Origin of the sequence: Chryseobacterium sp. JUb7 (assembly GCF_024806495.1) — a bacterium.
In the GTDB taxonomy this organism is placed as follows: Bacteria; Bacteroidota; Bacteroidia; order Flavobacteriales; family Weeksellaceae; genus Chryseobacterium.
Map to the genome: position 1 here is coordinate 173015 of NZ_JANUFF010000005.1, position 57671 is coordinate 230685.

Consider the following 57671-nt stretch of genomic DNA (forward strand, 5'->3'; position numbering starts at 1 on the left):
CACCACCTGCCTTTTTGATTGCTCTCTCTACGTTATCTTTTGGCATATTCGCCCCTTTGGCATTTTGGATACATCTTCTCAATGCCGGATTAGCTTCCGGATCTGTACCGCCAGCTTTTACAGCTAATGCAATATCTTTACCTATCTTAGAGAAAGTTTTGGCCATTTTATCCCATCTGGCCATTTTAGAAGCTTTTCTATATTCAAATGCTCTTCCCATTTTTATTTTTTAATTTCGACAAAATTACTCAAAAGTCTACAAAAAAAAAATACCCCCAGAGAACTGGAGGTATTTATTATTTAGAAAAATTAATTATTTTTTCTTTTTAGCTGGAGCTTTCTTAGCAGGAGCTTTTTTAGCACCTTTCTTAACCGCTTTTTTAGCAGGTTTAGCTACAGTCATGTCATTTTTCTTGTAAGTTTCCCAGTCAGAACCTGAGATAGATCTTACAATTACTTTTCTATCTTGTTGTCTTTCTGCATCAGAAGCTTTTGCAGGAACAGTCGCTTCTTGAGAACCGATACCGATAGATTTAAGTGTGTTAGGGTTGATACCTCTAGCTTCTAAAGCAGAAACTACAGCAGCAGCTCTTTGTCTTGATAAGTTCAAGTTGTAAGCAGCAGAACCTTTAGCATCAGTCATACCTACTACTAGGAAGTTAGTTTCTTCTGCATCTTTAATGATTTGAGCAGCAGTATCTAATTTACCGTTTGATTCAGCTTTGATAGTTGCTTTGTTGAAATCAAATAAGATATCTTTTAATGTTTTGTTAACAACTTCGATATCTGGTTTCTTAGGAGCTGGACATCCGTTGTATTCAGGTACACCTGGTACAGTAGGACAAGCATCATCTTTATCTAAGATACCGTCACCGTCTGTATCTGGCCAAGGACAACCGTTGTTTTCAGCAGGACCTGCAACAGTAGGACAAGCATCATCTTTGTCGATAATACCATCACCGTCTGTATCTGGCCAAGGGCAACCGTTGTTTTCAACTGGACCAGCTACATCTGGACATTGATCGTCTTTATCCGGAACTCCGTCACCGTCAGTATCAGGACATCCTTGGAATTCTGGTAAACCTGGTGTATCAGGACATAAATCGTCTTTATCTAAGATACCATCCTTATCCCTGTCTCTGTTTCCGAATCTAAAGTTCAATGAAGCAGAAGCTTGCCAGAAGTTAGCAACTGTAGATTTGTCACCTGGAGTTGACACGTAATCTCCTTGTACTCCTAAACCGAAGTTTTTAGTCAACCAGAAGTTTACACCAGCACCAGTAGAAACTGTAAAGAAGTTAGCTTTACCGTTTTCGTTACCGTTTTCTCCGTTTGGAACATTTTCAATAACGTTTCCATTATCGTAGCTGTCTCTAGGGAAAGTAAGTGCAGTATAGTCATGTCTCAAGTAGTTAGCACCAACTCTTAAATATGGATCGAACCAAGATTCCTCATTCCATAAAAGACCAGCTGCTTTAACTTGTAAACCAAGACCTGTCATTAAGAAGAACTCTTTACCCATGTTGAATCTTTTGTTTTCAACATTCCCTACTGAAGTCTGCCAGTCAACAACGAAACCTTTAGCAACGTTTCTTGCAACTGTTAACTTAGATAGTGGAGGTGTAATAGAGAAATTGTTCATATTGAACATGCTCTTCGATAAATTTTTAGCAGAGAACGTATTACCGAAGCCCGTACGTGCTGCTACATGGTTTTCAGCATGAGCACCAACTCCGATCATCCACGGATTGTTGGTAGTCTGTGCGAAAACAGTAGAGGCAACAGTAAGCGCCAATGCTGAAATTCCTAATTTTAGATTTTTCATAGAATTAAATGATTAAATAATTGATAATGCAAAATAAATATAATTTTTCTTTATATACAAAGTTTTTCAAATGATTTTTAACTTTTCTTTAATATTCTGTCTAGGTTACGTTTACTTTCTCTATCTTTTATGCTCTCTCTTTTATCAAAAAGCTTTTTCCCCCTTCCTAAAGCAATTAATACTTTTGCTTTGCCTCTATCATTAATATATAGTTTTAAAGGTATAATCGTATTTCCTGCATCTTTTAGCTTCTTTTCAAGTTTTTGCAATTCTTTTTTGTGCAACAGCAATTTCCGTTCCCTTTTTGTTTTGTGATTATAAAATGTTCCCAATTTATACTCATCAATCATCATATTAATAATGTATAGTTCCCCATCAATAAACTGACAGAAAGCTTCTGTAATAGATGCTTTGGAAGAGCGCAAAGATTTTATTTCCGTACCGGTAAGAACCATCCCCGCCTCTACCTCTTCGATAATTTCATATTCGAATCTGGCTCTTCTGTTAAATATATTGACTGTCTTTTCAATCTTCATTTTAAAATTTCTTTAATGAAATATATAAAAAATACCCCATATTTAAAAACTTGAATATTACATTATTACGAAATACCCAAATTCTTTTCGTATTTTTGCGCCAAATTTACAAAACTATATGTTAACAGTATCTAACTTATCTTTACAATTCGGGAAAAGAGTTCTTTTTGACGAGGTAAATATTATGTTTACCAAAGGAAACTGCTACGGTATCATCGGAGCAAATGGTGCAGGAAAGTCTACATTCCTTAAAATATTAACAGGAAAGCAGGATCCAACAACAGGACACGTATCTTTGGAACCTGGAAAAAGAATGTCAGTTCTTGAGCAGGATCACTTTGCTTACGATCAATTTACTGTTCTTGAGGCTGTTTTGAGAGGTAACAAGAAATTATTCGAGATAAAAGAGGAAATGGATGCGTTATACGCAAAAGAAGATTTCTCTGATGAAGACGGGATTAAAGCTGGTGAACTAGGCGTAATCTATGATGAAATGGGAGGTTGGACTGCTGAATCTGATGCACAGACGATGCTTTCAAACGTTGGTATTAAAGACGATATGCACTGGCAGATGATGAGTGAACTTGAGAACAAAGACAAAGTAAAGGTTCTTTTGGCTCAGGCACTTTTCGGAAACCCTGATGTACTTATTTTGGATGAACCTACGAATGACCTTGATATTGATACAATTTCTTGGTTAGAAGATTTCCTGGCTGATTATGAAAATACGGTAATTGTGGTTTCTCACGACCGTCACTTCTTGGACACAGTTTGTACGCACATCGGTGACTTAGATTATGCTAAACTTAACCTTTATACAGGTAACTATACTTTCTGGTACCAGGCTTCACAGCTAGCAACGAGACAAAGAGCTCAGGCTAACAAAAAAGCAGAAGAAAAGAAGAAAGAACTTCAGGATTTCATCGCAAGATTCAGTTCAAACGTTGCAAAAGCTAAACAGGCAACTGCAAGAAAGAAAATGATCGATAAATTAAACATCGATGATATCAAACCATCTTCAAGAAGATACCCTGCCATCATTTTCGAAATGGAAAGAGAAGCGGGAGATCAGATTTTAGATGTAAAAGGTCTTGAAAAAACAAAAGATGGAGAATTATTATTCTCAAACATCGACTTAAACCTTAAAAAAGGAGATAAAGTTGCTGTATTGTCTAAAAACTCATTAGCCATTACAGAATTTTTCGAAATTTTAGCAGGAAACGTTCAGGCAGATAAAGGAACTGTGGCTTGGGGAGTTACAACCAACCAGTCTCACATGCCTTTGGACAACACGAACTTCTTCCAGGAAGACCTAAGCTTGGTTGATTGGTTGAGACAATTCACGAAAAATGATGAAGAGCGTCACGAAGAATTCGTAAGAGGATTCTTAGGAAGAATGCTTTTCTCAGGAGATGAAGCGTTAAAATCTTGTAAAGTACTTTCCGGAGGTGAAAAAATGAGATGTATGTTCAGTAGAATGATGCTTCAGAAAGCAAATATTCTTTTATTAGATGAACCTACCAACCACTTAGACCTTGAAAGTATTACGACTTTGAACAACTCATTGTCAAACTTCAAAGGAAATCTTTTATTGGCATCTCATGACCACGAAATGCTTTCAACAGTCTGTAACAGAATCATCGAATTGACTCCAGCAGGAATCATTGACAGAGAAATGACTTACGATGAATACCTTGCTGATAAAAAAGTAAAAGAATTAAGAGAAAAAATGTATTCTTAATCTCAGAATACATTCAAACTTATAAACAAAAAATTCCTCAAATCAAATTTGAGGAATTTTTATTTCTACTTATCGGATCTAAAACCTATTTTGTCAGTTTAGTTGTCGGCAGGGCAATTGCTCCCGGATCTTTCCATAAACCATCCTTTTCAGCTCTTTTCTTAATAGCCTGAGCTCTTTTTTCACTGTCAGGATGAGAGTTAAACATCTTCTCAAAACCAGTCTGTGCACTTCCTTCAGAAAGGAGTGCTAATTTTTTAAAAGCCGAGTATGCCCCCACTACATCATATTTATTTGCTTTCATGAAGTCATAAGAATACGTATCCGCTTCTGATTCCTGTTTTTTGCTGTGAGAAGCATCCAGAAAAGCATTGGCCATCTTTCCCACCTGGCTGTCATTCAAAGTAGAAACCGTGCTTGATGCAGAAGAAGCCGCATCCAATGCAGCAGCTTTCAGATAAGCTGATTTCATTGCATCTTTGGTATCCTGATTTTTAACGTGACCAATTTCATGACCAATAACTGCGAGTAATTCATCATCCGTCATGATATCCATTAATGAAGAAAATACTCTCACACTTCCGTCGGCACAGGCAAACGCATTGATGTCTTTTACCAGATAAACCTTATAATTAAGATTAAGCCCGTCCTGGGTCTTGTGCTTTCCAAAAAGTTTATTGAGTCTGATCGTGTAAGGATCTTTGGGACCGGCCACCTTATTATTTTTATCCATCCATTCTACAGATTCTTTGGATAATTTAATGGCATCTTCGTTGGTAAAAGTTAAAGCTTTTGCCCCATTAGAAACAATTCCTGCAGCTTTTCCTAAATTAATTTTTTGTGCATTAAACGAATGCATTGCCCCGATGAACATCAGGCAGAATGTAATTTTTTTCATAATCGTTATTTTGAAATTTGGACCGCGAAGATAATTATTTTTTTAACAATTTTAAAATTAAAACTTAAGCGCTATGATTTCAAAATGCTATTTTTTTTCCCTATTTTTGTGAAATGAGTCAAAAATGGATTTACAAGCCTGAACCCGATGAGGAAATTGTAGACAGATTAAGTTCGTCACTTGGTTTTGGCACTTTCGAATCTAAACTCCTCGTTCTTAGAGGAATTGACAATTATCAAAAGGCCAGAGAGTTTTTTAAACCAAACCTTACAGACATACACAATCCGTTTTTAATGGCCGATATGCAAAAAGCTGTAGAACGTATTGCAACTGCCATAGAAAATGGAGAAAAAATATTGGTATACGGAGATTACGATGTAGATGGAACTACAGCCGTTGCTTTGATGTATCTATACCTCAGCAAAATTGTTGAGAAAAAATATCTGGATTATTATATTCCGGACAGAAATTCTGAAGGATACGGAATTTCTACCGAAGGAATTGATTTTGCCAAAGAAAATGGTTTTTCACTGATCATTGCTCTGGATTGTGGAATCAAAGCGCTTGATATGATCAGCTACGCTCAAAGTTTAGCTATTGATTTTATCATCTGTGACCACCACTTACCTGGGGATGAGATCCCCAATGCTGTTGCTGTTTTAGATCCCAAAAGAAGTGATTGCCGATATCCGTTTAAAGAACTTTCCGGATGCGGGGTCGGATTTAAGCTTTGTCAGGGTTTAAATACAATATACAAACTTCCAGAAGCCGAATTATTTGAATTAACAGACCTTCTTGCCATTTCTATTGCAGCCGATATTGTCTCAATGACGGGCGAAAACAGAGTATTGGCTAAAATGGGGTTAAAAGTTCTCAGAAAAACAAGGAATCTGGGATTAAGGCTATTGATTCCTGAAGATAAACTTTCTCATTTTGAAATTTCAAATATCGTTTTTGAAATTGCACCAAAAATCAATGCTGCAGGAAGAATTTCACATGGAAAAGCAGCTGTGGAGCTTATGGTTTCTGATAATTTGAAACATGCTCATCAGATTGTAAGTGATATCATGAATCTTAATGACGAAAGACGTGAATTAGACATGAATTCAACACTTTCAGCATTAAATCAGATCATTGAATCTCAACAGCAAACAAAATATTCAACTATCGTTTATCATCCGGAATGGAATAAAGGAGTAATTGGAATCGTCGCTTCAAGATTAATTGAAACGTACTATAAACCGACTTTGGTTTTTACGGACGGAAATAATGGAGAAATGGTAGCTTCTGCAAGATCCGTTTCCGATTTTGACGTTCATGAAGCACTTGATTTGTGTTCAGAATATTTCCTGAAATTCGGGGGACATCATGCTGCAGCCGGACTTTCAATGGAGAAGGATAAATTCGAAGCGTTTAAAGAAAAGTTTGAAAAAATAGTTTCTGAAAAACTTAAAGAACACCAAAAAGAACCATCCATTACCATCGATTCGGAAATTCAGGCGGATGATATCAATAGAGAGTTTATTAATTTTCACAGAAAACTGGCGCCTTTCGGGCCTCACAATATGAAACCTATTCTGGCTTTAACCAATCAGAAATTGTCAGGTTATATCAAAACGATGGGGAAAGATAACAATCATCTTAAATTTTATATCCGACAGGAAGCTACCGGTAGAAATATTGAATGTGTAGGTTTCAAACTCGGGCAGTTTGCTGAAGATTTTAAGAATAAGAACTTTGATCTTGTTTTCACTCTTGAAGAAAATCACTGGAAAGGAAATGTAACCCATTACCTGAATATTAAAGATGTGAAATTCAGGGATTAGAATATAGGGCTTAGGAATTAGGGAAATTATGGGAAATTATAAAGAATTAATTGTTTGGCAGAAATCTGTTGATTTAGTGACAGACATTTATTCTTGCACCAAAAGTTTTCCAAAAGAAGAAGTTTATTCCCTTACAAGCCAAATTCGACGCTCTTCTATTTCAATTCCTTCAAATATTGCTGAAGAGCATTCCAGAAGATCACAAACTGATTATATTCAGTTTTTAAAAATTGCCAGAGGAAGTTGTGCCGAACTGGAAACACAATTACTAATTTCAAGAAATTTAAATTATTTTAATCCCGAAACATTTATTAATTTAAATAATAAATCTGGAGAAATATCTAGAATGCTGAATGCTATTATTACAAAACTCCTATCCCACCCTAAGCCCTAAATCCTATTTCCTAGACTCTTTATTACAATGAAAAAAATAGGTTTATTTTTCGGTTCTTTCAATCCAATTCATATTGGCCATTTGATCCTTGCGAATTACATTCTTGAAAATTCCGATATGGAGGAGTTGTGGTTTGTGGTAAGTCCTCAAAACCCCTTTAAGGAAAAGAAATCTTTATTGAAAGATCATAACAGATTGGATATGGTGCAGCTTGCTGTAAAAAACTACCCCAATATGCGTGCTTCCAATGTCGAGTTTTCGCTTCCACAGCCGAGTTATACGGTTGATACTCTTACTTATCTCCACGAGAAATATCCGGAACATTCTTTCAGTCTCATCATGGGTGAAGATAACCTTGACGGGTTGCATAAGTGGAAAAATTCGGAAACACTCATTAAAAATCATCACATAATCGTATATCCGAGAGTTTTTGAAGGGGAGAAAAAAGATTCCGAATATTTACAGCACGACAATATTTCTTTGATTAAGGCTCCCGTTATTGAACTTTCGGCCACAGAAATCCGAAATATGATAAAAGAAGGCAAAAATGTAAGACCTATGCTGCCTCCCGAAGTCTTCGAATATTTGGATGGAAGCAGTTTTTATAAGTAATTTTGCAAAATAAGAAGTTAAAGATCAAAAGTTAGTAATACCTCTACAATCCAGAACTTTCAACTCAACAGTTATGAATTTCATCGAAAAATTTTTCTCAAAATATTCTCAGGAAAAGCTCATTAAATGGTTTAAGCAAATCTGCCTGGCAGAAGCACTTTCCTGTATGTTATTGTATGGAGTTGCGATGATATGGATTCGTTATGATGAAAATTTATATTCTATTATTTTCATCAGTGTGATCGGAAGTTTGCACGGTCTGTTTTTCACCCTTTACCTCTTACTCTGTCTTCCGGCCAGAAAAATTTATAATTGGGATGACGAAGATTTTGTTTTCGCCTTATTGTCTGCCTTTTTTCCTTTTGCTACTATTTGGGTCGATAAAAAACTGGCCCGTTTCGATAGAGAATAAAAATTATTTTTCACAAATTTTACATTTTGCTGTAACACAATTGATGTTATAGTTGTCTTATTATGTAAGAAAACCAAAGTACTTTCATTTTTTACTAAAATTTTATAAACTGAAAATCAATTAGTTAAAATTAATTTAAAAACATTTTAAGTACTTTGTATTGCAAGATACTGTTTTTATTATATATCTTTGCAATGTTAAATAATAACAAATACAAGCTATTGTAATTAAAAACTCTCTAAACAATAAAGACATGAAAACGCCAATTCTCATTGCAGCCATATTTTTCAACGGACTTACATTCGCACAGGAAAAAAAATCCGACTCTGTAAAAACTCAGAATATTGAGGGAGTAACGATCACAAAACAGGTTTTTAAAAAACAAAGTGACCGTTTTGTATATGATGTTGCTGCCTCCCCTGTAACCAAAGGAAATACAACTTTCGATATTTTAAAACAAACGCCTCTGCTTTCGTCTACCGATGACAAAACGTTAAAAATAGCAGGGAAAAACAATGCTCTGATCTATATTAACGGCAGAAAAACCAATATGGATGCAGATTCTTTAGTTCAATTTTTAAAAAATACACCTGCAGAAAACATTCAGAAAATCGAGGTGATTACAGTTCCTGGAAGTGAATTTCAAGTGGAATCATCAGACGGAATCATCAATATTGTGCTGAAGAAAAAAATGAGCGACGGCACAAGTGGAAACATGAGAATGTCTAATAGCCAGAATAAATTCAACTCAAGCAATGCCAGTTTCTCTGTGAACTACAGAAAAGATAAATTGGGAATCAGCGCCAATCTTAGTGGTAGCGAAAATATTCAGCCCCAATCTTATGTATTGAAAAACGGAACAGATCTGGTAAAAAATGAATCTGTAGGAGATATCAACGATCCTAATAAAAACATCGGAGGTTATCTGAATATTGACTATCAATTAAATGATAAAAGTAATTTAGCCTTATCATGGAATTCATGGGCAAATAAAAGTTACAATTCTACAATTGATTTGTTCAATACATTAACAGAGTATAATACAAATGGAAGCTTAAAAAAGACAACATACACAAAAACACAAAATAAAGAAGATGCCCGAAACTATAATAACTCCGTTAATTTAAACTATGAAATAAAACTCGACTCTTTAGGAAGTAAATTCAATGCCAATGCAGCATATTTAAATTACAGAAGATTTCAGTATTCTGATAACAGAACTTTAGTTCCCGGAAAGTTTAATGATTATTCAACAATTGGAAAACAAATCATTCAGAACATCCCTCAGGTCATCAATAACTTCTCGGGGACAGTAGACTACATTCAGAAATTCAAAAACGATTTCACGGTTTCTATAGGCGGAAATTACAATAAAACAAAGACAGATAACGACACTAAAAACTATACAACTGTTTTTACAGATGAAAATCAGGAGCTACTGCCTGCCCCTGAATATTCAGAAGCACCCAATCATTTTATTTATGATGAAAATATTTATGGGGCTTATTTAACCCTTGAAAAGAAATTTTCAGATAAATTTTCGGGAAAAGTGGGAGCCAGATATGAAATTACCAACAGTTTGGGGACTTCTGACAACGCCTCTCCTGAGTACAGCAGAATTGAAAGGAATTATAACAATTTGCTGCCTTATTTAAGCTTAAATTATGCAATTAATGACAAAAACAATATCTCTTATGCATTCTCAAGCAGAATGAGAAGACCTAGTTTTTGGGAGCTTAATCCTGTAAGAAACTACATTTCAGAATATAATTATACGCAGAATAACCCGTTTGTAAAAGCTTCATCTACCTACAATCAGGAATTAACGTATATGTATAAAAACTCATACTTCCTTATTTTGAATCACTCATATGTAAAAGATCAGATCACACAGGTTCCTTTACAAGGTTATGTGAAATCTTTAGATGGAAAAATAAGCGAGCAGAACATGCTTCGTTATATCAGAACAAATTTTGGGGATAAACAGGAAATGTCTGCGATGGTAGGAATTCAGAAGACACTTTTCAAACAATATTTAACGATGAGTTTCAATGCCGGAGTTCAGCATAATATCAATAACGGAACATTGGCAGTAGACCCTACGACAGGAGATACTTTTGTAGATATCGACGGAAAAGAACTTGTATATACCAACAAAGTAAAATCTACAAGTTTGGTCATTACAAGTAACAATACCTTACGTCTTGATAAAAAGAAAACATGGTTTCTGGGGGTAAATTTCTTCTATGTGGATAAGCAGCAGATCGAACTAGGAATGTTGAAAAACCTGATGAGTCTGGATTTAAGCATTAAGAAAAACTGGAACGACTGGACTTTCGCTGTTAATCTGAATGATGTTTTAAGAACCAATGTAGTGGAAATTGAAGATTATCAGAATAACGGAAACTACAATTACATAAAAAATGACATGTACAGACGAAGCGTTACTGTAAGTCTTACGTACAGTTTCGGAAATCAGAAAGTGAAAAAAGTAAGAGATATCGAAGCGGCTTCAGATGCCATCAAAAACAGAACAAAGTAGGGACACAATCATCTTCATTCATATAAATTATTTTGTACACCAGCTCACCGATTTATCGGTGAGTTTTTTATCTTTAATCCTATGAAAAAAAGTTTAATTATATTTTTCGGATTTTTAGTTTTCACCCTCCTTATCCACTGTAAAGACAAAACAATACATCTGGGAAAAGAGGTTTTTTATACTTGTGAGGAAAATATTTCCTACGGTAAGGATCCCGAACAGGTTTTAGACTTGTATATTCCAAAGAAGAAATCTAAGAAAAAACAGGATATTTTCCTTATTATTCATGGTGGTGGCTGGCGAGGCGGTAAAAAATCTCAGCTTACTTATTTCACGCTATCGTTAATGCAGAAATTCCCCAACACTATTTTTGCCAACATGAATTACAGATTAGCATCCACATCCCGTTTTGCGCTTCCCAACCAGACAGATGACATCAATAATGCCATGCTTTTTTTAGAAAAAAAACTGAATCTCAAGCCAAAATTTATATTGCTGGGCAATAGCGCAGGAGGACATTTATCTATGTTTTATGCTTATCAATCGGATCGGCAGAAGAAAGTAAAAGCTGTAATTAATATTGTAGGACCTGCAGATTTATCAGATCCGGGATTTAAAAATTATGATGACTACAGTTTCCTTGAACAACATCTTATTGATCCTAAAATCGTTCAGACTCATTTATCGTTAATGACTTTCGGAAGCCCTACCCACTGGATTAATGCAACCTCAGCTCCTACCCTTTCATATTACGGGACTTTGGATCATGTAGTTCCTGATTCACAAAGAGCAATACTGGATTCAGTCTTAAAAAAGAACAATGTATATCATGAATCCTATGAGTTCAGTGGTGACCACGTAGGCTGGGAAAAAGAACCTTATGCAGGTATTCTGATTGAGAAAATTGATGGATTTTTGAAAAATATAGACCAAAAATAAACGCTTTGAAAATTTCAAAGCGTTTTATTATACAGGAGTATGGATATCATTTAGTATCCTAACCTTTTTTTAATTTCCAGACCGGTAACATTCAGAGTGGTAACGCATTTTTCAAATTTTGCGGTGCTAGTCAGATCCCAGAATGGAAGCAGAACAATAATCGAAACATCCGTTTTAGGATCATAAGTCATTAAAGATAAATACCCTTCTGTAGCTCCATTATGTCCATATCCGATTCCTGCGAAATTAGAACATCCTAAAGCATATTGAGAGGTCGTAGCCGGGCCTTTGCTCGTACGCATCAGCTCTGCACTTGAAGCATATAAGACATTTTCCCCTTTCATCAGCGTTCTGATATAATCTGTAAGCGTAATCATATTCCCAATTCCATTTCCTTCTGCTATATGTGCACTTGCATTTTTCTTATCCGTGATTTCATTATGATCATTATACCTGATTAATCCTTTTACATAAGGAGCAGGCAACTGCGTATCAGTAGCGAGTTCAGGAAATTTAATATTCAACGGCTTTTTTGATGATGGTCCTACGACATGATCATACATATAATCACCATATGTTTTCGTAGAATTTGTTCTCTGTGAATAAATCCTTGCAATGATCTCTCCCAAAATAGAAAACCCGGTGTTCGAATAATGATATACAGTATTAGGAGCTCCGTAGGTAAGATGGTGATCAGTCAGAAGTTTTACATATTCTCCCGTAGTAAACTGATGATCCGGAGAAGTTTCCAGCATGTGATCTGTATAAGTTTCACCTCCTACATTATATTGTGTGATATCATTGCTTAAATCATAAATTCCTGCGTTATGCTGCAAAATCTGGCGAATGGTAATTTGATTTTTATTAGGAAAGTTCCAGTCTGCCACATCAGGAGTATACGGAACCGTTGTTCCGGGAATATTAGCTGTAATTTTATCATCAAGACTCAGCCAGCCATCCTGCATCATTTTTAAAATAGCTGCAGAAGTGAAATTTTTGGTATTGCTTGCAAAACGGAAATAAGTATTAGGGGTTACTGCAGAACCGTTTGTTCCTGTAACAGTACTGAAATAAGTTCCTTTCGGAGATACGGCATAAACACTTAGCGAAGGAACATCTGTACTCAGATCTCTTTGTAAGTTTTCGTGAATATTTTTCACAGCCGCATCCAGCTCTACCTGATAGTTTTTTTCATCATCGTTATCACTACATCCCCATAAAACAGCAAGGAACAATGACAACGAAAAGAATTTAAGTTTTTTCATAGTTTATATTATTAATTTTATTTCTTAAAGCAAATTTCGACTTTTTTTACAAATATTTCAACTGGCAGAGAATATCTGTTGGAATATTTATTCTGATAAAAATAATAAATGAATATTTAAAACAAAACCCTTAGAATTTCTAAGGGTTTTTAAAGGGTACTGTTTAAGTTTATTCAGCTTTAAAGATTTCTGTTTTTTCCGAAACTCCATTCGCATTGAAGGCTTCGATCTGGAAATAATAAGGATCCGTTCTGTCGGCTCCTGTGAAGAAATATTCATTTTTACCATACACCATAATGCTTCCGTATAATTTATCCGGAGATTTCCCCCAACAGATTACATAACCGTCTGCATCGGAGTTCTGCTGCCACTTCATCCAGATACTTCTTCTTTCACCATATTTTTTAGCATCAGCTCTTAACGGAACAAAATTCTGAACTTTTGGAGGAACTGCTCCGGCTCCTTTTCCAAATACTCTGAATCCGCTTAATGCAAATTTCCCTGTTGGCATTTTTAAGTTTTCCATTTTCAGGAATCTCGCTTTGGCCGGTTTTTCAAGCTCTACATAATCATGAGGAACATCTTTTGTATTTTTACTTTTATCAACAATAACATTCCATTTTTTGCCATCGTTTGAGCCGTAAATTTTATACTGATGCATTTTACCCAAAGTCTTGCCCATAAATTCGACATCCTGATCCGAATAGTTGATCTGAATAGCGTTAATAGTGGAAACTTCGCCTAAATCTGTCTGAAACCATTCTCCTGAGTTTCCTGTTTTTGCACTCCAGTATGTTTTAATATCCTCATCCACCGCCAGATTGGGTTGATATCCTCCCAATGTTGATGAAACCTGAACCGGTTTATTATAATTCAACAACATCCAGCCTGCGAATAAACCCTTAGAAAAATCCTTTCCCTGAGCATATTGAGGAAGAAATGTAGGATAATCACCATAAGCCGTATTTGTATACATTACATCATCTTTATCGAATCCTGCAGGCCAGATTCCCAATCTTCTTTCAAAATTGTTTTTCGTTGAAATAAAAATCGTTGAAACATGCCACCAGTTTTTATAATTGTCTTCAAAAGTTGCTCCATGTCCGGCACCTCTTGCAAAACCTCCCGGCTTATACGAAAACGGATTGTGCTGTTGATATTCAAAACCTTCCAAAGGATTATTACTTACATATACGCCATCAGAATATCCACTGAATTCTGTTGCCGGAGCCCCGTACTGCATATAATATTTTCCGTTGTGCTTCGTCATCCAGGCTCCTTCTACGAAAGGCTGCAGGAAAACATTGTCATTATATTCTCCAAACCTTTCCCATCCGTGATCTTCAGGTTTTAATCTTAAAATAGGCTTTACAAAACCTTCAGACTGTAATGTTTTCACTTTCACTTCCGTTCCCAATAGAGGCCATTCGTTGCTCGATCCCCAATAGAGATATAATTTGTTTTTATCTTCATCATAATGAAAAGCAGGATCCCAGGCTCCCACTTTCAGGGTATCAACGGCGATATGCCAGTCGTCTTTTGTAGGATTGGTGCTTTTCCAGATCGGAAAATCCTGCTCCCAGGTTGAACCGAAAACATACAAAGTATCTTTCATCGCCCATACAGCGGGTGCATTCAGGTCATGCTGATATTTATTGTCTCTCAGAAATTTCCTTTTCACAAACTTCCAGTCCAGCATATCGTCACTGTACCAGTATCCTTCCTGATTGGTTGAAAAAAGGAATAATTTGTTCTGAAAATTAACGATTACGGGATCTGCTGTCGCACGATGTTTTCCCTGACTGGAAAAATTCTTAAACGGAGTATATCCGTAATCGATATTAATAGGGTTACAAAATGTCTTTTGCTGAGCATTTAAAGACATCGCCATCAAAATGACGAATAAAAAAAAGTACTTCTGCATCTTCATATTTTTTACTTTAAAGGCAAATTTACTTAAGTTTTTTCGGTTTTTTCCAAATAAAACCATCTAATAAATAATGTGTTAATTGAGGCACAACCAACAATGGGATCAAAAATTGAAACCATTTTTCCAAAACATCAATATTCAACGAAAAATGTTCGTTCCAAACTAATATTTCCCATAAAAATTCCTCAAAAAAAGCAAAACAAAGAATGACTGCAATAAATAAAAAAATACCAAAAGTTGATTTAAAAACTGAAAGATGACTGAGCTCCGCAGATTTTTTCTGCTTAATTTCTCTGATATAAATCAAAGCTACATAAGGAATTCCGTGTGAAATAACGTTGAGGAAAGTAAAAACAAGATCATTATTAAAATATACAATTCCGAAATACCAGGAAAGATAAGTTCCGCTGATTAAAGCAATTTTAGGAAGGTTAAACTGTTTCGTCGTAACAACTTCAAAAACCGTTTTAGCCACCCAGACGAATAAAATAATGAAGTACAAAACAGAAATAAAGTTTCTGTAATCGGGTATATTCTGCAACCAGTTAAACTCATTTTCAACAAACCAGGTAAATGCACGTGGCGTTTTAAACCAATACAGCATCGGATACAGAGTCGCCGAATAAACCGCAATTTCATCGATCCTTTTTTTCCATGTATCAGGTTCAAATCTGGCATAAATTCTCATAAAACCATACTGCTGTCTGATAAAATGAAAAACGGCTATCAGAGCCAGAACCGACCAGAAAGTTAAGCTTCCGAACTGATAGAGAAGCAGTCCCAAAATCCAGCTTAAAGCAGGAATTCCATAGTATAATAATTTTCTTTTCTGAACTTCCTCTCTGATAAAATATGTTTTAAATAGGGTTGAATAAACATGCGCAACATCTACAAAAACAATCAGAAATAACCAGGTGTAAAATGAGTAATGCCTTTCCAGTTCATGAATCTGATCCTGGAAAAGAAAAACTACCACTAAAATCAAAAAAGGTGGTGACAAAATAAACCAACCATCTGTTTTTGCATTATGTATCCAAGGTTGTTTCATTTTTTTATTTTAAGACTCATTGTTTGTTTAAAATCTATGAGGTTTAATCATTTGTATTTAGTTGACCATTTCTTTTGCTGCCCTGATCCCCTGATAAAAAGCTTCTTCAAAAATTGAAATCCCTGAGAGATCCGAATGGGCAAAGAAAATCTTCCCATCTATCGGTTGTTTGGCTTCTGAATTTCCAAAAACCTGATTTGGAACAGGAGCAATCATAGCATGCCCTATCTTATGAAACTGCATATCCAGAATAAAATCTTCAATCAGAGGATGTGCTTTTTTCAGATCATCCAACACTATTTTTTTCAGTTGATTTTCCTGTAAAGCATATAAATCTTTTCTGGCTTTTTTACAGTTGGCTGTTGAAAAACTTTTGTAATAAGTAATTACTTTTTCACCCATAATCTGCTCTACATTCTGATGCTGATCATAAATATACCCCAATCCGTCAGAACCATAGATCACATTATCCCAAGCCAGCTCTTCATCTCCTCCGAATTCATTTTTCAAGGTGATAGTCGTTAAAAGCCACGGAACATAATTAAAATTTCCCGTTCTTTTTTTATTTAAAATTCTTTCATTGACAAATTGTGGGGTGGCAAACAAAACCTTGTCCGCCACAATTTTCTTTGTTTTTTTCTGAATATTATCAAAACTTAAAACCTCAACCTTCTCTGTAATTTTAGTTTCAAAAACTAAATGTCCCGTTAAAGATTTTCCTTCAATATATCTTGAAAAATGACTTGCCAATCGTGCATTTCCTTCCGGCCATGTGAAAACCTGATCTTTATATTTTTTGCTCCAATTGTTTTTTCTGCCTGCAAAATAGTGGATTCCAGCCCAGGCCGAAACATACTTAATTCCCAAACCGTAATCATCCCGGCAGGAATAGTCCAGTAACCAAAGAAGCTCTTCCGATGTAAAATTATGCTGGCTCAACCAATCTTTAAAAACTATTTTATCTAACTGCTGTGCTTCATCTTCTTTACTTGAATCTCCAACAGGAATCGCAAAGTAATACCTTCCCGAAGAATCTTTCCGGTCTCTAAAACCATCCATCATGCTGAAAAAACGCTCGAATTCTTTCTGAGACTGTTTGGATATTCCTTTTTGAGGAACGACATCATTTTGCCAGGCATTCTTAAAAAACAAACGCTCCTGCTGTGGGAAAGTCATTTGATATTCATCTAAAATAGGCTCTCCGTTATCATCATCACCCTGATAAATTTTGGACTCTTTAAGAAAGTCGATGATTTCTTCATTTTCCTTACTAGGTAATGGTAAATAATGTGCCCCCAAAGGAAATTTCGAAAATTTATTTTGTCCGTTTGATGAATTTCCTCCCGTATGATTTTCCATTTCCAACAGCTGATAATCAGATTCGTTATGCTGACTCAAAAACCGACATGCAGAAAGCCCGGAAATTCCTCCGCCTACAATCAGAAATTTTGTATGAATCTCTTCTGTGGGTTTAGGGAAATCTTTAGCCCAAAGCCTATGCCCGAGAACATGATTGGTTCCGGTAATTTTCAGCAACCATGACTTTCCCTTTTTTTCACAATACTGCAAAAAAGGAAGCATCACACTGCCCCAAAAGATTGTTTTAAGAAAATCTTTTCTACTGTACTTTCCCCCACTCTTCATCGAAATAACGTACTAGAATTTGATTATCCAGCCTGTTGACCTCTATATCTTTCGTTTTCATGTCTTTTGTAAAATAGGACAGTTGTGAAAAATTGTAGTCATAAAACTTTAAGTCCGGAATTTTTCTATAAATTTTATTGTTGATAGGTTCAAAAGAAGCCATTGAAAACCCCCATTCACCAAAAGAAGGAACATACGTGTGATAGGCTGCAGTAAATGGAAAAATCTGATTAATCGTTTTCTCGATACACCAGAAAGATTTCGGGGCAAAATATGGAGAAGTCGTCTGAACCACAATTTTTGTATCAGTCGTGGTCAGCCGTTCCAATTCTTTGTAAAACTGTAAAGAATATAATTTCCCCAAACTGTAATTGGAAGGGTCAGGAAAATCGATGATGATAATACCAAATTTCTTTTTATTCTCTTTAACCCAAATGTAAGCATCTTTATTGATCACTTTAACTTTCGGATTGGATAATGAACTTTGATTGAGTTCACGCATAGTTTGATTGGTTTTGAAGAAATTGGTCATTTCTCCATCTAAATCTACCAGAGTAATGTTTTTTACATCTTTATACTTTAAAACTTCACGCACTGCGAAACCATCTCCACCACCCAGAATTAAAACCTGATCAATATTTTTTGCCATCGACATTGCCGGATGTACCAAGGCTTCATGATAACGATACTCATCCGTAGAAGAAAACTGTAAGTTATTATTCAGATATAACCTGAACTCGCGGTTATTTCTTGTTAAAACAATTCTCTGATAGGGTGAGCTTTTGGTATATACTACATTCTCACCGTATAATTTTTCTTCTGAAAATGATAAAATTTTATCTGAAAAAATAAAAAGAGCTAACAGAAAAACAAATGCCCCAATTGCTTTTATCTTTAATACAATAGGCTTTGACAATTCTTTTCTAAGATAAAAACACAGAAATATGGCAATTGAAATATTAATTAATCCAAAAAACAACGGTGTTTTGACAATTCCAAGATTAGGAATCAGCACCAGCGGAAAAAGTATAGATGCCAGCAATGCCCCGATATAGTCGAAAGCAAAAACATTGGATACTAAATCTTTAAACTGAACTTTATCTTTAAGAATATTCATCAGAAGCGGGATTTCTACTCCTACCAAGCAGCCTGTAAAAAAGACAAAAAGATATAAAACAGCCTCAAAATGCGCTAGTGTATTGAATAGAATAAATAAAACAACCGAACTTATCCCTCCGACAATCCCGACAAGAATCTCTATTTCTACGAATTTGTCTATTAAATTTCCTTTGATAAATTTCGCAAAGTAAGATCCCACCCCCATTGAAAAGAGATAGACTCCGATGATGAATGAAAACTGTTTTACAGAATCTCCCAAAAGATAGCTTGCCAGGGCTCCGGCCACCAATTCGTAAATCAGTCCGCAGGTAGCGATGACGAATACTGAAAAAAGCAGTAAAAGTTCAAGAGGAATCCTCTTTTTATCCATGAATTGCGGCGCTTATAATGATTGAAATCCCGATAATAAAAGCTCCAAAAATAATGGCAAGTGCCACATTCTTATTTTGGGCAATCTCATGCCATGTTTTTTCCGGTGTCAATTTTTCTATGATTACATAGCAAACCAACAATATGGCAATTCCTAAAAATGAATAAAGAATTGAATTGAATACCGGTAATAAATTTATCTGGTCCATAGTTTATATTTTTATTTGTGATAGTATCGATAATAGCCAACTCCTCCAGAAGAATGGCGTCTGGTGGTTCCGTCTCTGTAGGTTTCTGTTTTTGCACAGTCGCATACCTGATTTCCCGCATAGGTAAGATATACGAACCAGCTGAGAAACATCCCTCCCATGAGGCACAGAAACCAGTTTTGCTTTATATAATCCGCTAATTTTGCCATAACTTATGATTGAGGATAAGGTGAATTTGAGCTGTTTTTCCATTTTGAGACATTGAAGAAATATCTTCCCCAATAGCAAATAATAAAGAAAACGATCATCAGAACTAAAATAAATCCGAAATTCCAGAAAGATACCGGAAGCCAGGTTGCTTTAATTTCTACAGAATTGCTTTCTGTTGCAGGTTCTTCTGTTTTTATCTGAGCAGCCAACACGTTTATATTCAACAACGAATCTAAATTTTTTCCGGCAGTAGATTTCCTGACTAATTTTCCTATTTCAGATTCGTCCTCTTCCAGTGTTTTAAGATTTCCAAAAGTGACGGACTCCATTGTTCCGTTGATCACAACATTGATCATTCCTGATGATTCTTTGGTGATATTGACCAATCCATCAGGCGTAATATATGTTGAAGCCGGAACTGTTTCCATAATCTCCTGTCTTTCAGCAGAAATTGCAAAATGGTAGGTTCCTGAAGAAACTCCGCAAAGATTGAACTCCTCTGTTTTGTTACCTTCCGACCAGCTTTCGCCACCTTCCACTCCATGATATTCTTCGATGTCTTTTGAGGTATACACCGCTTCGTTTGTTTTTTCATTCACAAGACTTAGCTGAACATTGGCCCAAGAGTTATCAACCCCTGAAAAGACCTTCACTTTCAAAGGTGCAGAGCCCCCTGACAAGGTAAAGCTTTTGCTCACCATTTCTTTGTTCTTGACGTCTTCGAATTTTATTTTCTGTTCAAAAACAGAATAATTTGTTCTTGTAGTATATACATAAAACTGCAGCAGACAAATCATAAGCGCTGCAATGCAGAGAATATTAATTGCCTGTTTGATGTTCACATAATAGGGCTGTACGATACCAATCCCGGAATAATTGGGAAGGTTGGGAATTTTAAACGCGTTTTTAACTTTATATTTTGAAATATGTCTTCCGAAAAAACATTCATTGTGTTTTCCTGATTGCTCCTGAGAAATCATTTGAGTCCCATTCACATATTCTTTATAAGTAGCAATTCCGAAATTTAAATGATCATCAAAAAAACCTGCAGCAGCATAAATATTACATTGTGTCGTTTCATACCATCGATAATTTAAGGTATGCAGCTCTGCAACTTTACCATTGGATTTTTTCTTAATATCTTCTTCGTGGATCGAGTGAAGGAAAACCCAGTGCCCGTCACTTTCACTTAGAAAAGCATCATTTCCCTTATAATCTTTCAGATAATATTCTCTCCAAAAGATATGGGTGCCGTATTTCCGAATGATTATTCCTGTTACCGTATATTCAACTTCAGCGATGATCCCTTTTTGTCCGATTTCCAGCACTACATTTTCTATCGGTTTTTTTACAACTTTTGTAGAGGTATTTTTATCAACGTCGATAAGATTTGAGCACGATTTACAGACATATTCTTCAATATGAAAAGTCGCATCAATCTTATTTTCAGTTTTACAGAGGGGACAGGTGTAATGCATTTTTATCTAAAGATTTTGTGTTTCTGAATGGTTTTAGCCTTAAAATATCCAATCACCTCATCTGCAATCTGTTCTACTTTTCCGGTATTGTCCTGAGTATAATTACACAGAAAAACATCAAAAGTAAGTTGCTTGAATTCCGGCCACGTATGAATACACAGGTGAGATTCTTTGAGACAGACTGCCGATGTAAAACTTTCGTTCTCAAAAGTATGGCTGGTAACCCCTACAATTTCCACCTCTTTTGTTTCCAGCATTTTTTCTGTAAAGCTTAAAAAACTTTTGCTGTCTAATAACAAATCTTCTGACTCCGTTTCCAAAGTCAGAAGAATATGTAAACCTTTGCTCGATAATGGTTTCAATTAAATATTTTTCGCAAATATATTATTTTTTCGGCAAGAAAACCTCAGCCAGCATACAACGGGCACTTCCACCACCATTCACTTCAATTGTATTTAAATCTGAATAGATGATCTCACAGTATTTTTCAATTGAGGAAACCTGATTTTCATTTAAAGACTTATAAGCCGTTTCGCTCATCACAAGAAATTTTTCACCTTCTTTGTTTTGTACCTGAAGCATATTTCCTGCGAATTGCTGCATCTGATCCTCAGAAATTTCTACGATCTCTTTTCCTGAATTCTTTATGGTTTCAATTACCTTGCTTCTTTCCAGCTCGTCATCAATACAGTCTAAACAGATCACCACAAACTTATCCGCAACACACATCATTACATTCGTATGATAAATCGGAAGTCTCTCTGAGCCCACCGTCTGAAATGAATGGAAAACGACAGGAGTAAATCCATATTTTTCACAAAACTCTCTGAATAATTTTTCATCCAGTCGTAAAGAAACCGAACCGTACGCTATTTTATTATCATGATCAAAAATCATACTTCCCGTTCCCTCCAGAAAATGCCCCTGAATCTCTGGCAAAGACCAATCATCAATTTCAGCAACTTCAAATCCCTGATTTTTGACTGTTTCAATAATATCCTCTCTTCTTTCCACTCTCCTGTTGGATGCGAACATCGGATACAACACTACTTTTCCATCGTTGTGAAAACTTACCCAGTTATTAGGAAAAATAGAATCCGGTGTGTGCGGATCCAGCGTATCTTTAATCGTAATAACATTAATTCCTTTACTTCTCAGTTTTTCAACAAATGCTTTAAATTCAGACAGTGCTTTGAATTGAATATCAAAACCTTTCTGCTCGACCTGAAAATAATTGTTTTTTGCTGTTTCTTCGTTGAAGCCAAATGCAATTGGCTCTATCATTAATACGGTATCTGTTGTTTGCATTTTTTTTATTTATTCTGGTGTACTAAAAATATTTAAAATTATTGAGAAATCATCTGCTATTTCTCTGAATTTACGGGAATAGGTTTTGTCATCATTTGTTGTAATTTCTACTTGATAATCTTCCCTGCAACTGTATTCTTTCAAAAATTTATAAAAACTTTGAGGCAGCGAAAGGTTGGTTCCAAAATAGCCATTACTGTTGGCAGGAACTTCGGAAGTCATTTCATTGTAGGTGATTTCAAATTCATTCTTAAGAAAACCTGTGGATTCTAGATGATCTTCAATCCGAAAATTGATTGCCTTCGAAAAGACAACAGATGGAGAATATATATCATGCATGGCTACAAAAGAATATCTTTTGTTATAAACCGGACTTCCTCCGCATCCACCTATTTTAATGACTTCTTTCTTAAATTTCTTTTTATTCCTAATAAGTTTCTGACCTACAAAATCGTAATATTTTTTTGCAGGATATTCGGTTTTTATTTTTCCGTTTTTTAAAGTAGATCTTATTTCCCATAATACATAATGGTCGTCATTAGCATTATAATAAATATATTTTTTCTTTTTAAAATTACCGGATCCATAGAAGTATTCATCATATAAAGTTCCCGAAAACTCTATTTTTTTATGCATTATTTTGCCTGACTCATATGTTTCGGTATATACGGAATCCCGCTTATTAACAATAATATCCCTGTCTTTATCTCTTATAAAATTATAGGAGTATTGCTTATCACCATAGGTATACACCGAATCTGTCTCAAAGCCATGATCATTGATACTTTTTCTGACCTTAGCGCCATTAAAATATCTTCTGTAATAGCCTTTTTCATACACATCTTCATTGAAGTTCAGCAATGAATCTTTCTGATTAAATACAAAGCGCTTCTTAACTTGAGTATAATTTCCGTCTTTAGTATTTATAAAATGGTCTTCATAATCGATACTTGCAGGGTTTTTATTATCGGGTCTCAAATTTCTTATCACATGAATGCCTTCTCCATGCGGAATATTGTTTCTCTGTTCTTTTTCAACCGACTCGATCATTCCATTCTTAAAATAAGAAATCCTATATTCTATTTTTCGGGAAACAATACGTACAAGTCTGTCTTCTGAGTCATAGCTTAGAAGTACATTTCCATTATTGTTTTGTACAAAAATTTCATTCTCATGCAGTATTTCTATCTGATTGATAATAATGCCATCGTTTCTTTTAAGAACAGCTTTCTTAACATTATTTTTTTTGTAGGATGCCATATTCCCTGAAAGAATCTCTTTCCAGTTTAAGGCCTGAGCATCGATCTTTAAGATCATGAACAGAAATAATAATATGGCGTAAAATTTTCTCAAATCAGAAATATATAACTGTTTACAGGACCATATTCAATCCTGAATAAAAATCTGTTAATCCGTAATAACTTAGGGTGAGAAAAACAGTATCAATCAATCCGTGAACAATTATATTAATCCAGATATTTTTAAATTTTAAGTAGATCAATCCAAAAGCCAGTCCGAATAAAAATGTCATCATCAATCCTGAAATTCCCTGATATAAATGAGGTAAAGAAAACATAACCGCACTTAATACAACCAGTAGAATTTTCTTCCCGCCAAAAACTTTTTTAAGTTGTGAAAAAGCAAATCCTCTGAAAAGCAGTTCTTCTCCAATTGCTGCACTGATCCACATATTGAAAAGCCACTTAAAGTACATCCCCGGATTGCCTTCAATAACCTTAAATGTAGAATAGTCTGCGGGTTCATTGAATATTTTGCTGACTAACGGCTGGAAAATAAAATCCATTGAAAGTTCAAAAATCAGATAACAGATCAATATAATTTTTACTTCAGGGCCTCCAATTTTCTTAAAGTTTAAATTTTTAAGATTTCCTTCCTGCAAATACGTGAATAAAAGAATCACTGCAGTAATCACACAAAAAGTATATGGAAATTTGGTAAGTGGGTTGTAAATTAACGAAAACGTTATTGCCAAAAGCAACAACGCCATCCATTTATTATTCAGTAAAGTCTTTAAATTACCCATTATTAATTGATCATTCTCTTACCAAAGGCATCGTTGAGCACCTCAACAATCCGCCCATTTTGGAAATCTCTCTGTAAGGGATCTCTTCTACAGTCATTCCCCACTCGTTTCTGAGATGACTGTTCATTCTTGTAAATGCTTTATCTGACACTACAATTTCCGGTGATATTGAGAAAATATTAGGGAACATCTCAAACATTTCTTCTGCTGTAACGTGGAAACAGTTTTCTTCACCAAAAATATCGATAATCAGGCGGTAATCGCTTTCGTCAACAAATCCATCTTTGTAAATGATACATTTATCTTTTCCAATCGGATTAAAGGTACAATCTAAATGGAGGATCCCTTCGTATGGGATTTTGTCATTTTTCTTTAATTCAAGATCGATAATTCTTTTTTTAGGAAAATATTCTTTAAGGATTTCGATCGCGTATTCGTTGGTTCTTGCTGTTTTATAGCTTCTGTAATCTTCACTGAAACATGTTCCGATAAACAGAAAATCATCCCAGACAATAACGTCTCCTCCTTCAATATGTGCTGTTTCCGGAAGATTAATAATTTTTCGCCATGCCACTTTTTCAAAAACCTTTTTATAAGCCTCCTGCTCGTCTGCTCTGTCTGCAATTACGTTTGATATAATCATTTTATCATCTATGACAAAAGCAACATCTCTTGCAAAAACCTGGTTGTAGTCTTTTATAATACTTGGACGGAGAACTTCTACGTCATATTTTTTTAAAACGGCTTCGAAAGCATTCATTTCATTAATGATATCCACTTCTTTTGGATAGATATTGTGCTCAATGGAATAATATGATTTGGCATCATAACTTTCTTCAAGGGTAGGAGTTCCTCCTATAGAATTGGGCTGGCCTAAAACCACGGATTTTAGCCTCCCCGTTTCATTTTTAATGTTTAGTTTCATAAAGATTTATGCAATGATACAAATATAAGTAAAGGTCTCTAGTTGGGAAACTTTTAAGTTATTTAATAGAAAGACTGCAATTTTCTACTGCAAAAATCAATATGTTTAGTTTTTTACTTAAACTTTCAGACCCAAAATCATAATATATTTCTGGCAATACATTTATTCAGAGATATTTTATTATAATCAATTGATAATTATTCAGTTAAAATTAAAAATAATTAACATATAAAAATAAATTCATATATTAGTGATATAATTTTTGTAAAAATTAAACTTAACTATTAACTATCAAATCACAACATCATGAACAAGAAAAACCCAGTGCTGAAACACGCACAAAAATTAGGAAGAGAAGAGCAAAAAACAATCAAAGGAGGTATTGGAACGGTTAACAGACGCTGCTGCGAATGGGACGACTCCGGAAAATGTTTTATCTGGACTTGCGACAGATGCCAATGCCCTTAATAATCAACAAAACCTGCTTTTATAGGCAGGTTTTATTTTTAGTGATAATTATTCTTTATTCTATTTTACATATACATCGGCTTTTCCCTGTGCGCCCCAAACCGGAACAACAGATGTATTGCGCTCATCTTCTCTGTGAGCCATTAAATCAAATGTATAAACTCCCGGCGGAAGATTATTAATGGTATATGCTACCGGAGCATTCCATCTTGGTCCTTCATTTACATCAAATGCATTTGCCCAGCCGCTCATCATTATACTGCTGATTTGCGTAGGTGTATTAGTACCTAGCTGTTGTTGCACAGCATATCTCAAACTACCTTGTGATGGTCCTGTAGCTGCTTTAAGAGCATGACCCCATACATCCCATCTCAGAACAATTTTATTCTGGGAATATCCTGTTGGTACTGTAACAGTTAAAGTCGTGCTGTTAATTTTTTCATATCCCCCACTCGATGTAGTGACAAGAGTAAGATTCTGAAGCGAGTTAATACTTGAGCTCAGTGAGGTATCGGCTAATAACCAACTATTATTAGCGATGGTTGTCAGCATTCTTCTCCATACCACACCATCAAAATAATAGTAACCATCTCCATTTACGTTGATTGTCTGCCCTGTAAGTGTAGCCGAAGCATCAGTAATGTAAACGATTGCACCGGTTTGCGCAGTGGTATAAGTTTTAGCGGATAGTTGGCTTCCTAACAATCGAGGAGCAATTATCCCTTCAAGCGATTGTGGGTTATTTGCATTTTTTACCTGCACATCAAATGTTGAAGCAGGAGATTGCGTATTAAGACCAATTTGTGCAAAAGAAAAAGTACTTGATGCCAAAGTGATAAGCGAAACTATTCGCATATCAACAAATAATTTTTTAACCATGTATGTAAATTTATGTTTATGCAAATGTATAAAAAAACAATACAATCAATAAAAAATTAGTAAAAAATTAAATTAAAATCAAAATATATAATAATTTTTATACAAATAAAATAAATTAATAATAACCATAATTATGATTTAAAGAAATTCACTTAATCATATTAATAATATTAGCACTAATTATTTAACCATATAAAATTATCCTTTTTAACAAAAAACCCCCAAAGAAAACTTTGGGGGTTAATTTATCATAAATGATGATTATCTGTTTAGCATATCGATATAGTCTCTCTGCTGAGCTCCTTGGTATACCTGTCTTGGTCTTCCGATAGGATCTCCTTTCAGTCTCATTTCTTTCCACTGAGCAATCCATCCCGGAAGTCTTCCTAAAGCAAACATTACAGTAAACATTTCTGTAGGAATTCCTAACGCTCTGTAGATAATTCCTGAATAGAAATCTACGTTTGGATATAATTTTCTTTCGATGAAATAGTCATCTTCCAACGCTACTTTTTCTAACTGCATTGCGATATCAAGCGCTTTGTCCTGAATACCTAATGCTGCCAATAAATCGTCTGCCGCTTTTTTGATGATTTTTGCTCTTGGGTCGAAGTTTTTGTAAACTCTGTGTCCGAATCCCATTAGACGGAAGCTATCGTTTTTGTCTTTAGCTTTAGCAACATATTTAGATACATCACCACCATCTTTTTCGATTAATTCAAGCATTTCAATTACAGCTTGGTTTGCTCCTCCGTGAAGAGGTCCCCAAAGTGCAGAAATACCTGCAGAAACAGAAGCAAAAAGTCCTGTGTGAGCTGAACCTACCATTCTTACTGTAGAAGTAGAACAGTTTTGCTCGTGATCAGCATGAAGAATTAATAATTTATCTAAAGCATCAGTAATTACCGGATTGATTTCGAAATCTTCGTTTGGTAATCTGAAAGCCATTTTGTAGAAATTTTCTACGTAATTTAGATTGTTGTCTCCGTGGTTCAATGGAAGACCTAATGTTTTTCTGTACGTCCAAGCGGCAAGGTGAGCAAATTTAGCAATAAGCAATTCTGCAGCAAGATCCATCTCTTCTTTTGAGTTTACGTTAACCGCTTTCGGGTTGAAGGCAGTTAAAGCAGAAGTTAAAGTAGATAAAACTCCCATTGGGTGAGCAGAACGAGGGAAAGCATCGATGATTTTTTTCATCTCCTCTGCTACGAAATTATATTTTTTAATGTTACCGTTGAAGGTATTGAATTGGTCTTGAGTTGGTAATTCACCGTGTAATAAAAGGTACATTACTTCTGTGAAGTTTGACTTCTCTGCAATCTGCTCGATTGGATAGCCTCTGTAGAATAATTCTCCTTTGTCTCCGTCTAAGTAAGTGATGTCGCTAAGTGTAGCTCCGGTGTTTTTGTAACCTAAATCTAAAGTGATTAAACCTGTTTGGTCTCTTAATTTTGAAATATCGATCCCTCTGTCTCCGATAGTACTATCCACTATAGGATATTCATACGAATTACCTGCGTAATTCAATATTACTTTGTTGTCTGACATTATTTATTTTTTTTCTAAATATACTACTTATTACAAAATACGGCAAACTAAAAATTCGCTTGCCGTTATTTATAAATTCAATTAATTATCTTTTGATTTTAAAAGCTTCCAACCCTGGAAAAATCGCAGTTTCACCTAAAGCTTCTTCGATTCTCAACAACTGGTTGTACTTCGCCATTCTGTCTGATCTTGAAGCAGAACCTGTTTTGATCTGACCGCAGTTCATTGCTACTGCAAGATCGGCAATTGTAGAGTCCTCAGTTTCTCCCGATCTGTGAGACATTACCGATGTAAATTTGTTGTGCTGAGCCATTTGTACAGCTGCCATTGTTTCAGAAAGAGAACCGATTTGGTTTACTTTTACAAGGATTGAATTTGCAATACCTTCTTTTACTCCTCTTGACAATCTTTCAACATTTGTAACGAATAAATCATCACCTACCAACTGTACTCTGTCTCCGATTTTATCCGTTAACATTTTCCAGCCTTCCCAGTCATTTTCCTGCATACCGTCCTCGATAGAGATAATCGGATATTTATTAGCCAATTCAGCTAAATAAGAAACCTGCTCGCTGCTTGTAAACTGAGCAGCATCCGGAGTCTGGAATTTTCTGTAATCGTAAACTCCATCCTTGTAGAATTCTGAAGCAGCACAGTCTAATGCGATCATTACATCGTCACCAGGCTTGTAACCTGCTTTTTCGATAGCCTGAAGCAAAGTATCCAAAGCATCTTCAGTTCCTTTGAAAGTCGGTGCAAAACCACCTTCGTCACCTACAGCAGTAGAAAGACCTCTTGAATGAAGAATAGCTTTTAGGTTATGGAAAATTTCAGTTCCTTTTCTCAATGCATGAGAGAAAGAATCTGCTTTTACAGGCATTACCATAAACTCCTGAAACGCGATAGGTGCATCTGAGTGAGAACCACCGTTGATAACGTTCATCATCGGAACAGGAAGTGTATTAGCATTTACACCACCTACGTATTTGTATAAAGGTAATTTCAATTCGTTTGCAGCAGCTTTTGCAGCAGCTAAAGAAACTCCAAGGATTGCATTTGCTCCTAAGCTTCCTTTGTTGTTTGTTCCGTCAAGATCAATCATAATCTGATCGATCAGATTTTGGTCAAAAACAGGAAGTCCCACCAATTCAGGTGCAATTACTTCTCTTACATTTTCAACAGCTTTAAGAACTCCTTTCCCCATATATTCTGAACCACCATCGCGCAATTCAACTGCTTCATGCTCTCCTGTAGACGCTCCTGAAGGTACCGCAGCACGACCCATCGCACCACTCTCCGTGAATACATCTACTTCAACTGTAGGATTCCCTCTTGAATCTAAAATTTGTCTCGCTTCTATGTAAGAAATGTAACTCATTGTTCTTTTTTTTATAGTTCAGACAAATTTAATCAATTTTAAACTTTTAAAAGTATCAAACGGTCAATTTATACGTTTATCCTGAGTTAAATTTTAGTTAATTTTACGATATAAATATCTTATCTTAAAAAAATAAACCAGAATAATAAATTAATATGAAAGCCTCATGAGGGATTTTTGTTTGTTGGTAAGGTTCCAACTAATTCCTACAAACCATCCTAGTTTGTAACTTTCTGAAATGTATCCTTCTGGTGAAGAACTTAAAGAAGTATTTAAAGTAAAACCATTAGTAAGTTGTGAAACTTTTCTTAGAGCAGGACCTGCTGTAAATATAATTTTATCTGTTTTACCAACAAGCAAACTTATTCCTGGAAATAATGAGTTTAATTGTAATTTTGTCATATCCATAGAAACTCCTAAAGTAACACCAAATGCAAAATTGTTTGAGGATCTCCAACTTGAATGCAACATTCCTGCAATTGTTGGGATATATTCATTATTCGTTGTCTGTATAATTTTATACCCGTTATTATCTTGAACAATATCAAACTCCTGTTGTTTATTTCCAATATCAAAAACTGTTCCTATACTAAAGTCGAATCTGACACCTCCTTTAAGATATTCTTTATACTTAAAGGTTTTACCTCTATCAATTACATATTTATCATCACTTATTTTTGTCTTGCTAACCATTGTAATATCAAATTGTAAATAATCCTCAAATCCCTGAATTGGTACGGATGTATAAGTATATGAATTTTTTGTACTGAGGATTCTGTCGAGGCTTTCAACATAATTAAGTTTTTTTCTAATATTCAAATCTGCAACTATTTTTGACAAATCTGTAATATCCTTTATAATGTCATTAATATCATTATTAAGATCAGTTATAAGATTTTCCCCACCAGGTAATTCGGATAATTTTTCTTTGATTCTGTATAAGTCGATATCATTAAGTTTTATGAGTAATTCTGCTTTTTCTTTATCAAATAGGGTTATTTCTGCATAGAAATCATTCAATTTTTCCAAATCTATAATTACTGAATTTTCAAGACGTTCTTTATTTCTGATTTTCATATATTCGCCATATGTAAGCTCAGATGTATACACTTTATCTATATAATTGTTATAACATCCATTTATTCTTGAGATATTTTCTGCTGAAAGATAAAGCTGTCTATATTTTGATTTAATATCGGACAAATAGTTTATAATCAAATCTTTTACAGTTCTATCTTTGCTTTTCAGGTCCGTTAATTTGGCATTCAAATCATTTTTCAGACTTTCATAATTAATTATAGAGAGATTAATGACATTAAGATCTTTTTTGTTATCATTCAATTTATTTTCCAATTCTGTCCTTCTTAAAATTTTTTCATTAATAATCTCTCTAGCCTCATTATTATCTGCTTTTATAATACTTAAATCTTTATATAAATCTTCAAATGATTTCATTTGTTTTAACCTTGATTCCAAAGAACTAATTTGTTTCTCTTTCCCATCTCTTTCCCTCTTTTTTTCATCTATAATATTATTATTTTTACCAATCTCATTCTCTATATAAGTGATTTTCATAGACATATCTACTTTACCTTCAAGTTTAGTTGTATTTTGAGATTTATCAATCTCTTTTTCAATTTTTGAGGAAGACGTGAATCCTTTAGCTTCTCCTAATTCTGGTGTTTCACTTTTCTTTGGAGGTTCAGGAGTTTCGTCAAAAAGAGTTTTATCTTTTATTGCTATATCTTGCGGAGTTATTTCTACTTTATAAAATAAATTATTTATATTCCTGATTTCTAATACAGTAGGTCTTCCGTGATATGGTTTAATATTAGCCGTATCAAATCTCCCTTTTGAAAAATCATATTTTATGATCTGTGGTTCCCTAGTCTTACATGATAATAGAAATGCGCTTATTATCACAAAAAAAAATTTAGTTTTCATGGCTATTAGCTTTTAAGTTTTATAACTCAAAGTTCCGTCTAATAAAAAACACTGTCAATTACACAAACGGGTGATTCTGTTAAACAAAAAAACAGCACCATAAAAAATGATGCTGTTTTAATTTTTAAGCTTAAAAACTTTTTACAATTCTATTCTAAAAAACAGGTGGGTCCCGTTGTCAATAATCACTTCACAATGTCCGTTATGTTCCTGCATTCTTCGTTTCATATTTCGGAGCCCGTTTCCTTCAGGACTTTTGTGATCTATTCCAATACCGTTATCAGAGATTTTCATCATAAACTCTTTGTCTTTTCGGATAAACGAAAGTTCTAGTTGATTGGATTGACTGTGTTTGTAAGCATTATTCAACGCTTCTTTCAGGCATAGAAATAAATTTCTTCTCTGCTCTGTAGTAATTGTGGTTTCAGAAATTATATTTCCTTCGATAATATTGAGTTGAATTTTTGTTTTTTTAAGAAAGTTATGAGCATACATTTTTGAATAATCTATAAAACTTCCCAAGGTATCATTTCCGGAATTCAGACTCCACAGCATTTCTCTCATGGATAGATTCATTTCTTCTGAGGTTTGCAGGAGCTCATCAATGTCGTTTTTTAATTCATCATCTTCAGCGCGTTGTTTTAGAAACTCTGCCTGAAGTTTTAAAGCCGAAATTCCTGCTCCGAGATCATCATGCATGTCGTGGGAAATTCGCTCTCTTTCTTTTTCTATTGATTTTTGTTTTTCAAGTTCTTTCTGGAGAAGTTGATTTTGATGTTCAGATTCTTTGAGTTGTTTTTCTTTTAAGAAGAGAAGTTGTTTTCTGTTATACATTAAAACGACAAAAATGATGAATCCCACAAAAAACATCATTATTACAATGGCAATAAGGTAAGCCAGTTTTATTTCATCCTGAATATGTGTCATTTTAATTGTCTTTCATATTTCATCATGGATATAAACAACATAAGGTACATTAAAATATTAATCACGTTTTGAAAAGTACGTAAAAGATATAAAAACTCTTTATCATGAACATCAAGAAAAAACATTGGAACAACTCTAAAAATAAAAAAGCAACTCCACAACAGTAAACCCGTAGAAATCCAAAAATACGGATCATCTGTAATTTTATATTCATCAAAAGACCTTATTTTATGAGAGAACCAAAGTAATGAAACACTTATGTAATATAAAGAAATCAATATCCCAATGGAGATATCAAAATCTGATTTATAAAAATCCGTAAAGCAAAAATAAAATATAACTATACCAAAAAAAATTACCCTTAATACTTTTATATTTTTTTCTTTGAAGCTATTAAGATATAAAACATAAAAGAGTAGAATGCTAAGGAGACTATAAAAATTATACAAAACTCCATCAGCACTTCCTCCATTAAAAATAGATAGGGTATATGAATATAATTCTAAAGATGCCGTACAAATTATGTATACACTCAAAAAGTTTCGGGCTACAAAACCATTCTGAAAAATTAACACAATCGATTTTATAGCCAGAAACAATAGTAATGAATAATAAATTGCTTCAATGACAGCAGATATCATGGTCTAAGTCCTCCCATATCATAATATCCGTCATCTGTTGTAAAAACTAGTGTCATCTGTTTTTCACGTCCCTGGAAATGTTCTCTGTATTGATTTTCATCCAGTACATTACAAAGATTATGATCTGAAATTATTTTCATTACATTACTGATTTGGCAAAGATGAATTGTATATTTTTCATAAGGATCTGTTGCTAAAGTATGCTTTAAATCCTCAATGTGATAATGAATCGTACGTGTATTTTCTTTCCTAAAATACCTGTTTAGAACCATATGACCGTTACACTGGAATTTACTTCGAAAAGCTTCCAATTCTTCATCTGAAATTTTTAGTGCCTCAAGAGAAAGATTAGGATTTGCATTAACTAAAAGGTAGTTATTTTCATCAATGGTTCTTTCATTTATTGCTTGTAAGGAAGCTACCATGTAAATCATTCCCCTTTGAGAGTGCGGTGTAACTTGTAATCTTTGATCATTTGGATCGATTTCTACAAAAGTAAACGTTAAATATGTTGCCTGAATATTATCCATTATTTCACAAATCTCATTCAAATATGAGTAGCTCACTTCATAAAGTCCTCCATCATTGAAATTAATATTTTGACTTTCTATAAAGGGAAGAACTCCAATCCTTGCATTATCAAAAAAACTCTCTGCAATAATTTTATGAATAGGTATTAACGGTTTTACCTTAAATAAGTTCTCAAGTTTATTCCCAATTCTTCCATTTTGGTAAGTCATTACTTTATTAATAACTTCCGACATTGTTTCGTTTAAGTTTTCCATGGTTTTTAGTTTTTAAAATGGTTAAATTTATTAATAGCCTCCACTTTATTATTGACGTGGAGTTTTCTATAGATATTTCCAACGTGTTTCTTTACGGTATCAATGCTGATAAATTTTTTGTCCGCGATTTCTTTATACAAAAGACCCTGAGATAAAAGCTCGAGAATTTCTTTTTCGCGCTCGGTTAATTCATCAATCCCTTTTACATCGATATTTTTCTTTTCAAAATGACTGAGAACCTTTCGAGCAATAGAAAAACTCATGGGAGCTCCTCCATTGTATACATCGCGAATGGACGAGAGAATTTTATCCATGCTTTCCCCTTTAATGAGATAACCCATAGCTCCAGCTTTTAGAGAGTTGAAAATCTTATCATCATCTTCAAAACTAGTGCACATGATGAACTGTGTTTTCGGCATCTCTTTTCTCAACTTTTCGATGATTTCGATACCCAATACATCCTGTAACTGAATATCCATCATGACGACATCCGGAGAAATTTCGGCAAGATTTTGAAGGGCCTCATTTCCATCAAAAAACTGAGCAACCACCTTCATGTCATTTTGATAATTAATGACTTTTTTCAAGGCGTTGTTATAGTTTTTTTCGTCTTCTACTATGGCTATGGAAATGCTCATGTTCTTTTTGTTTGAGACAAATTTCGACAGAAAACAAACCAGAATCAATTACCCCTTTGTGTAATTTTAAAGTTTTGAGTCCGTGGTTATGCTTAGTTTTTAATTTTATTAAATTTAACTAATATTTCATTTTAAAAACACCTTTTTTGATAATAATTTTCAATTAATTTTAATTAACATTAAGATAATGATAATTAAAACGTATTAAAACATCATTACTTTACTAATTGATCCAAAATCGGATGATCAATACTGTTTATTGTAAAATTGGTGTTGTCATTGATCTGTTCAAAAATCTGAATGGTATTTTTTCCTTTTTTAAGCCAAACTCCGGGAATATATAAAGTCAGCTGAGGCCCCACTTTACTCCAGTATCGTCCGATATTTCTTCCATTAATAAAAACAACTCCTTTTCCAAATTTCCGCATATCAAGGAATGTATCTCCTGTTTCTCCGAGAAAAAATTCTCCTTCACAGATCATTGGAGTTCTGGTCGCAATATCTTTTGGTTTATAATTATGTTTCGGAAATTGGTTGAAAGGCAGTGGATACATTTTCCAGTTTCCTGAAATTTCGTTTCCATTAATGCGCACAGGGCTGATAATTCCTTTCAGATTATTTACAATCTCAGCACCATAGTTGATTCTGCCCATATTTTCAACCAAAATATCCAGTGTTTCTCCTGCCTTTATATTAATTTTAAGATCATATTTTTTATAATATCTGTTCATTTCGCCCACCCAACGGCCATTAATATAAAGATGAGCATAATCTCTCAATCCTTTTATTTCAATTTTTCCGTTTTGAGCTTTATCAAATTTTCTTCTGTAAAGAACATAGCCATTTCCAATATTTAAATCCTCAAATGTTAATGGCAGATTATTGATAACCGGTTTTTGTAAATCGATATAATCAAACAGATCCGCATTTTTTGAAAGCTTAATTTCAGGAATTGTAATGATTTTTACAGGCTGGGGCACATCCGGAAGATTTTGGGCATTTATTTTCTGAAAGACATTTCTCAAAGCATTATATTTTGGTGTCGCCCATCCCGCCTCACTTATCGGAGCATCGTAATCATAGCTGGTAAGGTCCGGTTGAATATCATGATCTTTATCGTAGTTGGCCCCACTGGTAAACCCAAAATTTGTTCCTCCATGAACCATATAGTAATTAAATGATACCCCATTTTTTATGTACAATTCTGTTTGCTTTACAACGTCTTCAGTAGAAACTTTAGGGAATGGCTCTGCCCAATGGTCAAGCCACCCCGGATAATATTCTGCTACCATATAAGGACCTTTACCACCGTTGTATTCATTAACATTTTTTTTAAGAACATCAATATCACTCTCGCCATTGGCAGTAGGTAAAGCCCCCTCAATAGAACCTCCTTTAAACAGAGAACTTCCATCCGAAGTAAAAAACGGAACTGTAATTCCCGATCTCACTAAAAAGTCTTTTATCTTATGGCTATATTTTTTATGCTGTTCCAAAGGAATATCCTTCCGTTGGGCTACATAAGATCCAAACTCATTTTCTGCCTGAACCATAATAACAGGACCTCCATTATTAATCTGCAGCGGAACAATTTGTTTAGCTAATTCATTTATATATTTTTCGCATTGTAGCAAAAAAGCCTTGTTGTCTGTTCGTATTTCAAGGTTTTTATCTTTCTGCAACCACCATGGATAGCCTCCAAATTCCCATTCCGCACACACATAAGGCCCCGGACGAATAATAACATACAGTCCCACTTCCTGAGCTGTTTTAATAAATTTCTTTAAATCCTTTTCTCCCGAAAAGTTCCATTTGCCGGGAGACTCTTCGTGATAATTCCAGAATACATAAGTTGTCACTGTATTTAATCCCATCGCTTTCATCATCTGCAACCGATGTTTCCAGTATTCCATAGGAACTCGGGGATAATGAAGTTCACCCGAATGAATGACAAAAGATTTCCCATTTAATAAAAATTCTCCATTTTTGATTTCAAAATTTCTTTTTTGAGAAAAGATTGAATTTATTGATAAAAAGAAAAGAATTACGTAGAAATATTTGCTAAAATTTTTCATATTTGTGAGGCATGATTTTTGTAAAAATAAAGAATAAAAATCAAGCTTAATATCAAACGAAAAGAATCATGAAAAAAAGTCTAATAGTACTGAATGCAATCCTTGTATTATCGGTAATCAGCTGTAAAAAATCAACTGAAGGTGGAAATAAAAGCATCATCAAAACTGACTCTTCTGAGACAATGGTAGTTGATAACAATGGAAAAATTGATTCATCATCAGTATATTCATCAACGACTGATATCAATGGTAAAAAAACCGTAAAAACTGATTTTGTTTACAAGGCTACTGACGGAACATTGGTAAAGGTTGTTTTCTCCAATACACCAAAAGAAAATACGGTTGCCATTACAAGCAATAAGAAGACTTTCACACTGGAAAAAACGGAAACAAACGGAGGGGAAACCGTTTATAAAAAAGATGATATGACGGCAAGAGTGAAAGGCGACAGTCTTCATCTTGAACAGGGTAACAATGTGATTGAACTGAAAAGAACCAAAATCTAAACTTATAAGGTTTATCATCTGAAAAAATAAAAGCCGTCTACTTATTGTGAGACGGCTTATTATTTGTTTTTATTTTATCTTGTAAGATCATTTAAAATTGGTTTTTCAATGGTACTTACAGTGTTCTGAACTTTTTCATTAAGCTGGTCAAAAATAATAATTTCATTTTTCCCCTGCCTTAGCCAGACACCCGGAATATATAATGTCTGCTGAGGGCCTACTTTCCAGAATCTCCCTAAATTTTTACCGTTAATAAATATAATTCCTTTACCCCAGTTCTGCATATCAATAAAAGTATCTCCGGCTTCTTTAAGTTCAAACTCTCCCTGATAAATTGTTGGTACATCTTTTAGTGTGCGGTACTCTCCCTTAGCTATTGGTTTTGTTTTTATTGTTGAAAAAAACTGATCTTGAAAAGGAAGTTTAATCATTTCCCAAGTTCCCGTAATTTTTTTATCATCTATTTTTACAGGAGAAACAATTCCTTTTGTATTTTCATTAATCTGAGCATCATAATTAATTCTTCCCCAATTTTCAACCAATATTTCCAGATCTGCATTTTTAGGAATATCAACCTGCATTGTATAATTGTTGTAAAACCTGTTTAATTCGCCCAATTTTTTACCATTAACGTATACTGTAGCGTAATCCCTAAGCCCGCTTACATCTAACTTACCACTTACGGATTCATTAAAATGATGGCGATACAGTACGTATCCATATCCCTGATTAAGTTCTTCAAAGGTAAGAGGTTTGTCTGCTTTTACTTTTTCCTGGCTTTCAGAATATTTAAAAACACTATACAGTTTACTGAGCCTGATATCTTTAATTTTGATCACTTTTATAGGAGCCGGAACATCAGGAAGTTTTTCTTTTGTATATTTCGACAGTACTAAACGAAGTGAATCATATTTCGGAGTTCTCCAGCCTGCTTCAGAAATAGGAGCATCATAGTCATATGAAGTTAAATCCGGTTGGATATCATGTTCTTTATTATAATTTGCCCCGGATGTAAAACCAAAATTGGTACCACCGTGAATCATATAATAATTGAAGGAAACTCCGTTTTTTAAAAAGTCTTTTGTGAGTCTTACAATTCCATCGGTTTTTGTTCTCGGAAAACCTTCTCCCCAGTGGGTCAACCATCCCGGATAAAATTCAGCGATCATGTAAGGACCCTGATTATTATGATAATTATTGACTACCTTTCTCAGCTTATCTATATTCTTTTCACCATTAGCACCCGGTAATGCACCTTCTACATATCCTCCTCCAAAAAAATCAGAAACATCGGAAGTATACATCGGCAGATCAAAACCTACATCTTTGATCTGCTTAACTACCTTATTGAGATAAGATTTATGAGATTGTTGAGAAATATCTTTTCGCTGAAATGCAAAAAGACCAAATTCATTTTCTGCCTGAACCATAATAATAGGACCTCCTTTGGTGATCTGCAGATCTTTCACCTGATGATAAAGCTCAGATAAATACTTATGGTTGGCAGAAAGAAATGGTTCATTATCTTCTCTGATTTTAAGACCTTTTATATTTTGGAGCCACCATGGATATCCACCGAACTCCCATTCTGCACATACATACGGACCCGGTCTCAGAATAACATACAATCCAACATCTTCAGCGGTTTTGATAAAGGCTCTCAAATCTTTTTGTCCTGACCAGTCCCATTTTCCCTGGCTTTCTTCATGGTAATTCCAGAATACGTAAGTGGCCACTGTATTCAATCCCATCGCTTTCATCATTAATAACCGATGCTTCCAGTATTCTTTAGGGACTCTTGGGTAATGCATTTCTCCAGAACGAATTTCAATGTCTTTGCCATTGAGTATAAAATGTCCGTTTTTAATTTCAAAACTTTTCTTTTGGTTTTGTTGGGCGAATGTTAGCATACTCCATAGCGAAATAATAAACAGAAACGTTTTTGTTTGCAAATTTTTCATCGTATTGAATGTTTTTATGCTAATATAAAAAATAGCAGTATAAAACAAAATTGCAATTCGTTAAAATTCACATAACGACCTTTTTATCCATTAAAAACAAAAAACCGCTCAGAAATCTGAGCGGTTTTTATATATCTGAATGAATATTATTCTTCAGTTTTTTCCTCTGTAGAATCAGCTGCTTCTGCCTTAGGCTCTTCAACTTTTTCTTCTACTTTAGGAGCTTCAGCAACTACAGCTTCTTTTTTAGCCGTTGTAGCTCTTCTGCTTCTTCTTGTAGCTTTTTTCTCTTCAGCATTAGGATTATAAAGCTCGTTGAAATCTACCAATTCGATAAGAGCAGTATCAGCAGCATCACCTGGTCTGAAACCTGTCTTGATGATTCTTGTATAACCACCGTTTCTTTCAGCGATTTTAGGAGCTACAGTTCTGAACAATTCAGCAACTGCTTCTTTATTTTGAAGATATGAAAAAACAATTCTTCTATTGTGTGTAGTATCTTCTTTTGCTTTTGTTAATAGAGGTTCAACATATACTCTCAAAGCTTTAGCTTTAGCTACAGTAGTGTTGATTCTTTTATGCTCAATTAGAGAACAAGCCATATTAGAAAGTAAAGCACTTCTGTGAGAAGCTGTTCTTCCTAAGTGATTGAATTTTTTACCGTGTCTCATTATTAATTATTTATCAGCGTCTAACTTATATTTTGCAACGTCGAAACCGAAGTTAAGACCTTTTGAATGCACTAATTCTTCTAGTTCTGTCAAAGATTTTTTACCAAAATTTCTGAATTTCATCAAATCAGACTTACTGTAAGAAACCAATTCTCCAAGAGTTTCTACTTCAGCTGCTTTCAGACAGTTTAGGGCTCTTACAGAAAGATCCATATCTGCTAATTTAGACTTAAGTAGTTGTCTCGTATGAAGAGTTTCCTCATCATATTGGATAGATGCTTTTACGGCTTCAGTTTCAAGAGTGATTCTCTCATCAGAGAACAACATGAAGTGATAAATTAATATCTTAGAAGCTTCAGTTAAAGCATTTTGAGGGCTGATAGATCCATCAGTCTCTATATCTAATACAAGTTTTTCGTAGTCTGTTTTTTGCTCTACACGATAATTTTCAATACTATACTGTACTTTCTTAATTGGTGTAAAAATAGAGTCAATAGCAATAGTACCTACAGGTGCATTGTTTGACTTATTTTGTTCTGAAGGAACATATCCTCTACCTTTTTCAATATTGAAAGTAATTTCGAAAGTTACATCACTGTTTAGGTTACAGATCACTAGATCCGGATTAAGAATCTCAAATCCATTGATTGATTTACCTAAGTCTCCAGCAGTAATAATCGTTTGACCCGAAACTTTAGCAACAACCTGCTCATTCGTCTGGTTTTCTGCCGTAGCTTTTAATCTTACCTGCTTAAGGTTAAGAATAATTTCGGTAACGTCTTCGATTACTCCTGGAATAGTTGAAAATTCGTGCTCTACACCTTCTATTTTGATAGATGAAATAGCGTATCCTTCCAGAGAAGAAAGCAACACTCTTCTCAAAGCATTACCGATTGTAAGCCCGAAACCTGGTTCTAGAGGTCTGAATTCGAATTGACCTTTAAATTCATCAGAGTTAAGTAAAATTACTTTATCGGGTTTTATGAATTGTAAAATTGCCATATTATTGGGTTGAGCAAAAATTTGATTAAAAAATTATTTAGAGTAAAGTTCGACGATAAGTTGTTCCTTGATCTCCTCCGGAATCTGGATTCTTTCAGGAGCAGAAACGAAAGTACCTTCTTTCTTCTCATCGTTGAATTGTAACCACTCATAGTTTGCTTTAGCAGCCAATGAATTGGTAACAACCTCAAGAGACTTAGACTTTTCTCTTACAGCAATTACGTCACCAGCTTTAAGCAAATAAGATGGAATGTTTACTAGCTCTCCGTTCACAGTGATGTGTCTGTGAGAAACTAATTGTCTAGCACCAGCTCTGGTTTTAGCAAAACCTAATCTGTATACTACATTATCCAATCTAGACTCGCAAAGTTGTAAAAGAACTTCACCTGTTACTCCTTTACTTCTGTGTGCTTTATCAAATAGGTTAGCAAACTGTCTTTCTAAAATACCGTAAGTATATTTAGCTTTTTGTTTTTCAGCTAACTGAACTGCATATTCTGATTTTTTAGCACCTCTTCTCTTGTTAGGACCGTGTTGTCCTGGCGGTTGGTTTTTTCTTTTCTCGAAGTTTTTATCATCTCCGTAGATTGCAGCACCAAACTTTCTAGCAATCTTAGTTTTAGGTCCAATATATCTTGCCATAATGGGTAAATTCTAAAAATTAAACTCTTCTTCTTTTTGGTGGTCTACAACCGTTGTGTGGCATAGGAGTCACGTCAACGATTTCTGAAACTTCAATTCCTGAATTGTGAATAGTTCTGATTGCAGATTCTCTACCTGCACCTGGACCTTTCACAAACACCTTTACTCTTCTTAAACCTGCTTCGTGAGCTACATTAGAGCAATTTTCTGCTGCCATTTGAGCAGCGAAAGGAGTATTCTTTTTAGAACCTCTGAATCCCATTTTACCGGCAGAAGCCCAAGAGATTACCTCTCCGTTTTTATTTGTTAAAGAAATGATGATGTTATTGAAAGAAGCTTGAATATGAGCTTCACCAATAGCTTCAACTTTTACTTTTCTTTTTTTAACTACTTTAGTTTGTTTTGCCATAATTCCTAACGATTATTTACTAGCTTTTTTCTTGTTAGCAACAGTTTTTCTCTTTCCTTTACGGGTTCTAGAGTTGTTTTTCGTTCTCTGGCCTCTTAAAGGTAATCCAAGTCTGTGACGTATTCCTCGTTGGCATCCTATGTCCATCAATCTCTTGATGTTCAATTGCACTTCAGATCTAAGTTCCCCTTCTACTTTTACGTTTTCTGAGATATAAGTTCTGATTGCAGCCAATTCATCGTCATTCCATTCGTTGACTTTCTTGTCTTCGCTGATACCGGCAGCTTTAAGGATTTCAGAAGAAGTACTTCTTCCAACTCCGTAGATGTAAGTTAAACCGATAACGCCTCTTTTGTTTTTTGGTAAATCAATACCTGAAATTCTCGCCATAATTTAATTTTAGCCTTGTCTTTGTTTAAATTTTGGGTTTTTCTTGTTGATTACAAACAGTACACCTTTTCTGCGTACGATTTTGCAATCAGCACTTCTTTTTTTAATTGATGCTCTTACTTTCATTTTGATAGTATTTATTTTTTAACAATAGCCAAATGGAACAAGTATTCCATTTGGCATTTGTTTAGTATCTAAATGTAATTCTCCCTTTTGATAAATCGTAAGGAGACATTTCTAGTTTTACCTTATCACCAGGTAAAAGTTTAATATAATGCATTCTCATTTTACCAGAAATATGAGCGATAAGTATATGCCCATTTTCCAGCTCTACACGGAACTGGGCGTTCGAAAGTGCTTCCGTAATAACGCCGTCTTGTTCAATATGTTTTTGTTTCGCCATAAATTAATATCCAGTCGTTCTTGATAATTTAGACTGCATTAAGCCATCATAATGATGGTTCAGCAGATAGGTATTAATCTGTTGAACAGTATCTAAAATTACTCCAACCATAATCAATAGTGATGTTCCCCCGAAAAATAAGGCGAACGCATCTGTCTGAACAAAGCTTCCATGCACAATTGCTGGAAGGACTGCAAAGATAGATAAAAATATTGCACCTGGCAAGGTAATTTTTGATAAAATATCATCTAAATAATCAGCAGTTTCTTTCCCGGGTCTTACTTTCGGTACTAAACCTCCGTTTCTCTTCAAATCATCAGCCATTTGGTTTACCGGAATTGTAATCGCAGTATAGAAAAATGAGAAGATAATAATTAATAGCGCGAACAATACATTGTATTGCCAGCTAAAAACATTCTTGAAACCTGCAAGAAAAGTGTTAGACTCATCGAATTTTGTTAATAATCCAGGTACGAACATCAATGCCTGAGCAAAGATAATCGGCATTACACCTGCAGCATTTACTTTCAATGGGATCCACTGTCTTGCTCCTTGCATAAGATTTCTGTTTACACCTCCTCTTGCTTGAGCTCTGCTTACATACTGGATAGGGATTTTTCTGACAGCAACAGATAGTACTACTGCTAAAAGAACAACCAACATCCAGAAAATTACTTCAATAAGGATCATGATTGATCCCATCCCTCCTTTTCCGTTCTGCACGGCCATTTCCTGTACAAATGCTTCTGGAAGTCTAGATAAAATACCTACCATAATAAGGATAGAAATACCATTTCCGATTCCTTTATCAGTAATTTTTTCACCTAGCCACATTGCAAATACAGATCCGGCAACAAGTATTACAATACTTGGTAACCAGAACATGATAGAATTTGGCTCTACATAGTATGCAGAAGAGAATTGAGCATATGGTAAGAATAATTGAGTAATAGAAGTTAAATAAGAAGGTGCCTGTACTAAACAAACTCCAATAGTTAACCATCTTGTAATTTGGTTCAATGTATTTCTACCTGACTCTCCATCTTTCTGAAGCTTCTGAAGATAAGGGATAGCCATCCCCATCAACTGAACAATAATAGAAGCAGAAATATAAGGCATGATTCCTAACGCCATCACGGAAGCGTGGCTGAAAGCCCCCCCCGTAAACGACGAAAGCAAGCCAAGGAGACCTGCTCCTTGCTTGTTACCGCCCTGACTTTTATAATGCTCTAAGAGATCTCCTACTTCCGCAAGGTTAATTGCCGGAAGAGAGATATAAGATGCGAATCTATACACAAGGATAATCCCTAAAGTGAAGAGAATTTTATCTCTAAGCTCTTTAAGACTCCAAATATTTTTAAGTGTTTGTATAAATTCTTTCATTAGTAATTATTATAAGGTAATTGCTTTTCCACCTGCTTTAGCAATAAGCTCTTCAGCAGATTTAGTGAATTTGTCAGCAGAGATTGAAACCGCAGATTTCAATTCTCCTCTACCCATAATTTTCACTAATTCGTTTTTAGTAATTAGACCGTTCTCAATCATAACTTCTCTTGTAATATCTCCAGTGATAGATTTATTCTCGATTAAAGTTTGAATTGTATCAAGGTTAATTCCTCTAAACTCTTTTCTGTTTACGTTTTTGAATCCGAATTTAGGTAATCTTCTTTGTAAAGGCATCTGACCTCCTTCAAAACCGATCTTCTGAGAATAACCAGCTCTTGCTTTCTGTCCTTTATGTCCTTTCGTAGCAGTACCTCCTTTTCCACTACCTTGACCTCTACCAATTCTTTTTGAATTGAAAGTAGATCCTGCAGCAGGTTTTATGTTATTTAAATTCATTTTAATTTCTTTTGTTAAAAATTATTTTTGAACTTCAAGTAAATGACTAACTGCAGCTATCATTCCTAAGATAGAAGGAGTAGCTTCGTGTTCTACAACTTGGTGAAGTTTCTTAAATCCTAATGCTTCAAGCGTTCTCTTTTGGGTTTTTGTTCTACCAATAGCGCTTCTTACTTGTTTTACTTTAATTGTTGCCATTGTTTATATATTAACCGTTAAACACTTTACTTAGAGAAACTCCTCTCATTCTTGCAATTTCTTCAGGTCTTCTGATGTCCAATAACGCTTTGAAAGTAGCTTTCACCACGTTGTGAGGGTTTGAAGATCCTTTAGATTTTGAAAGGATATCGTGAATACCAGCAGATTCAAGTACCGCTCTTACCGCACCACCGGCGATAAGTCCTGTACCGTGAGAAGCAGGTCTTAAGAAGATATCTGCACCACCGTATCTAGCAGTAGTTTGGTGAGGAATTGTGTGGTTCATTACAGGAACTTTTACAAGGTTTTTCTTAGCGTCTTCAACTGCTTTAGCAATTGCAGAAGCAACCTCTTTAGATTTTCCTAGTCCGTAACCGATAACTCCTTCCTCGTTACCTACAACTACGATAGCAGAGAATCCGAAAGCTCTACCTCCTTTAGTTACTTTTGTTACTCTGTTAACAGCTACGAGACGATCTTTAAGTTCTAATCCTCCCGGTTTTACTCTTTCTATATTATCTAGTCCTAACATATTTTCCGAAATTTAATGATTAGAATTTAAGTCCTCCTTCTCTCGCACCATCAGCTAGAGCTTTCACTCTTCCGTGATATACGAATCCGTTTCTATCAAACACTATAGTTTCAATTCCTGCAGCTTTAGCTTTAGCAGCGATTGCTTTACCTACAGCAGCAGAAACTTCAGTTTTAGTTCCGTTAGCATCAACTCCTTTCTCTCTAGAAGAAGCAGAAGCTAAAGTTTTCCCACTGTTGTCGTCGATTAACTGAGCGTAAATTTCCTTATTACTTTTATATACAGATAATCTTGGCAATTCAGAAGATCCAGAGATTTTCCCTCTTACTCTTCGTTTTATTCTTATTCTTTTTTCTAATTTACTTAATGCCATAATACTTATAATTTATTAAGCAGATTTACCAGCTTTACGTCTAACAATTTCTCCTACGAATTTAACACCTTTTCCTTTGTATGGCTCAGGCTTTCTGAAAGAACGGATCTTTGCAGCTACCATTCCAAGAAGTTGATTGTCGTGAGACGTTAAAGTAATAATTGGGTTTTTACCTTTTTCAGTCAATGTATCTACTTTCACTTCACCTGGAAGTTCCAATACGATACCGTGAGAGAATCCTAAAGCCAGCTCAAGTTTTTGACCTGAGTGAGATGCTCTGTATCCTACCCCTACTAATTCCAGTTTCTTTTCGAAACCTGTATTAACACCAACAATCATGTTGTTGATCAACGCTCTGTATAAACCGTGAAGCGCTTTGTGCTGTTTAGTATCAGATGGTCTGTTTACGTTCAGTATACCATCATTTTGTTCTAAAGTAATTCCTGCTGTAAGCTCCTGAGAAAGTTCTCCTTTAGGACCTTTTACAGTTACTACACCGTTGTTTTCAGTGATCGTAACTCCTGCTGGAATTGTTATAATTGCTTTACCAATTCTTGACATTTTCCTCTGATTAAAAATTAATAAACATAGCAGATTACTTCACCGCCTACTTTTTCTTCTCTAGCTTTCTTGTCAGTCATTACTCCTCTTGAAGTAGAGATGATAGAAATACCCAAACCGTTTAGTACTCTTGGAAGTTCTCCTGAACCTTTGTACTGTCTCAAACCTGGTCTAGAAGCTCTTTGAATAGACTTGATAGCTGGTTTGCTGGTTTGTTTGTCGTACTTTAAAGCGATTTTGATCGTACCTTGAACAGCGCTATCTTCAAACTTGTAGTTTAAGATATACCCTTGATCAAATAAGATCTTAGTAATCTCCTTTTTGATTTTCGATGCAGGAATTTCCACCACTTTATGGCCTGCGCTTTGTGCGTTCCTTACTCTTGTTAGGAAATCTGAAATTGGATCTGTTACCATTTTTCTTTTATAAATTATTGGTTAAAGAACAATCAGTTTTGCAAAGACTTGAAGAGTAAAATATCAGACGTCAGAAATCTTCGGTCTGATATTTTTTATCTTTAGTATCTGAACAACTTAATTGTCCCGATTTTTTTAATTAGTAATTATTACCAACTAGCTTTTTTAACTCCCGGGATAAGACCGTTGTTTGCCATTTCTCTGAAAGTTACTCTGGAAATACCAAACGTTCTCATGTATCCTCTTGGTCTACCTGTCAGTTTACATCTGTTGTGTAATCTTACAGGAGAAGCGTTTTTAGGAAGCTTTTGTAAACCTTCGTAATCACCTGCTTCTTTAAGAGCTTTTCTTTTATCAGCGTATTTAGCAACTAGTGCTTCTCTTTTGCGCTCACGCGCTTTCATTGATTCTTTAGCCATTTCTTAGTTCTTTTTAAATGGTAAACCGAAGTGAGTTAATAATGCTTTAGCTTCTTTATCTGTTTTCGCAGTTGTAACGAAAGTGATGTCCATCCCTTGGATTTTTTTCACTTTGTCGATTACGATCTCAGGGAAGATAATTTGCTCAGTAATACCTAAGTTGTAATTACCTCTACCATCGAAACCATCAGCTTTAATACCAGAAAAATCTCTAATACGTGGTAAAGCAGAAGCAGTAAGTCTGTCTAGGAACTCATACATTTTGTGAGCTCTAAGAGTAACTTTAGCCCCTACAGGCATACCTTTTCTCAATTTGAAAGCAGCTTCGTCTTTCTTAGAGATAGTACCTACAGCCTTCTGACCAGTGATGTTCGTTAATTCTTCAACAGCATAATCAATGATTTTTTTGTCTGCAGTAGCATCACCTAACCCTTGAGAAAGGATGATTTTTTCCAATTTAGGTACCTGCATTACTGACTTGTACCCGAATTCTTCCATCATTGCAGGAACAATCGTTTCTTTATATGCTTTTTTGGGTCTTGCTATATATTCCATGTGTTATTTAAAATTATAAAGTTTCACCCGTTTTTTTGTTGATTCTTACTTTCTTATCTCCTTCGATTTTGTAACCGATTTTGATAGCTTTTCCGTCTTTACCAACTAAAGCTATGTTTGAGATATGGATAGAAGCTTCCTTTTCTGTGATTCCTCCTTGAGGATTTGAAGCTGAAGGCTTAACGTGTTTTTTAACGATGTTAAGTCCTGCAACGATCACTCTTGGGTCTTTACCTTCTTTTTTGATCACTTCAATAACTTCACCAGTCTTACCTTTGATATCTTTCTTACCAGTAGTAATGATTACGTTATCTCCTCTTTTTATTTTTAACTTTGACATTTTCTTTTAAAAATTTTAAAAATTAAAGTACTTCAGGAGCCAATGAAATGATTTTCATATATTCTTTGTCTCTCAACTCACGAGCAACAGGTCCGAAAACACGAGTTCCTCTCATTTCTCCACCAGCGTTTAGTAAAACACAAGCATTGTCTTCGAATTTGATGTATGAACCATCTTTTCTTCTTACTGCTTTTTTAGTTCTTACTACTACCGCTTTAGATACTTGACCTTTCTTTGCGTTTCCTGATGGTGTAGAATCTTTAATAGTAACTACGATCTTATCACCAACTGAAGCATATCTTCTTCTGGTACCACCCAGAACTCTGATTACTAGTACTTCTTTCGCACCAGTGTTATCAGCAACTTTTAATCTTGATTCTGTTTGTAACATTACTTAGCTTTTTCAATGATTCTTACTAATCTCCATCTCTTGCTCTTGCTCATAGGTCTAGTTTCTTGGATAAGAACTGTATCTCCTTCTGTGCATTCGTTGTTCTCGTCGTGTGCAGTATATTTTTTCGTTTTTAATACGAATTTACCGTACATCGGGTGTTTCACTCTCGTCGTCTCACTTACAACAATGGTCTTTTCCATTTTATTGCTGGAAACTATTCCGATTCTTTCTTTTCTTAAGTTTCTTTCCATAATGTATGAAAATCTTATTGTTGTTTGTTAGTTAACTCAGTATTTAATCTTGCGATTGCCTTTCTCAAATCTCTGATTTGAATAGGGTTTTCAAGCGGGCTGATTTTGTGAGCCAATTTCATTTTAGAATATTGAGCTTTCGCATCAGCTAGTTGAGCTTGAATATCCTCTGCGCTTAAATTTTTAATATCAGCTGTTTTCATTGTATTCAAAGATTAAAGAGGTTTAACAAAATCGTTAGCAACTATAAATTTAGTAACTACTGGTAATTTCTGTGCAGCAAGTCTTAAAGCTTCCTTAGCGATTTCGTAAGGTACACCTCCGATTTCGAACATAATTTTACCTGGTTTTACTACAGCTACCCAATATTCCACAGCACCTTTACCTTTACCCATACGTACTTCCGCTGGTTTTTTAGTAATTGGCTTATCCGGGAAGATTTTGATCCATAGTTGACCCTCTCTCTTCATATATCTTGTCGCAGCGATACGCGCAGCTTCAATTTGTCTTGCAGTGATCCAAGCACCTTCTGTCGCCTTAATCCCGAAAGTTCCATAAGCAAGTTGACTACCTCTTTGGGCATTCCCCTTCATTTTCATCTTATGAACTCTACGGAACTTGGTTCTTTTTGGTTGTAACATAATTTCTAAATTTTAGATTTTAGATTTTAGATTTTAGATTTTTTTTATTTTAAAAAAGTAACGGTAATTTAAAATTCAAAATTTCTATCTAAAATTTTTAATTATTATTGTTATTATTATTGTTATTGTTCTTTCTAGGTCTTCTGTTGTCTCTGTCTCCTCCTCTGTTGTTTCTATCTCCTGACGGACCTCCTTTTTTCTGTTGTCCCACTAGAGGAGAAAGTTCTCTTTTACCGTAAACTTCACCTTTCATGATCCAAACTTTTACACCTAGCTTACCGTACTGAGTCAATGCTTCACCAATGTGATAATCGATATCAGCTCTGAAAGTAGACAAAGGAATTCTTCCGTCTTTGAAAGATTCTGATCTTGCCATTTCAGCACCGTTCAATCTACCAGAGATTTGAACTTTGATACCTTCTGCACCCATTCTCATTGTACCAGCGATAGCCATCTTAACAGCTCTTCTGTAAGAGATTCTGTTTTCGATTTGCTTCGCAATGCTATCAGCAACTAATACAGCGTCAAGTTCAGGTCTTTTGATTTCGAAAATATTGATTTGAATATCCTTTTTAGTAAGTTTCTTCAATTCTTCTTTCAATTTATCAACTTCCTGACCTCCTTTACCGATGATAAGTCCCGGTCTAGCAGTAGTGATAGTAACTGTAACTAATTTTAATGTTCTTTCAATATAAATTCTTGAAATCCCACCTTTAGATAATCTAGCCTCAAGGTATCTTCTGATTTTGTAGTCTTCCGCGATTCTGTCTCCATAATCGTTTCCACCAAACCAGTTAGAATCCCATCCTCTGATGATACCTAATCTATTACCAATTGGATTTGTCTTCTGTCCCATACCTTGATTAATTTTCTTTTTTACCTAAGATTAATGTAATGTGGTTTGATCTTTTTCTGATTCTGTACCCTCTACCTTGTGGAGCTGGTCTTAGTCTCTTCAATTGTCTTGCACTGTCTACAAAAATTTCTTTAACGATAAGATTTGCTTCTTCAATATCAGCACCTTCGTTTTTAGTCTGCCAGTTAGCCATTGCTGAAAGCAATACTTTTTCCAACTTGTTAGATGCGTCTTTTTTAGAATATTTTAGAATATATAAAGCTTTGTCTACTTCTACTCCTCTGATGATATCAGCTACTAATCTCATTTTTCTTGGAGAAGACGGGCAATCATTATGTAATGCTTTCACTACATCCTGATTTGTTAACTTACGTGCTAATGCACTTTCTCTTTTTCTTGATCCCATGATTATCTACTTCCTTTGTTTTTGTTACCACCATGACCTCTGAAAGATCTTGTTGGAGAAAATTCGCCTAGCTTGTGACCAACCATGTTTTCTGTAACATAAACAGGGATAAAAGATTTCCCGTTGTGTACTGCAATAGTTTGTCCTACGAAGTCCGGAGAGATCATTGATGCTCTAGACCAAGTTTTGATAACTGTCTTCTTACCAGACTCTATGTTTGTCTGAACCTTCTTATCTAAAGTATGATGAATGAATGGTCCTTTTTTAAGTGATCTTGCCATAATTATTTTCTTTTAGATACGATGTAACGGTTAGACACTTTGTTTTTCTTTCTAGTTTTGTAACCTTTAGACGGCATACCGTTTCTAGATCTTGGGTGACCTCCAGAAGAACGTCCTTCACCACCTCCCATTGGGTGATCTACAGGGTTCATTACTACCGCTCTTGTTCTTGGTCTTCTACCTAACCATCTGCTTCTACCAGCCTTACCTGATACAGTTAACTGGTGATCAGAGTTAGAAACAGAACCAATCATTGCATAACATTCAGTAAGGATCATTCTAGATTCTCCTGAAGGCAATTTGATGATTGCATATTTTCCGTCTCTTGAAGTTAATTGAGCTGAAGAACCAGCACTTCTTGCTAAAATAGCACCTTGACCAGGCTTCATTTCAACACAAGAAATTACAGTACCTAATGGAATGTTTTTCAACTTCATTGCGTTCCCTACATTTGGCTCTACGCTTTCACCAGAAATTACTTTCTGATCAACTTTGATACCGTTTGGAGCGATGATATATCTCTTCTCTCCGTCAGCATACTCTAATAAAGCGATAAATGCAGTTCTGTTTGGATCGTATTCTACAGATTTTACAGTGGCTTCAACGTTTGCTTTGTTTCTTTTGAAGTCAATAATTCTGTATTTCTTTTTGTGTCCACCGCCGGTGTAACGCATGGTCATTTTACCAGTTTGGTTACGTCCACCTGACTTTTTAATACCAACTGTTAGAGATTTCTCTGGTTTGTTGGTAGTAATTTCCTCAAAATTGTTTACAATTCTGAATCTCTGTCCCGGGGTGATAGGTTTTAATTTTCTAACAGACATTACTATTATTTATAATTAATAATTAATTTACAGCAAAAATATCGATAACCTCACCTTCAGCAAGTTTGATTACCGCTTTTTTCAATTTGTTTGTCTTTCCTACTTGAAGACCTTTTTTAGTGTATTTCGAAGAAACCTTCGGAGCATAAATCATTGTGTTAACGTCTGCTACTTTTACACCATAAGCTGCTTCTACAGCATTTTTAATCTGGATTTTATTCGCCTTAGGATTTACTAAGAAAGAATAAGAACCTCTTAAATCTGTAAGGTAGTTAGCCTTTTCTGAGATAACTGGTTTAATGATAATAGACATGACTTATTTCTTTAAATTTTCCTGGAATTTTTCAACTGCACCTTCGAAGAATACGATCTCACCTGCATTTACTAAATCGTAAGAACTAACTTCGTTAAAGTTCATTACTTTAGTTTTAGGTAAGTTTCTTGAAGATAAATACACATTCTTATTAGCTTCAGGAAGAATGAATAAAGATTTTTTACCGTTCAATGTCAATGCATCTAATAAAGTAATGAAATCTTTAGTCTTAGGAGCGTTTAAGCTCACATCTTCTAAAACTTTAATGCTGTTATCTCTCATTTTCTGAGATAAAACAGATTTTTTAGCTAATCTCTTAAGAGCTTTGTTCAATTTGAATCTGTAGTCTCTTGGTTTTGGTCCGAATACTCTACCTCCACCTCTGAAAGTTGGAGATTTGATATCACCATATCTAGCAGATCCAGATCCTTTTTGCTTCTTAAGTTTTTTAGTAGAAGCAGTAATTTCGCTTCTCTCTTTTGATTTATGAGTTCCTTGTCTCTGTGCTGCAAGGTACTGCTTAACTTCTAAGTAAACCGCGTGCTGATTTGGCTCAATTCCGAATACTGTTTCGTCTAGAGTTACTTTTCTTCCGGTCTCCTTTCCTGATGTATTTAATACTACTAGTTCCATTTTCTGATAATTACATAAGAATTTTTAGCTCCCGGAACAGCACCTTTTACTACTAAAAGATTTTGTTCTTGATCCACTTTTAATACTTGAAGGTTTTGTACAGTTACCTGCTTACCTCCCATTCTACCCGCCATTCTCATTCCTTTGAATACTCTCGAAGGATCCGATCCAGCACCGATAGAACCTGGAGCTCTAAGTCTGTTGTGCTGACCATGAGTAGCTTGCATTACACCTCCAAATCCGTGTCTTTTAACAACACCTTGGAAACCTTTACCTTTAGAAGTACCTGTTACGTCAACATATTCACCTTCAGCGAATAAATCAACTTTTACTTCTTCTCCTACTTTTACTTCATCAACGAATTCTCTGTAGAATTCTACCAATTTAGCTTTAGGAGCAGAACCAGCCTTTTTAAAATGACCAGCTAACGCTTTACCAACGTTCTTCTCACTCTTGTCATCGAAACCTAATTGAACAGATTTGTATCCGTCCTTTTCAATGGTTCTGACCTGTAAAACCGAGCATGGACCAGCTTGAATAACTGTACAAGGAATATTTTTCCCTGCTTCGTCAAACAAAGACGTCATACCGATTTTTTTACCAATAATACCTGACATTGTTTATGTTATAATAAAATTTATCTTCTGTTTATCACCATTTTTCGGAGGTCTGAAGTAATTTCTACTTTTGATATAGGCATACTACGCCCCTAAAATGAGTGTGCAAATTTATGAATATTTTTATAACTGACAAATATTTACAACAAAATATTTTGATTTTTAATCAATTAGGTCATTTTGAGAAAATTCAGTCTTAATTTTCGGAAAAAAATTTTTGAAATGTAAAAAATTTAAAAATGAGTTGATTTTTATTTAACAATCACACTCACTCCGATTTCTTCAAGCTTGGCTTTATCTTCATCTAAAATCTTATGATCGGTGATCAGATAATCAATTTTGTCTAAAGGAGCGATTTTACCGAAGCCTTTTTTATTTAATTTAGAAGAATCCGCAAGAATGACAACCTTGTCGGAGCATTCAATCATCAGCTGATTTAAATGAGCTTCCGCAGCATTGGATGTACTGATCCCAAAGTCCATATCGAGGCCGTCTACCCCAAGAAATAATTTGTTACAGGAAAACTGCTTAAGAATAGATTCAGAAATAGAGCCGACGATAGAGGTTGAACTTTTTCTCACCTCGCCTCCCAGTTGAATAATATTAATATTAGGATTATTACAAAGTTCAATAGCAACCCGTAAAGAAGAAGTCAGCACCGTAAGCGGACCAAAGCCGTTCAGCATTCTTGCAAGGTAATGCATCGTTGTTCCGGAAGCCAGAATAATACAATCATTCTCCTGAATTAAAGATAAGGCCGCTTTTGCAATCCTCTGCTTCGCTTCTACATTAATGTTTTCTTTTTCATCAACGTTTTTTTCATAAGCATATCGTACATGTTTACTTGCTCCTCCATGGTTTCTAAAGAGCAATCCCAAACTTTCCAGATAGCTAAGATCCTTTCGAATCGTAACAGATGAAACATTAAACTTTTCACACAATTCCTGAACAAGCACATAGTCTTTCTCATCTATCTCCTTTAGTATATCATTATGTCTTGGCTGCAGTTTTTCCATGAATTCGTTTCTTCAAAAGTATTACTTTTTTTCGAAAGATAAAATTTCATTTATTTTCTTTTTAGTTTCATTTTTAATTTTTACATTTGAAAACGAAACATAACGAAACATTATGAAACGAAATGAAGAACTCAGCAAACTAAACACCGTCAAAGAATGGGACTTTATTGTTATAGGAGGTGGAGCAAGCGGTTTAGGTTCAGCATTGGACGCCACAAGCAGAGGATTCAAAACACTTTTGCTGGAATCTCATGATTTTGCAAAAGCAACGTCAAGCAGAAGTACAAAACTGGTACACGGAGGGGTAAGGTATCTGGCACAGGGGGATATCGGCTTAGTCAAAGAAGCTTTAAAAGAAAGAGGTTTATTGGCTAAAAATGCTGCTCATGTTGTAAAAAATCAATCGTTTATCATTCCTAATTACACCTGGTGGGGTGGAATTTACTATAAGATAGGATTATCAATTTATGATTTTCTTGCCGGAAAACTAAGTTTAGGCAAAACTAAATACATCAGTAAAGCAAAAACAATTGATAAACTGCCTACCATCGAACAAAAAAATCTGGCAAGCGGCGTTGTCTATCAGGACGGACAGTTTGACGATGCCCGACTGGCTATCAATCTTGGGCAGACCATTATTGAAAAAGGCGGAAGCGCTATTAATTATATAAAAGTAATCAGCCTTCTTAAAAATGATGCTGACAAAATTATAGGTGTTGTTGCAGAAGATCAGTTTACTAAAAAACAGTTTCAAATCCGTGCAAAAGTAGTTATCAATGCGACCGGTGTGTTCACAAATGATATCTTAAATATGAATAATCCTAAACATGGAAAATTTGTAGTTCCAAGTCAGGGTATTCATTTGGTTTTAGATAAATCTTTTCTAAAAAGTGACGACGCCATCATGATTCCGAAAACATCAGACGGAAGAGTTCTGTTTGTCGTTCCATGGCACGACAGAGCCTTGGTAGGAACAACAGATACCTTACTCGAAAATGAAAGCTTTGAACCCAGAGCACTGGAAGAAGAAATTAACTTTGTTTTAAATACCGCAAGACAATATTTAGCAAAAAAACCAACCCGTGAAGATGTAAAATCTGTTTTCGCAGGCCTAAGACCTCTTGCTGCTCCAAAAGACGGAAGCAAGAGTACAAAAGAAGTTTCCAGGAGCCATAAAGTGGTTACATCAGAAACAGGACTGGTTTCCATCATCGGCGGAAAATGGACCACCTATCGTAAAATGGCAGAAGACACCATAAATAAAGCCATGGAAATTCACAATTTAGGATTGACAACTTCCAAAACCGAAAATCTTTCCATTCACGGAAATCTAAAGCCCGAGCTTGTTGACAGAAGCAGTCATTTATATGTATACGGCTCGGATATTCCTTTTATAAAAACGTTACAGCAAAGTAATCCTGAATATTCAAAAAAAATCCATCCTGACCATCCTTTCACAATTGGTGAAATTATCTGGGCTGTTCAGAACGAGATGGCAGAAACTATCGAAGATATTTTGGCAAGAAGAGTTCGTTTATTATTTTTGGATGCAAGAGCTGCTATCGACAGTGCGCAGAAAGTAGCTACTATTATAGCAAAAGAGAAAGGGTTATCTGAAGAATGGATCAAAATACAAACTGCCGAATTTATAGATTTAGCAAAAGGATATTTACTGACTCCTTATTCACCAAAAAACATCAATCTAAATTAGACACAATATGCGTGAGAAATTAATTCTTGCTTTAGACCAGGGTACAACTTCGTCCAGAGCTATCTTATTTAATCACAGAGGAGAAACTGAATTCATCTCCCAAAGAAATTTTGAGCAAATTTTCCCTACTCCGGGCTGGGTAGAGCACGACCCGAATGAAATCTGGTCTTCCCAGATTTCTGTAGCTGCAGAAATCATAGCTAAAGCCGGTATTTCAGGTCTGGAAGTAGCCGCCATCGGAATTACCAATCAACGTGAAACCACTGTGGTATGGGACAAAGAAACGGGAGAGCCTGTTTACAATGCCATTGTCTGGCAAGACCGAAGAACATCAAAATATTGTGATGAACTGAAAGAACAGGGCCATGCAGAAATGATCCAGAAAAAGACAGGTCTCGTTTTGGATGCTTATTTTTCTGCAACAAAACTAAAATGGATTCTCGACACTGTAGAAGGAGCTCGCGAAAAGGCAGAAGCAGGAAAATTATGCTTCGGAACAGTCGATACCTGGCTGGTCTGGAAACTGACACGCGGAAAAATGTTTATTACCGATGTTTCTAATGCAAGCAGAACGATGCTTTTAAATATTCACACCTTGGACTGGGATCATGATTTACTAGAACTTTTCAATATCCCGAAATCTATTTTGCCGTCCGTAAAACAAAGCAGCGAAGTCTACGGAGAAACGGCCACTACCCTATTTTCAACAAAAATTCCTATTGCAGGAATTGCAGGAGACCAGCAGGCAGCCTTATTCGGGCAGATGTGTACCAGTCCCGGAATGGTAAAAAACACCTATGGAACAGGCTGTTTCTTATTAATGAATACAGGAAAAGAAGCCGTTTCCTCAAAAAATAATCTGTTGACAACCGTAGCCTGGAAAATCAACGGGGAAGTTAATTATGCTTTAGAAGGAAGTGTTTTCGTGGGCGGAGCCGCAATACAATGGCTTCGAGATGGATTACAGCTCATCAAATCATCCAAAGAAATCAATGACTTAGCAAAAACGGTTGAAGATAACGGTGGCGTTTATTTTGTTCCCGCTCTTACGGGTTTGGGTGCGCCGTACTGGGACCAATACGCAAGAGGAACAATAGTAGGTGTAACCCGGGGAACAACCAACGGGCATATTGCAAGAGCTACACTGGAAGGAATTGCATTTCAGGTATATGATATCGTAAAAGCTATGGAGGCTGATTCCGGAAGAGAAAGTCTTGAGCTAAGAGTAGACGGAGGAGCATCAGCAAGTGACTTATTGATGCAGATCCAGTCAGATTTGTTCGGCTTTAAAATTACAAGACCAAAAACACTTGAAACAACAGCTTTAGGAGCCGCTTACCTTGCCGGGCTCGCAGTGGGCTACTGGAAAAACATTGACGAAATTCAGTCTCAATGGATTGTTGATAAAGATTTCCATCCACAAATGGAAAAAGAAAAAGTTGAAAAAATGGTTAAAACCTGGAGTAAGGCCGTAGAGCGTTCTCAAAACTGGATTGAAGATTAATTTCTAAAAAATATAAGTATGACTCCATTTACAGCAGAATTAATAGGGACAATGCTCATTATTTTATTAGGAAACGGCGTTGTGGCCAATGTCGTTTTAAAAGGTACAAAAGGAAACAATTCCGGTTGGATCGTCATTACCACTGCCTGGGCAATGGCCGTTTTCGTAGGGGTTACCATTGCGGGATCGGTCAGTGGTGCTCATTTAAATCCGGCGGTCACCATCGGATTAGCCGTTGCAGGAAAATTCCCGTGGGAATCTGTACCATCATATATTTCCGCTCAGATGATCGGTGCTATGCTGGGTGCTTTTTTGGTCTGGGTATTTCACAAAGATCATTTTGCCATCACAGAAGATGAAGGCGCAAAACTGGCATGTTTCAGTACAGGTCCGGCCATCAGAAAAGCTTCTTCAAATTTGATCAGTGAAATTATCGGAACTTTTGTA

The 57671-nt window shown here is 35.2% G+C and carries 67 protein-coding genes (2 of these 67 running past the window's edge); 12 read left to right on the forward strand and 55 right to left on the reverse strand.

All coding sequences use genetic code 11. The features are described 5' to 3' along the window. From M2373_RS11570 to smpB, 3 genes are all read right to left on the reverse strand, one after another. A protein-coding gene (locus M2373_RS11570) for a YebC/PmpR family DNA-binding transcriptional regulator (RefSeq protein WP_259110744.1) crosses the window boundary here: on the reverse strand, positions 1–220 show its start. It extends 521 nt beyond the left edge of the window; 220 of the gene's 741 nt are visible here — the first part of the coding sequence; its start codon is at positions 218–220; its stop codon lies off the left edge, out of view. Between the two features lie 93 nt (positions 221–313). Then, positions 314–1825 (reverse strand): OmpA family protein, encoded by a 1512-nt coding sequence (locus M2373_RS11575; protein WP_259110750.1) that lies wholly within the window; start codon positions 1823–1825, stop codon positions 314–316. A 77-nt stretch (positions 1826–1902) separates the two neighbouring features. After that, positions 1903–2361: an SsrA-binding protein SmpB gene (gene smpB, locus M2373_RS11580; protein WP_259110753.1), complete on the reverse strand. Its 459-nt coding sequence runs from the start codon at positions 2359–2361 to the stop codon at positions 1903–1905. A 118-nt stretch (positions 2362–2479) separates the two neighbouring features. Here smpB and M2373_RS11585 point away from each other — a divergent pair, with 118 nt between their 5' ends. Further along, positions 2480–4102, forward strand: a complete 1623-nt coding sequence (locus M2373_RS11585) for an ABC-F family ATP-binding cassette domain-containing protein (protein WP_259110757.1) — start codon at positions 2480–2482, stop codon at positions 4100–4102. Between the two features lie 85 nt (positions 4103–4187). Here M2373_RS11585 and M2373_RS11590 read toward each other — a convergent pair whose 3' ends face one another. Continuing rightward, positions 4188–5000, reverse strand: a complete 813-nt coding sequence (locus M2373_RS11590; protein WP_259110759.1) for a M48 family metallopeptidase — start codon at positions 4998–5000, stop codon at positions 4188–4190. Between the two features lie 113 nt (positions 5001–5113). Here M2373_RS11590 and recJ point away from each other — a divergent pair, with 113 nt between their 5' ends. From recJ to M2373_RS11620, 6 genes are all read left to right on the forward strand, one after another. Next, positions 5114–6826 (forward strand): single-stranded-DNA-specific exonuclease RecJ, encoded by a 1713-nt coding sequence (gene recJ / locus M2373_RS11595; protein WP_259110762.1) that lies wholly within the window; start codon positions 5114–5116, stop codon positions 6824–6826. A 28-nt stretch (positions 6827–6854) separates the two neighbouring features. Next, positions 6855–7220, forward strand: a complete 366-nt coding sequence (locus tag M2373_RS11600) for a four helix bundle protein (RefSeq protein ID WP_259110766.1) — start codon at positions 6855–6857, stop codon at positions 7218–7220. A 27-nt stretch (positions 7221–7247) separates the two neighbouring features. Further along, positions 7248–7832 carry a nicotinate (nicotinamide) nucleotide adenylyltransferase gene (gene nadD / locus M2373_RS11605; protein ID WP_259110768.1) on the forward strand — a complete coding sequence of 195 codons (585 nt, stop codon included), beginning with the start codon at positions 7248–7250 and terminating at the stop codon, positions 7830–7832. A gap of 73 nt (positions 7833–7905) precedes the next feature. Beyond that, positions 7906–8244: a DUF3817 domain-containing protein gene (locus M2373_RS11610; protein ID WP_259110772.1), complete on the forward strand. Its 339-nt coding sequence runs from the start codon at positions 7906–7908 to the stop codon at positions 8242–8244. Between the two features lie 253 nt (positions 8245–8497). Next, entirely contained in the window at positions 8498–10786 is a 2289-nt protein-coding gene (locus tag M2373_RS11615; protein ID WP_259110775.1) for a TonB-dependent receptor domain-containing protein, read from the forward strand. Positions 10787–10867: 81 nt separating this feature from the next. Continuing rightward, positions 10868–11725: an alpha/beta hydrolase gene (locus M2373_RS11620; RefSeq protein WP_259110777.1), complete on the forward strand. Its 858-nt coding sequence runs from the start codon at positions 10868–10870 to the stop codon at positions 11723–11725. Between the two features lie 50 nt (positions 11726–11775). On the opposite strand, the gene M2373_RS11625 is transcribed toward M2373_RS11620, so the two are convergent. From M2373_RS11625 to M2373_RS11685, 13 genes are all read right to left on the reverse strand, one after another. Then, entirely contained in the window at positions 11776–12990 is a 1215-nt protein-coding gene (locus tag M2373_RS11625) for a serine hydrolase (RefSeq protein WP_259110781.1), read from the reverse strand. 169 nt (positions 12991–13159) lie between these two features. Further along, positions 13160–14914: a discoidin domain-containing protein gene (locus tag M2373_RS11630; protein ID WP_259110784.1), complete on the reverse strand. Its 1755-nt coding sequence runs from the start codon at positions 14912–14914 to the stop codon at positions 13160–13162. Positions 14915–14942: 28 nt separating this feature from the next. Continuing rightward, the gene (locus tag M2373_RS11635) at positions 14943–15968 is read right to left on the reverse strand and encodes a hypothetical protein (RefSeq protein WP_259110787.1); all 1026 of its coding nucleotides are present in this window, start codon (positions 15966–15968) and stop codon (positions 14943–14945) included. A gap of 57 nt (positions 15969–16025) precedes the next feature. After that, a complete protein-coding gene (locus M2373_RS11640; RefSeq protein ID WP_259110790.1) occupies positions 16026–17612 on the reverse strand; it encodes an NAD(P)/FAD-dependent oxidoreductase in 1587 nt (528 codons plus the stop codon). Further along, positions 17587–19101, reverse strand: coding sequence for a polyamine aminopropyltransferase (locus tag M2373_RS11645; protein WP_259110793.1), 1515 nt, complete (start codon positions 19099–19101; stop codon positions 17587–17589). Before M2373_RS11645 ends, M2373_RS11640 begins: the two co-directional genes overlap by 26 nt. Next, a complete protein-coding gene (locus M2373_RS11650) occupies positions 19094–19309 on the reverse strand; it encodes a DUF350 domain-containing protein (RefSeq protein ID WP_259110795.1) in 216 nt (71 codons plus the stop codon). The genes M2373_RS11645 and M2373_RS11650 overlap by 8 nt, the downstream gene beginning before the upstream one ends. A gap of 11 nt (positions 19310–19320) precedes the next feature. Then, on the reverse strand, positions 19321–19518 hold the full coding sequence (locus tag M2373_RS11655) for a hypothetical protein (RefSeq protein WP_259110798.1): 198 nt from the start codon (positions 19516–19518) through the stop codon (positions 19321–19323). A gap of 3 nt (positions 19519–19521) precedes the next feature. Continuing rightward, the gene (locus tag M2373_RS11660; RefSeq protein WP_259110801.1) at positions 19522–20997 is read right to left on the reverse strand and encodes a DUF4178 domain-containing protein; all 1476 of its coding nucleotides are present in this window, start codon (positions 20995–20997) and stop codon (positions 19522–19524) included. Positions 20998–20999: 2 nt separating this feature from the next. Then, complete coding sequence (locus M2373_RS11665) at positions 21000–21359, reverse strand: S-adenosylmethionine decarboxylase family protein (protein ID WP_259110804.1); 360 nt, start codon at positions 21357–21359, stop codon at positions 21000–21002. Between the two features lie 22 nt (positions 21360–21381). Beyond that, positions 21382–22305 (reverse strand): citrulline utilization hydrolase CtlX, encoded by a 924-nt coding sequence (gene ctlX / locus M2373_RS11670; RefSeq protein ID WP_259110808.1) that lies wholly within the window; start codon positions 22303–22305, stop codon positions 21382–21384. Positions 22306–22314: 9 nt separating this feature from the next. Next, on the reverse strand, positions 22315–23622 hold the full coding sequence (locus M2373_RS11675) for a hypothetical protein (protein ID WP_259110811.1): 1308 nt from the start codon (positions 23620–23622) through the stop codon (positions 22315–22317). Positions 23623–23677: 55 nt separating this feature from the next. After that, entirely contained in the window at positions 23678–24349 is a 672-nt protein-coding gene (locus M2373_RS11680; RefSeq protein WP_259110813.1) for a CPBP family intramembrane glutamic endopeptidase, read from the reverse strand. Between the two features lie 10 nt (positions 24350–24359). Next, positions 24360–25274, reverse strand: a complete 915-nt coding sequence (locus M2373_RS11685; RefSeq protein WP_259110815.1) for a dimethylarginine dimethylaminohydrolase family protein — start codon at positions 25272–25274, stop codon at positions 24360–24362. Between the two features lie 306 nt (positions 25275–25580). On the opposite strand from M2373_RS11685, the gene M2373_RS11690 reads away from it, so the two are divergent. Further along, positions 25581–25742, forward strand: coding sequence for a hypothetical protein (locus M2373_RS11690; protein WP_259110817.1), 162 nt, complete (start codon positions 25581–25583; stop codon positions 25740–25742). A 60-nt stretch (positions 25743–25802) separates the two neighbouring features. Here M2373_RS11690 and M2373_RS11695 read toward each other — a convergent pair whose 3' ends face one another. From M2373_RS11695 to M2373_RS11730, 8 genes are all read right to left on the reverse strand, one after another. Continuing rightward, positions 25803–26621 carry a hypothetical protein gene (locus M2373_RS11695; RefSeq protein WP_259110819.1) on the reverse strand — a complete coding sequence of 273 codons (819 nt, stop codon included), beginning with the start codon at positions 26619–26621 and terminating at the stop codon, positions 25803–25805. A 261-nt stretch (positions 26622–26882) separates the two neighbouring features. Next, a complete protein-coding gene (locus M2373_RS11700) occupies positions 26883–28169 on the reverse strand; it encodes a citrate synthase (RefSeq protein WP_259110821.1) in 1287 nt (428 codons plus the stop codon). Between the two features lie 85 nt (positions 28170–28254). Continuing rightward, positions 28255–29547, reverse strand: coding sequence for a phosphopyruvate hydratase (eno, locus tag M2373_RS11705; protein WP_259110823.1), 1293 nt, complete (start codon positions 29545–29547; stop codon positions 28255–28257). A gap of 150 nt (positions 29548–29697) precedes the next feature. Continuing rightward, positions 29698–31491 carry a hypothetical protein gene (locus M2373_RS11710; RefSeq protein ID WP_259110825.1) on the reverse strand — a complete coding sequence of 598 codons (1794 nt, stop codon included), beginning with the start codon at positions 31489–31491 and terminating at the stop codon, positions 29698–29700. 141 nt (positions 31492–31632) lie between these two features. Beyond that, on the reverse strand, positions 31633–32418 hold the full coding sequence (locus M2373_RS11715) for a sensor histidine kinase (protein ID WP_259110828.1): 786 nt from the start codon (positions 32416–32418) through the stop codon (positions 31633–31635). A 637-nt stretch (positions 32419–33055) separates the two neighbouring features. Then, the gene (locus M2373_RS11720; protein ID WP_259110831.1) at positions 33056–33844 is read right to left on the reverse strand and encodes a hypothetical protein; all 789 of its coding nucleotides are present in this window, start codon (positions 33842–33844) and stop codon (positions 33056–33058) included. 5 nt (positions 33845–33849) lie between these two features. Beyond that, entirely contained in the window at positions 33850–34482 is a 633-nt protein-coding gene (locus M2373_RS11725) for a response regulator transcription factor (RefSeq protein WP_259110833.1), read from the reverse strand. Between the two features lie 215 nt (positions 34483–34697). Beyond that, a complete protein-coding gene (locus M2373_RS11730) occupies positions 34698–36557 on the reverse strand; it encodes a beta-galactosidase (RefSeq protein ID WP_259110836.1) in 1860 nt (619 codons plus the stop codon). Positions 36558–36625: 68 nt separating this feature from the next. Here M2373_RS11730 and M2373_RS11735 point away from each other — a divergent pair, with 68 nt between their 5' ends. Then, on the forward strand, positions 36626–37063 hold the full coding sequence (locus M2373_RS11735; protein ID WP_259110839.1) for a hypothetical protein: 438 nt from the start codon (positions 36626–36628) through the stop codon (positions 37061–37063). Positions 37064–37137: 74 nt separating this feature from the next. Here M2373_RS11735 and M2373_RS11740 read toward each other — a convergent pair whose 3' ends face one another. The 30 genes from M2373_RS11740 to M2373_RS11885 all read right to left on the reverse strand — a co-directional run bounded on the left by M2373_RS11740 (position 37138) and on the right by M2373_RS11885 (position 54009). Then, on the reverse strand, positions 37138–39024 hold the full coding sequence (locus M2373_RS11740; protein ID WP_259110842.1) for a beta-galactosidase family protein: 1887 nt from the start codon (positions 39022–39024) through the stop codon (positions 37138–37140). Positions 39025–39170: 146 nt separating this feature from the next. Continuing rightward, positions 39171–39695 (reverse strand): 50S ribosomal protein L17, encoded by a 525-nt coding sequence (rplQ, locus tag M2373_RS11745; RefSeq protein ID WP_259110845.1) that lies wholly within the window; start codon positions 39693–39695, stop codon positions 39171–39173. A gap of 6 nt (positions 39696–39701) precedes the next feature. Then, entirely contained in the window at positions 39702–40697 is a 996-nt protein-coding gene (locus tag M2373_RS11750; RefSeq protein ID WP_259110848.1) for a DNA-directed RNA polymerase subunit alpha, read from the reverse strand. A gap of 33 nt (positions 40698–40730) precedes the next feature. Next, entirely contained in the window at positions 40731–41339 is a 609-nt protein-coding gene (gene rpsD / locus M2373_RS11755) for a 30S ribosomal protein S4 (protein WP_259110851.1), read from the reverse strand. Positions 41340–41358: 19 nt separating this feature from the next. Beyond that, positions 41359–41748: a 30S ribosomal protein S11 gene (rpsK, locus tag M2373_RS11760; RefSeq protein WP_259110854.1), complete on the reverse strand. Its 390-nt coding sequence runs from the start codon at positions 41746–41748 to the stop codon at positions 41359–41361. A gap of 12 nt (positions 41749–41760) precedes the next feature. Next, positions 41761–42138 carry a 30S ribosomal protein S13 gene (rpsM, locus tag M2373_RS11765; RefSeq protein WP_007839478.1) on the reverse strand — a complete coding sequence of 126 codons (378 nt, stop codon included), beginning with the start codon at positions 42136–42138 and terminating at the stop codon, positions 41761–41763. A 9-nt stretch (positions 42139–42147) separates the two neighbouring features. Then, positions 42148–42264 carry a 50S ribosomal protein L36 gene (gene rpmJ, locus M2373_RS11770; RefSeq protein ID WP_007839480.1) on the reverse strand — a complete coding sequence of 39 codons (117 nt, stop codon included), beginning with the start codon at positions 42262–42264 and terminating at the stop codon, positions 42148–42150. A 61-nt stretch (positions 42265–42325) separates the two neighbouring features. Further along, entirely contained in the window at positions 42326–42541 is a 216-nt protein-coding gene (gene infA / locus M2373_RS11775; RefSeq protein ID WP_027381317.1) for a translation initiation factor IF-1, read from the reverse strand. Positions 42542–42544: 3 nt separating this feature from the next. Beyond that, the gene (gene secY / locus M2373_RS11780) at positions 42545–43924 is read right to left on the reverse strand and encodes a preprotein translocase subunit SecY (RefSeq protein WP_259110860.1); all 1380 of its coding nucleotides are present in this window, start codon (positions 43922–43924) and stop codon (positions 42545–42547) included. A 9-nt stretch (positions 43925–43933) separates the two neighbouring features. Further along, positions 43934–44383, reverse strand: a complete 450-nt coding sequence (rplO, locus tag M2373_RS11785) for a 50S ribosomal protein L15 (protein ID WP_233112235.1) — start codon at positions 44381–44383, stop codon at positions 43934–43936. A 21-nt stretch (positions 44384–44404) separates the two neighbouring features. Then, on the reverse strand, positions 44405–44581 hold the full coding sequence (gene rpmD, locus M2373_RS11790; protein WP_007839493.1) for a 50S ribosomal protein L30: 177 nt from the start codon (positions 44579–44581) through the stop codon (positions 44405–44407). 10 nt (positions 44582–44591) lie between these two features. After that, positions 44592–45113 (reverse strand): 30S ribosomal protein S5, encoded by a 522-nt coding sequence (rpsE, locus tag M2373_RS11795; RefSeq protein ID WP_034712988.1) that lies wholly within the window; start codon positions 45111–45113, stop codon positions 44592–44594. 19 nt (positions 45114–45132) lie between these two features. Next, entirely contained in the window at positions 45133–45486 is a 354-nt protein-coding gene (rplR, locus tag M2373_RS11800; RefSeq protein WP_259110868.1) for a 50S ribosomal protein L18, read from the reverse strand. A 15-nt stretch (positions 45487–45501) separates the two neighbouring features. Continuing rightward, a complete protein-coding gene (gene rplF, locus M2373_RS11805; RefSeq protein ID WP_259110870.1) occupies positions 45502–46047 on the reverse strand; it encodes a 50S ribosomal protein L6 in 546 nt (181 codons plus the stop codon). 17 nt (positions 46048–46064) lie between these two features. Beyond that, positions 46065–46463 carry a 30S ribosomal protein S8 gene (gene rpsH, locus M2373_RS11810; protein ID WP_259110872.1) on the reverse strand — a complete coding sequence of 133 codons (399 nt, stop codon included), beginning with the start codon at positions 46461–46463 and terminating at the stop codon, positions 46065–46067. 149 nt (positions 46464–46612) lie between these two features. Then, positions 46613–46882, reverse strand: a complete 270-nt coding sequence (rpsN, locus tag M2373_RS11815) for a 30S ribosomal protein S14 (protein ID WP_027387207.1) — start codon at positions 46880–46882, stop codon at positions 46613–46615. A 3-nt stretch (positions 46883–46885) separates the two neighbouring features. Next, positions 46886–47437 (reverse strand): 50S ribosomal protein L5, encoded by a 552-nt coding sequence (gene rplE / locus M2373_RS11820; RefSeq protein ID WP_089028770.1) that lies wholly within the window; start codon positions 47435–47437, stop codon positions 46886–46888. Between the two features lie 13 nt (positions 47438–47450). Further along, a complete protein-coding gene (gene rplX, locus M2373_RS11825; protein WP_259110878.1) occupies positions 47451–47777 on the reverse strand; it encodes a 50S ribosomal protein L24 in 327 nt (108 codons plus the stop codon). A 22-nt stretch (positions 47778–47799) separates the two neighbouring features. Then, entirely contained in the window at positions 47800–48168 is a 369-nt protein-coding gene (gene rplN, locus M2373_RS11830) for a 50S ribosomal protein L14 (protein WP_034684837.1), read from the reverse strand. Beyond that, positions 48168–48425, reverse strand: a complete 258-nt coding sequence (gene rpsQ / locus M2373_RS11835) for a 30S ribosomal protein S17 (RefSeq protein ID WP_052186088.1) — start codon at positions 48423–48425, stop codon at positions 48168–48170. The genes rplN and rpsQ overlap by 1 nt, the downstream gene beginning before the upstream one ends. An 11-nt stretch (positions 48426–48436) precedes the next feature. Then, entirely contained in the window at positions 48437–48625 is a 189-nt protein-coding gene (gene rpmC, locus M2373_RS11840) for a 50S ribosomal protein L29 (protein WP_259110880.1), read from the reverse strand. Between the two features lie 12 nt (positions 48626–48637). After that, positions 48638–49063 (reverse strand): 50S ribosomal protein L16, encoded by a 426-nt coding sequence (gene rplP / locus M2373_RS11845; protein WP_042720939.1) that lies wholly within the window; start codon positions 49061–49063, stop codon positions 48638–48640. Positions 49064–49160: 97 nt separating this feature from the next. Continuing rightward, positions 49161–49919: a 30S ribosomal protein S3 gene (rpsC, locus tag M2373_RS11850; RefSeq protein ID WP_259110885.1), complete on the reverse strand. Its 759-nt coding sequence runs from the start codon at positions 49917–49919 to the stop codon at positions 49161–49163. Between the two features lie 7 nt (positions 49920–49926). After that, on the reverse strand, positions 49927–50325 hold the full coding sequence (gene rplV, locus M2373_RS11855; RefSeq protein WP_103289182.1) for a 50S ribosomal protein L22: 399 nt from the start codon (positions 50323–50325) through the stop codon (positions 49927–49929). 2 nt (positions 50326–50327) lie between these two features. Then, on the reverse strand, positions 50328–50606 hold the full coding sequence (gene rpsS, locus M2373_RS11860) for a 30S ribosomal protein S19 (protein ID WP_034702850.1): 279 nt from the start codon (positions 50604–50606) through the stop codon (positions 50328–50330). A gap of 2 nt (positions 50607–50608) precedes the next feature. Next, entirely contained in the window at positions 50609–51430 is an 822-nt protein-coding gene (rplB, locus tag M2373_RS11865; RefSeq protein WP_123909155.1) for a 50S ribosomal protein L2, read from the reverse strand. A gap of 22 nt (positions 51431–51452) precedes the next feature. Further along, a complete protein-coding gene (gene rplW / locus M2373_RS11870) occupies positions 51453–51743 on the reverse strand; it encodes a 50S ribosomal protein L23 (protein WP_259110889.1) in 291 nt (96 codons plus the stop codon). 3 nt (positions 51744–51746) lie between these two features. Further along, positions 51747–52376 (reverse strand): 50S ribosomal protein L4, encoded by a 630-nt coding sequence (rplD, locus tag M2373_RS11875; protein ID WP_259110891.1) that lies wholly within the window; start codon positions 52374–52376, stop codon positions 51747–51749. Then, positions 52367–52993 (reverse strand): 50S ribosomal protein L3, encoded by a 627-nt coding sequence (gene rplC, locus M2373_RS11880; RefSeq protein ID WP_048504768.1) that lies wholly within the window; start codon positions 52991–52993, stop codon positions 52367–52369. Before rplC ends, rplD begins: the two co-directional genes overlap by 10 nt. A 251-nt stretch (positions 52994–53244) precedes the next feature. Beyond that, positions 53245–54009, reverse strand: coding sequence for a DeoR/GlpR family DNA-binding transcription regulator (locus M2373_RS11885; RefSeq protein WP_259110897.1), 765 nt, complete (start codon positions 54007–54009; stop codon positions 53245–53247). Between the two features lie 112 nt (positions 54010–54121). On the opposite strand from M2373_RS11885, the gene M2373_RS11890 reads away from it, so the two are divergent. The 3 genes in view from M2373_RS11890 to M2373_RS11900 are tightly spaced (at most 18 nt apart) and all read left to right on the forward strand, a layout consistent with a single transcriptional unit that may run on beyond the window. Next, positions 54122–55720, forward strand: coding sequence for a glycerol-3-phosphate dehydrogenase/oxidase (locus tag M2373_RS11890; RefSeq protein ID WP_259110899.1), 1599 nt, complete (start codon positions 54122–54124; stop codon positions 55718–55720). A 7-nt stretch (positions 55721–55727) separates the two neighbouring features. Then, positions 55728–57224 carry a glycerol kinase GlpK gene (gene glpK / locus M2373_RS11895; protein WP_259110903.1) on the forward strand — a complete coding sequence of 499 codons (1497 nt, stop codon included), beginning with the start codon at positions 55728–55730 and terminating at the stop codon, positions 57222–57224. A gap of 18 nt (positions 57225–57242) precedes the next feature. Beyond that, on the forward strand, positions 57243–57671 hold the 5' portion of the coding sequence (locus tag M2373_RS11900; protein WP_259110907.1) for an MIP/aquaporin family protein. 306 nt of this gene lie beyond the right edge of the window; 429 of the gene's 735 nt are visible here — the first part of the coding sequence; its start codon is at positions 57243–57245; the stop codon falls past the right edge of the window.

Coding starts and splice junctions, on each gene's coding strand:
- M2373_RS11700 (WP_259110821.1), bottom strand. CDS start 28,169: ATGTCAGACAACAAAGTAATATTGAATTACGCAGGTAATTCGTATGAA.
- rplD (WP_259110891.1), bottom strand. CDS start 52,376: ATGGAACTAGTAGTATTAAATACATCAGGAAAGGAGACCGGAAGAAAA.
- M2373_RS11890 (WP_259110899.1), top strand. CDS start 54,122: ATGAAACGAAATGAAGAACTCAGCAAACTAAACACCGTCAAAGAATGG.
- M2373_RS11635 (WP_259110787.1), bottom strand. CDS start 15,968: ATGAAACAACCTTGGATACATAATGCAAAAACAGATGGTTGGTTTATT.
- rpsN (WP_027387207.1), bottom strand. CDS start 46,882: ATGGCTAAAGAATCAATGAAAGCGCGTGAGCGCAAAAGAGAAGCACTA.
- M2373_RS11645 (WP_259110793.1), bottom strand. CDS start 19,101: ATGGATAAAAAGAGGATTCCTCTTGAACTTTTACTGCTTTTTTCAGTA.
- rpsC (WP_259110885.1), bottom strand. CDS start 49,919: ATGGGACAGAAGACAAATCCAATTGGTAATAGATTAGGTATCATCAGA.
- M2373_RS11590 (WP_259110759.1), bottom strand. CDS start 5,000: ATGAAAAAAATTACATTCTGCCTGATGTTCATCGGGGCAATGCATTCG.
- infA (WP_027381317.1), bottom strand. CDS start 42,541: ATGGCGAAACAAAAACATATTGAACAAGACGGCGTTATTACGGAAGCA.
- M2373_RS11600 (WP_259110766.1), top strand. CDS start 6,855: ATGGGAAATTATAAAGAATTAATTGTTTGGCAGAAATCTGTTGATTTA.
- M2373_RS11625 (WP_259110781.1), bottom strand. CDS start 12,990: ATGAAAAAACTTAAATTCTTTTCGTTGTCATTGTTCCTTGCTGTTTTA.
- M2373_RS11735 (WP_259110839.1), top strand. CDS start 36,626: ATGAAAAAAAGTCTAATAGTACTGAATGCAATCCTTGTATTATCGGTA.
- rpsH (WP_259110872.1), bottom strand. CDS start 46,463: ATGGTAACAGATCCAATTTCAGATTTCCTAACAAGAGTAAGGAACGCA.
- rpsD (WP_259110851.1), bottom strand. CDS start 41,339: ATGGCAAGATATATTGGACCTAAAACTAAGATTGCTAGAAAGTTTGGT.
- rplE (WP_089028770.1), bottom strand. CDS start 47,437: ATGGAATATATAGCAAGACCCAAAAAAGCATATAAAGAAACGATTGTT.
- M2373_RS11610 (WP_259110772.1), top strand. CDS start 7,906: ATGAATTTCATCGAAAAATTTTTCTCAAAATATTCTCAGGAAAAGCTC.
- eno (WP_259110823.1), bottom strand. CDS start 29,547: ATGAGTTACATTTCTTACATAGAAGCGAGACAAATTTTAGATTCAAGA.
- rplV (WP_103289182.1), bottom strand. CDS start 50,325: ATGGGATCAAGAAAAAGAGAAAGTGCATTAGCACGTAAGTTAACAAAT.
- rpsS (WP_034702850.1), bottom strand. CDS start 50,606: ATGGCAAGATCACTTAAAAAAGGACCATTCATTCATCATACTTTAGAT.
- M2373_RS11740 (WP_259110842.1), bottom strand. CDS start 39,024: ATGAAAAATTTGCAAACAAAAACGTTTCTGTTTATTATTTCGCTATGG.
- M2373_RS11730 (WP_259110836.1), bottom strand. CDS start 36,557: ATGAAAAATTTTAGCAAATATTTCTACGTAATTCTTTTCTTTTTATCA.
- M2373_RS11650 (WP_259110795.1), bottom strand. CDS start 19,309: ATGGACCAGATAAATTTATTACCGGTATTCAATTCAATTCTTTATTCA.
- M2373_RS11575 (WP_259110750.1), bottom strand. CDS start 1,825: ATGAAAAATCTAAAATTAGGAATTTCAGCATTGGCGCTTACTGTTGCC.
- rpsK (WP_259110854.1), bottom strand. CDS start 41,748: ATGGCAAAACAAACTAAAGTAGTTAAAAAAAGAAAAGTAAAAGTTGAA.
- smpB (WP_259110753.1), bottom strand. CDS start 2,361: ATGAAGATTGAAAAGACAGTCAATATATTTAACAGAAGAGCCAGATTC.
- M2373_RS11750 (WP_259110848.1), bottom strand. CDS start 40,697: ATGGCAATTTTACAATTCATAAAACCCGATAAAGTAATTTTACTTAAC.
- rplC (WP_048504768.1), bottom strand. CDS start 52,993: ATGTCAGGTATTATTGGTAAAAAAATCGGTATGACGTCTTTGTTTGAC.
- M2373_RS11615 (WP_259110775.1), top strand. CDS start 8,498: ATGAAAACGCCAATTCTCATTGCAGCCATATTTTTCAACGGACTTACA.
- rpmD (WP_007839493.1), bottom strand. CDS start 44,581: ATGGCAACAATTAAAGTAAAACAAGTAAGAAGCGCTATTGGTAGAACA.
- rpsE (WP_034712988.1), bottom strand. CDS start 45,113: ATGTTAGGACTAGATAATATAGAAAGAGTAAAACCGGGAGGATTAGAA.
- nadD (WP_259110768.1), top strand. CDS start 7,248: ATGAAAAAAATAGGTTTATTTTTCGGTTCTTTCAATCCAATTCATATT.
- rpmJ (WP_007839480.1), bottom strand. CDS start 42,264: ATGAAAGTAAGAGCATCAATTAAAAAAAGAAGTGCTGATTGCAAAATC.
- M2373_RS11695 (WP_259110819.1), bottom strand. CDS start 26,621: ATGGTTAAAAAATTATTTGTTGATATGCGAATAGTTTCGCTTATCACT.
- M2373_RS11680 (WP_259110813.1), bottom strand. CDS start 24,349: ATGGGTAATTTAAAGACTTTACTGAATAATAAATGGATGGCGTTGTTG.
- recJ (WP_259110762.1), top strand. CDS start 5,114: ATGAGTCAAAAATGGATTTACAAGCCTGAACCCGATGAGGAAATTGTA.
- M2373_RS11710 (WP_259110825.1), bottom strand. CDS start 31,491: ATGAAAACTAAATTTTTTTTTGTGATAATAAGCGCATTTCTATTATCA.
- rplB (WP_123909155.1), bottom strand. CDS start 51,430: ATGTCTGTTAGAAAATTAAAACCTATCACCCCGGGACAGAGATTCAGA.
- M2373_RS11690 (WP_259110817.1), top strand. CDS start 25,581: ATGAACAAGAAAAACCCAGTGCTGAAACACGCACAAAAATTAGGAAGA.
- M2373_RS11720 (WP_259110831.1), bottom strand. CDS start 33,844: ATGGAAAACTTAAACGAAACAATGTCGGAAGTTATTAATAAAGTAATG.
- M2373_RS11640 (WP_259110790.1), bottom strand. CDS start 17,612: ATGAAGAGTGGGGGAAAGTACAGTAGAAAAGATTTTCTTAAAACAATC.
- rplQ (WP_259110845.1), bottom strand. CDS start 39,695: ATGAGACACGGTAAAAAATTCAATCACTTAGGAAGAACAGCTTCTCAC.
- secY (WP_259110860.1), bottom strand. CDS start 43,924: ATGAAAGAATTTATACAAACACTTAAAAATATTTGGAGTCTTAAAGAG.
- rpsM (WP_007839478.1), bottom strand. CDS start 42,138: ATGGCGAGAATTTCAGGTATTGATTTACCAAAAAACAAAAGAGGCGTT.
- M2373_RS11675 (WP_259110811.1), bottom strand. CDS start 23,622: ATGATCTTAAAGATCGATGCTCAGGCCTTAAACTGGAAAGAGATTCTT.
- rplN (WP_034684837.1), bottom strand. CDS start 48,168: ATGTTACAAACAGAATCAAGATTAAAAGTTGCTGATAACACTGGTGCG.
- rplF (WP_259110870.1), bottom strand. CDS start 46,047: ATGTCAAGAATTGGTAAAGCAATTATAACAATTCCAGCAGGAGTTACG.
- M2373_RS11660 (WP_259110801.1), bottom strand. CDS start 20,997: ATGCATTACACCTGTCCCCTCTGTAAAACTGAAAATAAGATTGATGCG.
- M2373_RS11685 (WP_259110815.1), bottom strand. CDS start 25,274: ATGAAACTAAACATTAAAAATGAAACGGGGAGGCTAAAATCCGTGGTT.
- glpK (WP_259110903.1), top strand. CDS start 55,728: ATGCGTGAGAAATTAATTCTTGCTTTAGACCAGGGTACAACTTCGTCC.
- rplR (WP_259110868.1), bottom strand. CDS start 45,486: ATGGCATTAAGTAAATTAGAAAAAAGAATAAGAATAAAACGAAGAGTA.
- M2373_RS11885 (WP_259110897.1), bottom strand. CDS start 54,009: ATGGAAAAACTGCAGCCAAGACATAATGATATACTAAAGGAGATAGAT.
- ctlX (WP_259110808.1), bottom strand. CDS start 22,305: ATGCAAACAACAGATACCGTATTAATGATAGAGCCAATTGCATTTGGC.
- M2373_RS11655 (WP_259110798.1), bottom strand. CDS start 19,518: ATGGCAAAATTAGCGGATTATATAAAGCAAAACTGGTTTCTGTGCCTC.
- M2373_RS11630 (WP_259110784.1), bottom strand. CDS start 14,914: ATGCAGAAGTACTTTTTTTTATTCGTCATTTTGATGGCGATGTCTTTA.
- rplW (WP_259110889.1), bottom strand. CDS start 51,743: ATGTCTATTATCATTAAACCAGTTATCTCAGAAAAGGCTAACTACCTT.
- M2373_RS11620 (WP_259110777.1), top strand. CDS start 10,868: ATGAAAAAAAGTTTAATTATATTTTTCGGATTTTTAGTTTTCACCCTC.
- M2373_RS11715 (WP_259110828.1), bottom strand. CDS start 32,418: ATGACACATATTCAGGATGAAATAAAACTGGCTTACCTTATTGCCATT.
- M2373_RS11585 (WP_259110757.1), top strand. CDS start 2,480: ATGTTAACAGTATCTAACTTATCTTTACAATTCGGGAAAAGAGTTCTT.
- M2373_RS11725 (WP_259110833.1), bottom strand. CDS start 34,482: ATGAGCATTTCCATAGCCATAGTAGAAGACGAAAAAAACTATAACAAC.
- rplP (WP_042720939.1), bottom strand. CDS start 49,063: ATGTTACAACCAAAAAGAACCAAGTTCCGTAGAGTTCATAAGATGAAA.
- rplO (WP_233112235.1), bottom strand. CDS start 44,383: ATGAATTTAAATAACATAAAACCTGCTGCAGGATCTACTTTCAATTCA.
- rpmC (WP_259110880.1), bottom strand. CDS start 48,625: ATGAAAACAGCTGATATTAAAAATTTAAGCGCAGAGGATATTCAAGCT.
- rplX (WP_259110878.1), bottom strand. CDS start 47,777: ATGTCAAAGTTAAAAATAAAAAGAGGAGATAACGTAATCATTACTACT.